The following is a 56,454-nucleotide window of genomic DNA, read 5'->3' as shown; positions in this document are numbered from 1 at the left end:
CGACGAAGCCGAATGTGGCGAGCGGCACGCCGAGGTAGACGACGACCCGGAGGAGCGGGAGCGTGTCCTGTAAGACGAGGCCGATGACGACGAGGATGGTGATGAAAAAGAGCGGGCCCGCGACCAGCGCCGTCACGTACGCCTCGGCGAACGTCGAGAGCAGCTCGAGGTACTGCTCCTGTTTCGCCTCTGCCTCCGCCTGGTAGCGCTCGTACTGGTCGTTGAGGAACGTCGACACCGACTGCCCGGTGCCGAGGACCGAGGCGAGGTTCTCCGAGAAGTCCGCCAGGTCGTCGCTCGGCGTCCGCCGGGAGATGCGCTGGAGCGCGGTGAGCGCGTCGGTGCCGAACGCGTTCATGTCGCGGACCGCGACCGACAGCTCCGCCGCGGCCTCGCCGTACACCGACTCGTTCTCCGCGAGCGTGTTCATCACGCGGGGGAACGCCATCCCCGAGCGCGAGAGCGCGTACATGAACGCGACCGTCCGGGGGAGGGTGGCGTCGATCTCGGCCGCGCGGGCGTAGGCCCGCTGGTCGAGCAGCCGCCAGCGAGCCACGTACGCGCCGAGGGCCAGCCCCGCCCCGACAGTCGCGGAGACGACCGCGAGCAGGACGAAGAGCCGGGCGAGCCCGAGGTCGGCGAGCCGCGCGACGACCGCGACGAACTCGAACGCGCTCGGGAGCGCCTCGCGGAGCGCCGCCTCGCCGACGTCGAGGGCGGCGAGCAGGGCGCCGGCAGCGTACACGCCGATGACGCTGCCGGCGACCCCGAGGACCGCGGCGTACAGCAGGGTTCGCGAGGCGTACACGCGGTGCGTCGTGCCGGCGACGTGGGCCGCGCGCATCCGGTCGCGCTGGGCCCGCCGGCGCGCCTCGTTCTCGCTGACGTAGTCGCCGAACGACGACAGCGCGACGCGGGTGACGAACAGGTCGGCGCGGTCGTCGACGAGCGGCAGCGCGAGCGCGAGGCAGGCCGCGACCGCGGCGGCGAGGGGGAGGTACTCGATCATCGGTCCGCGGCGTCCGGGTCGCCGCCGTCGGCGGTCCCGGGCCCTCGTTCGGTCCCGTCGCCCGCCGCGACCGCGTCGGTCTCGTCGGCGAGGTCGTCGGGGTCGACGCCGTCTGTCGCGGCGGCGCGCTCGTCGAGCTTCTCCATCACGCGCTCCGGGTCGGCGTAGTACTCGTTGACGAGGGCGGTGAACGTGCGGTAGTCGTCGATGCCGAGCGCGGAGAGCAGTTCGAGGAAGCGCTCGCGGCGCCGGACCTCGCGGAGCAGCTCCGCCCGGGACCAGCCGCGCTCGTCGGCGATCTCCGCTAAAAGCGAGGAGTCGTTCCGCCGGAACGTGTCGGAGTCGGGCACCCACTCGAACGCGGAGGAGTAGTCGAGCTCGCCGGTCCGCTGGTCGATGCCACCGATCTCGCCGATCGTCTTCGCGCGGCGCACCCGCTCGTCGTCCGAGCGCGTGAGCGTCTGCACCGAGAGCATGTCCAACGACTGGACCATCGCCCGCGGGACGTTGATCGGCTCGTTCTCCAGCCGGTTTATCACCGTCTCGATCGAGTCGGCGTGCATCGTCGAGAACGTGGTGTGGCCCGTGTTCATCGCCTGGAACAGGGTGATCGCCTCGTCGCCGCGGACCTCGCCGACGATGATGTACTCGGGGCGGTGACGCAGCGCCGAGCGCAGCAGGTCGTACATGTCGATGTCGGTGCCCTCGTACCGGCGCTCGCGGGTGACCGCGGAGAGCCAGTTGTCGTGGTACAAGGAGAGCTCGCGGGTGTCCTCGATGGTGAGCACCTTCGCGCGCGGCGGCACGAACATCGACACCGCGTTCATCGAGGTGGTCTTCCCGGAGGCGGTGCCGCCGGCGAAGATGAGGCTCTTGTTGTGCTCGATACAGAGCCAGAAGTACGCCATCTGCTCGACCGAGAAGGTGCCGTACTCCACGAGGTCGACGGGGGTGAACGGGTCCTCCGCGTACTGGCGGATGGTGAACGCCGAGCCGCGCGGGGTCACCTCCTCGCCGAGCGCGAGCTCCGCGCGCGAGCCGTCGGGGAGGGTGGTCTCGACGATAGGGTCGCCGACGGAGACGTGGCGCCCGGACTGCTGGGCGAGGCGGATCACGTAGCTGTCGAGCGCCTCCTGCCCGAACGAGACGTTCGTCTCGACGTCGGTGTACTCGTCGTGGTAGACGAAGATCGGGAGGTCGTAGCCGTCACAGGAGACGTCCTCGATGTGGCGGTCGTTCAGGAGGGGGTCGACCTTCCCGTAGCCGCGGAAGTCGCGGTAGAGGTAGTAGGCGAGCGCGTGGAACGTGTCCATCCCGACCTCGACGCCGTACCCCTCCAGTAACGTCTCCAGCTCAGCTTTGAGCGTCGCCTCGTCCGTCTTGCCGCTCCCCTCGCGGTAGAGGAGCGGGTCGCGGATGTCGTCGACGACGCGGTCGAGGAGCTCGCGCTCGAACGCGTCGAGCTCGGGCTCGACCGCGTAGTAGCGGTGTTCGCTCTCGGCCTCGTCGTAGGTGATCACGACGTACGCGTACGGTGCGTTCACCCAGTACCGGTCGACCTCGCGCTCCTCCGGGGGAACGACGAACGACGCGAGCGGGCCGTCCTCGCCCGGGCGGAACGGGCGGACGTCGAGCGTAGATCCCTGAAACAACTCCCACGCACGCGAGAGGCGCCGCTGGAGATCCTCGATCCGGTCGCCGAGGTCGCTCCTGCCGGCGTCACTCGCCATGGATACGGGGACGTAATGGCGGGGGGAAGTTAAACTACCCCCGACAATTATCAGGACCGACACCGGGGTCGATCCGCTGCGGTTCCGACACAGCGCGGACCTCTGGGGCGCCGTCAGCTCCGCGGTACCGGGTCGTCGTCGGCCCCGCGACGCCGATCCGCCCGTTACGTTGATACGGCCGGACCGCAAAGCAGTCGGTAGGAAATGCGGCGTGACTACTTCGATCTGACCGTCGAGGGCGTCGACGACGGCGCCGGCTCCCGGTCGCCCCCGCTGGTCCGGATCGACTTCCACGGGCCGGAGGAATTGCTCCGCGATCGGCTCTCCGGGGGCGAGAGCGACGGCGCCGACGACAGTGCCGATGACGACAGCGACAGCGACCTGCTCGCGGCCGACCAGATCGACGTCGCCTTCCGGCTCCGCGAGCCGCTGGGCGAGGCGAACGACCCGGAGGGCGTCGTCGGCGTCACCAACCGGTACACCGGCGACTTCGTTCTCGAACTCAACGAGACCGCGACCGACGTCCTCCCCTTCATCCACGCCGCGCGCGACGCGACCGACGACGGCGACGCCCGGTACCGCGTCGAGATCGACGTCGACGGCGACCGGCTCGTCGCCTACGATAAGGACACGTTCCTCGTGTACGACCACGAGGGGAACCTCCTCCGCAGCGAGAGCCTGATCCCCTCCGGCGTCGAACTGTAGGACCGACCCTTTTCGAAGCTCACAGGCTGACGCTGTCGGGGACGAACCGCACCGAGTCGCCCGGCCGGAGGTCGAACGCGCCGTCGCCGCGGCCGTCGTTGACGTCGCACTCCGCGTAGCCGTGGCTCCCGACGGTGACGAGGCGCTCGCCGGGGTCGACTGCGCCGAACGTCTCCGCGACGGGTGTGAGGTCGCCGTTCACGCGGACCCAGTCGCGGCCGCGGACCAGTTCGCCGGGGACGTTCGTGATCACGTTCCCGAACCGGTCGATCGCGAGCACCTCGCCGTCGACCGCGAGCACCTCGCCGTCCTCGGCATCCCCGCCCTCCTCGCTCTCCTCGGCACGTTCGACTGTCGGCTCCGGGAAGCGGACGTCGACCGGGTCGCTCGCGGGGGTGAGGTCGTCCATTCCTGCGAGCGTCTCGGCGACGAGGTCGGCGTCGAGCGAATCGGCCCCCGATTCCCCCGTCGCGTCGTCGAGCGCCGTCCGGACGCGGGCCGCGGTCGGGGCGAACACGTCGCGGCCGTGGAACGTCTTGCTCGCGGGGTCTTCGACCGCGACGGTCCAGGCCTCGACGTCCGACTCGTCGCCCGCCAGCGCCCGGGCCGGCGGCATCGCGAGGCCGTTGTCCGGAGCCACGATGACGTGCGCGCCGGCGCGGACGACGAGGGCGTCGCGGTCGGTGCCGACGCCGGGGTCGATCACGGCGCAGTGGACCGCGGGCGGGAACTCCGGGAGGACGAACCGGAGCCAGAAGGCGGCCGCGCGCGGGTCCCCACGCGGCAGGTCGTGCGCGACGTCGATCAGCTCGGCGTCCGTGTGCCGGCGGATCACTCCCTTCATCGCGGCCGGGTACGGCGAGCCGAAGTCCGAGGTGAGCGTGATCATATTCGAATCCGCGGCCGGCGCAGATTTAAAAGGAACGGGCGGCCGCGCCGCTCGCCCGACAACCGCGGGGCGCGTGCCTGCGAGCGGCCGCCCTCGGCGGCCGCGAGACAGCACGCGCGAGGGAGTCGCGACCGTAGGGAGCGACGAGGCTGGGGAGGTGTGAGGTGCGGTTGCGGTGCGGGCGGGTGGGACTCAAAGGGGCAGCCGGGAGGCGGGCGCACGCTCGCTGCGCTCCTCGGTCGCTCACTCCGTTCGCTCCCTGCGGTGCTTGCGTCGTCATCAGAACGCTCTGCGTTCTGATTGGCTCACGAGAGCTTTGCTCTCGTGAACGCCTGCGCCCGCCTCCCGGCTGGGGCTTTGGAGGTGGTCACCGCCGATCAACTGGTAGTTATTTATAAGCGACCGAGGCCGTCGAAGCTGTTCTCCGTCAGTTCGCGTTCGACGGTTCGCGGCAAACGGGTACTCTCACAGTAGTACTCACCGCCCTACTCGTCCGAGGGCTCCTCGCCCAGCGAGTCGGTCTCGGCGATCCGGCGGATGCGCTCGACGCCGTCGACCTCGCGGATCACGTCGACGACGGCGTCGGGGACGAGGTCCTCCCAGTCGCGGCCGCGGATCATGCGCTCGCGGAGTTCCGTCCCCTCCAGCACGTCGCGGCGGAACATCGGCGACTGGCGTACCTCGACGCCGGCCTCCTCGAAGAGGCGGACCACGAGCGGATTGTTCGAGTACGCGACGTCGAACCGCGGGGTCATGCTCTGGACGTGGCTCACCCAGACGGAGTTCCGGTCGAGGTCCTCGATGGGGACGACGTAGGTGGTGGCGTCCAGCTCCGCGACCGCCTTCGTCACCATCATCACGCGCTCGCCGGCGGTAAAGGGGTTCCGCGTGGTGTGGGAGTCGCCGGCGGAGCCGATTCCCAAGACGAGCTCGTCGACATCCGCCGCGATCTCTTCCACCATGTGTCGGTGGCCGTCGTGAAACGGCTGATACCGGCCGATGTAAAACCCCCGCATGAATCTACGTACTGTGGGCGTCATTTATAAACCCGGTGGGAACGGCTGGAGGGAGATATCGGTAGATACACGGCTTCAAGGCGGCGTTTACTGCCTCCGAACCGGCACCTCCGGGGGGAGAAAGTATATCAGTAGCGGACCCGTCGTTTTCGGTAGCGACACCCGATTCTATGAGCAACGAGAAGGACACGAACGACCCGACGGCCGACGACCCCGACGAACCGCCCCACGGCGGCGTCGACGACTCGAGTCCGGCGGGAAACGGCAAGGACGCCACGCACGGCGACCCCGAGCCCGACGACGGTCCGGCGAACGACCCCGGCGTCGACGAAGACCCGGCCGCCGACTCCGGCGAGGAGTCGGCCGCGGACCCCGACGACGGGGACAAGCCCTGGGACGACGGGGTCATCGTCGACGACGGGGACGGGTTCGACGAGACCGAGGTCGTCGGTGAGGGTCCCGACGGGAGTCGGAACGCCAATACCCCCGAACCGACCGACGACGGGGGGATCGACGAGCTCGGCAGCACAGTCGAGGTCGAGGGCGCCGAGATAGAGGAGGACCCGGACGAGGACGACCTCCTCGGCGGGCTCAAGATCGACACGACGGCCGAGCTCGAGATTCCCGACCGGCTCGTCGACCAGGTCATCGGGCAGGAACACGCCCGCGACGTGATCATCAAGGCGGCGAAGCAGCGCCGCCACGTGATGATGATCGGGTCGCCCGGGACCGGGAAGTCGATGCTGGCAAAAGCGATGTCCGAGCTCCTCCCCAAAGAGGAGCTCCAGGACGTCCTGGTGTATCACAACCCCGACGACGGCAACAAGCCGAAGGTCCGGACGGTGCCGGCCGGCAAGGGCGACCAGATCGTCGAGGCGCACCGCGAGGAGGCGCGCAAGCGCAACCAGATGCGGTCGCTCCTCATGTGGATCATCATCGCCGTCGTGCTGGGCTACGCGCTCATCATCGTCGGCCAGATCCTCGTCGGCATCATCGCCGCCGGGGTCGTCTACCTCGTCTTCCGCTACCTCAACCGCGGGTCGGACGCGATGATCCCGAACCTGCTGGTGAACAACGGCGACACGAAGACCGCGCCGTTCCGCGACGCGACCGGCGCGCACGCCGGCGCGCTGCTCGGCGACGTCCGGCACGACCCGTTCCAGTCCGGCGGGATGGAGACGCCCAGCCACGACCGCGTCGAGGCGGGCGCCATCCACAAGGCGAACAAGGGCGTGCTGTTCATCGACGAGATCAACACGCTCGACATCCGCAGCCAGCAGCACCTCATGACGGCGATCCAGGAGGGCGAGTTCTCGATCACGGGCCAGTCCGAGCGCTCCTCGGGCGCGATGGTCCAGACCGAGCCCGTCCCGACGGACTTCGTCATGATCGCGGCCGGGAACCTCGACGCGATGGAGAACATGCACCCGGCGCTCCGGAGCCGCATTAAGGGGTACGGCTACGAGGTGTACATGGAAGACACCATCGAGGACACCCCGGAGATGCGCCGGAAGTACGTCCGGTTCATCGCCCAGGAGGTCGCGAAGGACGGCCGCCTGCCGGAGTTCACGGCCGAGGCCGTCGAGGAGGTCATCCTCGAGGCCAAGCGCCGCTCCGGCCGGAAGGGCCACCTCACCCTCCTGTTCCGGAACCTCGGCGGGCTGGTCCGCGTCGCGGGTGACATCGCCCGCGGCGAGGACGCCGAACACACGACCCGCGACCACGTCCTTCAGGCGAAGGGCCGCTCGCGGTCCATCGAACAGCAGCTCGCCGACGACTACATCGAGCGTCGGAAGGACTACGAGCTACAGGTCTCCGACGGCTACGTCGCCGGCCGCGTCAACGGCCTCGCCGTGATGGGCGAGGACTCCGGGATCATGCTCCCGGTGATGGCCGAGGTGACGCCGACCCAGAGCGGCGGCCAGGTGATCGCCACCGGCCAGCTCAAGGAGATGGCCGAGGAGTCGGTCCAGAACGTCTCGGCGATCATCAAGAAGTTCTCCGACGAGAACATCTCGGAGAAGGACATCCACATCCAGTTCATCCAGACGGGCCAGCAGGGCGTCGACGGCGACTCCGCGTCCATCACGGTCGCGACCGCCGTCATCTCCGCGCTGGAGAACGTCGGCGTCGACCAGAGCCTCGCGATGACCGGCTCGCTGTCGGTCCGTGGCGACGTGCTCCCCGTCGGCGGGGTCACCCACAAGATCGAGGCGGCCGCGAAGGCCGGCTGCGACCGGGTGATCATCCCCGCGGCCAACGAGCAGGACGTGATGATCGAAGACGAGTACGAGGAGATGATCGAGGTCATCCCCGTCTCGCACATCAGCGAGGTCCTCGACATCGCCTTAGAGGGCGAGGCCGAGAAGGACTCGCTCGTCTCCCGGCTGAAGTCGATCACCGGCTCGGCGCTGAAGGACGGCAACGTCTCCGGGCCGTCGAACCCGAGCCCGCAGTAATCGGTTCGGCGCTTCGCCGTCCGATTTTTGCCTCTCGCTCCGCCCCGAGAGCCGTCGCGCTGCGAGCGGGTCGCAGGTGCGGCGGCTCCCGGGAGTACCGGCGACCTCGGTCGGCTCGCCGGCGACGATGTCCTCGAGGCCGCCGTCGCGCTGGACGGCGACGAAGTATCGGTCAGCGGGCCGGTCGTCGCGGGAGCGCCGGCGGCCGTCAACCCCTCGAAGCGCTCCGCGGTACGGACCACGGCGGCTACAAGAGGCAGGACTCACGGCTCGCTCGACGGCTGGTGCCGGACGCGAGACGCTTATATAATGCCACATAATTCGGCATGCCGCCCAATACGGGCGTGGTTTTAGGCACACCTAAATGGTGGCCGCGCTGGTCGATGTCCCGACGAACGAGTGGATAGAACTGATCGAGGTACCGGACGACGAGTCGCGTGTTCGACTGCTGCGGCTGGGCCTCCTCGACGGCCGCGTCAAGTGTCACCGGCGGATCCGTAACGGGCCGGTCGTCGTGCGGCGTCGCGGGACGGAGGTGGCGCTGGGACGGCCGCTCGCCCGAGAGATCACCGTCAAACGAGCGGGACCCGACGGCGAACGGCGATGACGGCGAACGGCGAGGCGGTGAACGATGAGGCGGCGAACGAGGGGACGGCGGGCGGACCCGGTCTCGGCCACACCGAGGTGGCGCTAGTGGGCGCCCCAAACGCGGGCAAGAGTGTGCTTTTCGGCAGGCTCACGGCCGAGTACGCCGACGTCTCGAACTACCCCGGCACCACGGTCGAGACGACCGCGGTGACCGTCGGCCCGACTCGCCTGACCGACACTCCCGGGGTTCACGGTATCTCGTCGTTCTCCGAGGAGGAACGGGTCACCCGAGAAACTGTCCTCGAGGCGGACGCAGTCGTAAACGTCATCGACGCCACGCGACTCGACCGGGACCTGTTCGTGACCCTACAGATTCTGGACATGGGCGTTCCGACGGTCGTCGCGTTGAACATGATGGACGAACTCGAGGCGGACGGCGTCGAGGTGGACGTCGACGCCCTGGAGGTGGCCCTCGGCGTCCCGGTCGTACCGACCGTCGCCGTCACCGGGTCGGGCGTCGACGAACTCCGGGAGCGGCTCCCAGAGGCGTCCGCCCCCGCGTCGACGCCCGTCGACTCACACTACGACGCGCTTCCCGACGCAGTCGAGGCCAGCCGGGCAGAGAAGACCCTCCTCGTCGAGGGCGACGAACCAACGGCCCGCCGCGTCGGCGCCCGCGGCCTCGTGGCCGACGGGGGGGACGGGCCGCTCGCCAACGTGGAAGATCGAGAGGCGGTGTACCGCGAGCGTCGGAATCGGGTCCGATCGATCGTCGACGCGGTGGAACGGGACACCGGCTCCGGGCGGGCCGCCGGGCAGCGGCTCGGCGACCTGCTGATGCGGCCGGTGACCGGGGTCCCGATCGCGATCGGACTCCTCGCCACGGTCTTCTACCTCATGGGGGTGATCGTCGCGCAGCGAGTCGTCGGTTACGCAGAGGGGGTGTTCTTCGGCCGGTACTACAATCCCGCGGTCGAGACGGCCGTCGCGGACCTGCTCCCGGCGAGCGAGTGGGCCGCTCCAGTCGAGTTCCTGCTCGTCAACGACAACTTGGGGCTGGTGACCATCACCGTCCAGTACGTTCTCGGTGTCCTGCTCCCGCTCGTGATCGCGTTCTACCTCGTGATCGGGACACTCGAGGACGCCGGCCTGCTGCCGCGACTGGCCGTCTTGACTGACAGGGGACTCAACCGGATCGGTCTCAACGGCCGCGCGGTCGTCCCGCTTATCGTCGGCGTAGGATGTGTGACGATGGCGGTCATCTCGACCCGAATGGTGGGGTCACGTCGGGAGCGGCTCATCACAACAGCGCTGCTGGGGCTCGCGATCCCCTGCTCGGCGCAGATCGGCGTCATCATGGGGTTGCTGGCCGGGCTTGGCGTTGCCTGGTGGGGCGGCTACCTTGCGGTGCTGCTCGGGGTCCTCGGGGTCGCCGGCGTCTTCCTCGACCGGGCGCTCCCCGGTCGACAGGACCCGTTGATCGAGCAGCTGCCGCGGCTGCGCGTCCCTCGCCCGGGGAACGTCGCTCGAAAGACGGCAAACCGGAGCGCCGCGTTCCTCAGGGAGGCGGTCCCCCTGTTCGGGGCGACCGCAGCCGCGGTGTCGACGCTCGACTACGTCGGAGCGCTGGACGCGATAGTCGAGGCCCTTCGGCCGCTGACCGCGGCGCTCGGCTTACCGGCGTCGTTCGGGCAGGTGCTCGTCTTGGGGCTGATCCGGCGCGACTTCGCCGCCGCCGGGATGACCGACGCGACGCTGTCGGCGTCACAGACATTCGTGGGGCTGATCGTCGTCACGCTGTTCGTGCCCTGTATCCTCACGATGGCGGTAATACTCAGGGAGCGCGACGCGCGGAGCGCGCTCCTCGTGTGGGTCGGCTCTTGGGTCACGGCGTTTACCGTCGGCGGGGTCGTCGCGGCCGCGCTGGAGGTGATCGCGTGATCTGTCCGCGCTGCGAGTACGAGTTCGACCCGGCGAACGGGCTCTCGTGTCCGCGCTGTGGCGCCTCGCTCTCCTGTGCGGACGTCTCCTGTGCCGAGTGCGGCGCCTGTTCGCGGCCCTTCGATCGCCTTCGGCACAGGGTCGCCGAACGGCTCCGCGCCGGGGAACGGAGCGACGAGGGAGACGGACGTGACGAGTCCGCGGAGGAGTCTTGACGGCCGCCGCGACGACGTCTTGCGGACGCCGCGACGGACTGGGGGCTGAGCCGGCGAACGGACGCCGTGACTGGAGCGCGACCGACCCCGACGCGGACCGGTCCCCCGCCTCAGCCGACCGACTCCCAGTTCCGGTACAGCCCCACGCCGAACGCGAAGATGATCCCGCCGACGCCGACCTGCCGACCGACCGTCCCGAAGTCACCGTCGAGGCCGGCGAGAACCGCTCTAGCGACCATTATCAGCGTGACGAGCGCGACGAGCGCTAACACGGCGTGCCGTGTCCCCATGAGCGAACGCAATCGCTTCGGCCACCAAAGAGATGGGTTGGCGCAGGACAACTACCGGAGCGCCTCGTCGAGGCCTCGCTGCCTCGACGCCGGGTAACGGCGGCACTCGACCGACGCTTGTCCTGTGCCAACTCCGGGGTTATGGAGGAGGAGTGCTCAGCGTCAGACACAGCGATCGACCGCGGCGCACGGCGGAGTGACCCTCCGACGCAGCCACTCACCACAACATGATCGACCCAGTACTCGCAAGCCGATTCCAGTTCGCCCTGACGACGATCGTCCACATCATCTTCCCGGTGATGAGCATGGGGCTGGCGCCGTTCCTGATCTACTTCACGTGGAAGGATGTCCGGGGCGGCGATCCGGTGTACGAGCAGTTGCGTCGCTTCTGGACCAAGATCTTCGCTATCTCGTTCGTCGTCGGGACGGTCACCGGTATCGTCCTCGAGTTCGAGTTCGGGACCAACTTCGCGGCGTTCTCGACCACCGCCGGAGAGCTGTTCGGCGGCCCGCTCGCCGTCGAGGGGATGATGGCGTTCATGCTGGAGGCGACGTTCCTCGGCATCTTCGTGTTCGGTCGCGAGCGCGTCTCCGACCGGCTCTACATGGTCTCAAGCCTCGCCGTCGGCGTCGGAACGTGGCTCTCCGCCGTCTGGATCCTCATCGCGAACTCGTGGATGCAGATGCCGCGCGGCTACGAGCTCGTCACCGAGGACGGACAGGAGGTGGTCCACCTCGTCGATCCGGTCGCGGCGTACCTGACTCCGCGGTTCGGGTACATGTACGTCCACATGCAAAACGCCGCGGTCGAGTCGGTGGCGCTGTTCATGGCCGGCGTCTCCGCGTACTACGTCTACCGACACCACGTCTGGGGGCACCAGACGAAGAACATCGTCTTCTGGCAGAAGACGCTCAAGATTGCGCTGGTCGCGCTGCTCATCACGGCCCCGTTACAGGTGCTCCAGGGCGACCTGTACGCGCGTCACGTCTACGAGACGCAACCGCAGAAGTTCGCCGCCATGGAGGCGGTCTGGGACACCGAGGCGTACGTCCCGGAGTACATCTTCGCGATTCCGACCGATCTGGGCCAGTTCACCGACCCCCGCGCGAAGGAGCTGTTCGGCATCGGCATCCCGGGCGGGGCGTCGTGGCTCGCCAGCGGGGGCGACGCGACCGCGGAGATACGCGGCCTGAACACGTTCGACACGGAGGCGCCGCCTGTCGCCATCGTGTTCTGGTCGTTCCGCGCGATGGTCGGGATGGGCTTTTGGTTCATCCTGCTCGCGTTCTGGGGCGGCTACCGGTGGTACACGGGCGAGCTGTTCGAGGACGGACTGCTCCACAAGGCGCTGATGGCGTCCAGCCTGCTCGGCGTGGTCGCGGTCGAGCTCGGGTGGGTCGTCACGGAGGTCGGCCGCCAGCCCTGGGTGATCCAGGGCGTGTTGAAGACGAGCGAGGGGGTCTCTCCCGGCCTCACCGGGACGGAAGCGATGGTCACGCTCGCGGGGTTCGTCGGCGTCTACGCTGGCATCCTCGCGCTGTACACGTACGTCGTCGCGCGAGTGATCCGGGAGGGGCCTCCGAGCGTGCGCCCGTCGGACTCCCCCGCCGAGCGCGACGCCGCGCCCGCGGAGGTGCCCGGCGATGACTAGCGCCGTCGACGCGCTCGCGGCGGGCCCGGTGTTCGGCCTGCCGCTCCCGGAGCTGTGGTTCGCGCTGGTGTTCGCGATCCTCGGAACGTTCCTGTTCCTCGACGGCTTCGACTTCGGCGCCGGCGCGATCTTCGCGACGCTTCGCGAAGACGAGGCGCGCGAGGCGGTGCTGTCCGCGATCGGGCCGTTCTGGGACGGGAACGAGGTGTGGCTCGTCGTCTTCGGCGGCGCGCTGTTCGCCGCCTTCCCGTCGGTGTACGCGGGGCTGTTCAGCCGACACTACCTGCTGATGTTCGGCATCCTCGGCGCCCTCATCCTCCGGGGGCTGGCGCCGGAGATGTACGAACAGCGCCACGACGAGCGCTGGCAGCGGTGGTGGGGACGGTCGTTCGTCGCCGGCAGCGTCCTCGCGCCGTTCCTCCTCGGCGCGTTCGCGGGCAACTGGCTCGTCGGGACCCCCCGTTCGTTCACGCTCGTCGGCGTCGTCACGGGCGTCACCGTCACGGCGCTGACCGTCGTTTCCGGCGCCGCGTTCCTTCGGCTGAAAGCCCGAGACGCGCTTCCCAAAACGGTGACCCGGCTCGGAGTCGAGGCCGTCGCGGCGTACCTCCTCGCCGTCGTCGCGACCCTCGGCGTCCTGACGGCCCGGCTCCCGGCCGGCGTCGACGCGCTGCTGTCGCCCCCGGTGATCGCGCTGGTCGCCGCCTCCGTCGCGCTCGGCGTCGGCTACGCCGTCGCGCTTCGACGCGGGGCGAACGTCGCCGCGCTCGCGGCGGCCGCGGGACTGACGTACGGGCTGATCGCGGTGGTCGCGATCCTCATGTATCCGCGTATCGACCCGGCGACGGGGGCGACGGTGAGGGACGCCGTCGTCTCGACGTTGCCGCTGAACCTCATGTCGATCGGCGCGGCGCTGCTGTTGCCGCTGATCGCCACGTACTTCGCCGTCCTGTACTCGGCGTTCAGTGGACCGATCTCGGCCGAGGAGGCGTACTGAGATGAGCGACGATCCAGCGGCGAACGAGCCGAGTCGGCGGTCGCCGGTCGGAACGCTACTGCTCTCGCGCGTACTCATCACGTGGGCGGAGCTCACCGTCGTCGGGTTTGGCGGGGCCGTCGCGGGCGGCGCTGCGTCGGGGCCGCCGCAGCTCGTCGTCTACTTCGCGACGGTCCTGGCCGCGGTCGCCGTGTTCATGTACAACGTCGACCGGCTCGTCGCCGCCCGCGTTCGGGAGGCGACGTGAGCCGAGCGCCTCCCGAGAGGCCCCAGCGGGACCGGCCGGCGGGGACCGGACGGTTCCCGGCCGTGGGCCGCAGACCGAGGGCAGCGGGGCGGCGACGCGCCGGACAGCAGTCCGCTCGCCGACGCGTAGATCGTCAGTTCGATCGCCGACGTGACGGGCTGACGGGTCCGATTCCGTGGCGCTTGGCGACGATGCCGAACAGCAGCGCGGCGCTTGGCAGGAACAAGAGCGCGCCCAGCGCGGTGACGGCGTCGTCGTGGGTGAGTCCGAAGGCGACTCCCCCGACTCCGGCGACGAGCGCGACAAACGCGGGTATCAGGAGACGACTTCGGAGCGCGGTCGGGGTTTCACGAGTCGAACGTGAGCGCACCATACGAGGCAACGTAAGTGCGTCGAACCCATATCAGACGCGTTGTCGAGGGCCAACTTCCGGCCGAAGCGCGGTCGACCGCGACCGCTCGGCCGACTGCGGCCGTTCGGCCGAACCCGACGGCTCGGCCGAGCGCGAGGCGGAAGCCGCGAACCGAGACAGAAGAAACGAACGAGTTCACCGTCAGATGTACGACTTCACGTTTACCATAACGTACGAACCCGGCGCCGACGAGTACGTCGACCTGTTCATCGAGCGCGAGTCCCTCCAGTCGGAGGCGACCTACTCGTGTCTCGATCCCACGGAGCTGTGGAAGCTCGAATCGGTGACCGGCGACGCGGCCGACCTCGACGCCGTCGACGAGCTGCTCTTAGACGAGTCCGTCGACCGCGAGTCGATCAGCGCTCGGGAGTGTCAATCGAACCGCACGACGAGCCTGTTGACCAACGAGCAGCGGCGGCGAGTGACGTACACGTACGTCTCCGACGTTGACTACTGCGAGTCTGTGCCGCTGATCACGGCGAAGTACGTCGACGGGGGCGTCCTCTTCGAGCAGACGCGGTCCGGCGATACGGTCCGGTGGCGCGTGTTGGTCCAGGACGACTCGAAGATTGGGCTGTTGTACGACACGCTGGCCGCGAAGCTCGGCGACGGGCTGTCGTTCTCGTTCGAACACCTGACCGAGGTCGACCACTGGGAGAGCGAGCTGCTCTCTCGACCGGACGTTCCCGCCGAGCAGCGCGAGACGCTGCTGCTCGCGGTCGAGCGCGGCTACTTCGAGACGCCGCGGGGAGTGACGCTCGACGAGCTCGCGGCGGAGCTCGGAGAGCCCCGCTCGACGGTGTCCTACCGGCTGCGACGCGCGACCGCTGAGTTAGCGAAACGATTCGCGGACCAACAAGCATGACCGGCGAACTCCCCACGGACGACGATCAGCGAGAGCCGACAGAGGCGTCGACCGGCGGCCGGTACCCGACGGACGTGCTCGTCAGCGCCGACTGGGTGAACGCCCGGCTCGACCGGTTCGGCTCCGACGCGACCGACCTGCGGCTGCTCGAAGTCGACGTCAACGCCTCGTTTTACGAGGAGGGGCACGCGCCCGGCGCCGTCGGCGTCGACTGGCGGACCGACCTCCGGTCGGCGGAGGCACACGACATCCTCTCCCCGGCGGAGATGACCGCCTTCCTCGAATCGCGTGGGATCACCGAGGAGACGACCGTCGTCATCTACGGGGACAACAGGAACTGGTTCGCGGCGCATCTGTACTGGCAGCTCGCCCACTACGGCCACCCGGACGTCAAGATCATGGACGGCGGCCGAGAGTACTGGACGGAACACGGCTACCCGACCACGACGGAGCCGGTCGCGCCGCCCGACGTGACGTACGGCGACGCGCCCGACGCGCCGGCCAGACCGGAGGTTCGGGCCGCGCGCACGGACGTGCGGGCGGCGATTGGTACCGACACGAAGTTCGTCGACGTGCGCCTGCCCGAGGAGTTCCGCGGCGACGTCACGAAGCCGCCCGGCAGCGACGAAGGAGCGATGCGTGGCGGACACATCCCGGGAGCGACAAACGTGTTCTGGGCCGAGAACGTCCGCCCCGACGGCCTGTTCAAGTCGCACGAGGAGCTCGCGGACGTGTACGAGTCCCGAGGGGTCACCCCCAACGACGACGTGATCGTCTACTGTCGGATCGGCGAGCGGTCGTCGGTCACGTGGTTCGTCCTCGAGGAGCTGCTCGGATACGAACACGTGCGACACTACGACGGCTCCTGGACCGAGTGGGGGAACATGATCGGCGTCCCGATCGAAGTCGGTGAGTCGGACGGCGGCAGCTAGGCGCACCGGAGCGGCGGCGCCCCCGGAGTTGTCCTGCGACAAACGGACACACTAGCCGCTGTGGGCGCAATCCCCGATAATGAGTGGTACCCACGTCGAGTCAGAGACGAAGCGCACGGGAGGCGGGGACGGAGCCCGACGAAGCGATCTCGCGTCACCGGTCGTTCGCGATGAGTGACGCCCGCTCGAAACGCGACGAGTCGCAGTTCGTCCAGCGGCTCCTCGACGCCCTGAGCGAGGAGACAAACCGGACGATCCTCGCCGCTCTCAACGAGCCGACATCGGTCGCCGAGGTTGTCGAGGAGTGCGGTATCCCGATGTCGACGGTGTACCGGCGCTTGGACGCACTCAACGAGTTGGACCTGGTGACGGAACACGTCTCGATAGACGCCGAAAAGGGGAGGTATCGACGCTACGAGCGGAACGTGAGCCGCGTCTCGATCACCGTCGACGAGCACGGGGGACTCAGGACTCGGGTCGAGCGTCCGAACGGCGAGCCCGACGAATCGGTGACTTGGGGGCCGTCCGCGAGGTAACGCCGCCCTCGGCCGACGGGCGTCAGGAAACCGCGGAACCATCCGCTGCCGGCGTGTGGCGGAGGTCGTCCGCTCGTGGCGCTCCGGCGGGCGGACGCGCTGCGTCGCCGGAGCGGGTCTCCGTCGCCCCGCCCTCTTTTTATCCCGGGAGCCTCTACGGCGGACGATGAGCGGGAAACCGACGGTCGGGGAGTACATGACCCGCGAGGTGGAGACGGTCAGTCCGGACGAGACGGTGGCGACCGTCGCGCGTCGCATGGCCGACAGCGACGGCCACAACGGGTTCCCGGTGACGCAGGGCCGCACCGTCGAGGGGTTCGTCTCGGCCGGGGACCTCCTGCTTGCGGACGACGACGCGCCCGTGTTCACGGTGATGACGGAGGACCTGATCGTCGCGCACCCGGACATGAAGGTGACCGACGCCGCGCGGGTGATACTACGATCGGGCATCCAGCGGCTCCCGGTCGTCGACGACGCCGACAACCTCGTCGGGATCATCTCGAACACCGACGTCGTGCGCTCGCAGATCGAGCGCGCGACGCCCGGTAAGGTGGGAAAGCTAATGCGAACCCTCTCGCAGATCCACGGCGTCGACCTCGACGAGGAGCGCCGCGAGGTGGCGATCGCGGAGCTGACGCCGACGCAGGCCCGCGTGTACGCCGACGAGCTGGAAGGGCGCCAGTACGAGCTCGAACACGGGCTCGCCGAGCCCCTCGTCGTCATCGACAATGGCGGCACCCTCTACCTAGCCGACGGGCACCACCGGGCGATGGCCGCGCGCGAGGCCGGCATCGAGACGATGGACGCGTACGTCATCGTCCCGCAGACCACGGTCGATCTCGGGATGGCGAAGACCGCCGAGAAGGAGGGGCTCAGCGTCGTCAGCGACATCGAGATCGTCGACTACGCGAGACACCCCCTCGTCGAGACGACGAAGCGGCTCCAATAGGCGCGAGCGAGCCGAAGCTCTCTCGTTTGACCCGATTCCGGAGCGGCAGCGCCCTACTCTCCCTCGTCGACCGCGCGAATTAGTGGTTTTCGCAGACACATTTTTATGAGCAGACAAGAAATAGGGAGGTATGGGATCCCGAATCCGAACAGCGTTGAGCAGGGCGAAGTACGCGGCCGTCGGCGCCGCGGTGGGCGCCGCGGTCGGCGGGGTGTGGAGCCGGAACGCGGCCAGCACCGGCGGCGCGCTCGGCGGGCTGGCGGGGGCGACCCTCGCCGAACTGAAGTCGGGCGCCGGCGGGGTGTTCGCCGACGACGGCGAGGACGACGCCGATACTGACGGCGACGAGGGCGCCGAGGCCGACGCGGCGTAACCGAGACGGCGACGGAACCGACGCGCTCGCGCGACCGTCCGCGGGCGGACGACCGCCGAGCCGCATCGGGAACGTCTATACCGCCGGGGCGAGTAGCCGGCGGCAATGAGCGACACCGACGCCGGACCGGACGCGAGCGCAGCGTCCGACGGCGGAGACGGCTGGTTCGAGGCGCTGCCGTCGGACGCGACGGACGAGACCGACACCGAGACGGAGAGCGACAGCAGAGCGACCGCGGCGGCCGCGGCGCGGGTACGCGACGGGACCGCCGCGTCGCCCGCGGACTGGCCGGCGCACGCCGTGGACTCCGGGTTCGCGGCCGACACGGACGAGTACTACGATCGGCTCAAAGCCGCGACGACGCGCGCGACCCGCGAGGCGGTCCGCGAGCGCGAGCGCGCCGACGACGCGCAGCTGATCCACGCGGTCCGGGCGATGGACGATACCGAGCGCGTCGCCAACGAGCTCGCCGAGCGCGCCGTCGAGTGGACGGGGAGCCTCTTCGACGACGTCGGCTCCGGAATCGAGGGCGCGCGGGCGGTCGCGGCGCGCGAGCCCGAGAGCGAGGCGGAGCGGCGGGCGGTGTCCCTCGCGGCGCGCGCCGCCGAACTCGACGACGAGCGGGCCGAACTCGCCGAGACGATCGGCCGGGTCGCGCCCGCGGTCGCGCCGAACCTCGCCGAGATGGCCGGCCCGGAGCTGGCCGCGCGGCTGATCGCGCTCGCGGGCGGGCTGGAGTCGCTCGCGAAGAAGCCCTCCGGGACGGTCCAGGTGCTCGGCGCCGAGGACGCGCTGTTCGCGCACCTCTCAGGACGCGCGCCCTCACCGAAACACGGGATCATCTACACCCACGAGTACGTCCGCGGGACGCGGCCCGAGGACCGCGGCTCCGCGGCGCGCGCGCTTGCCGGGAAGCTGACGCTCGCGGCCCGCGCCGACCACTACGCCGGCGAGCGTCGGGCGCAGCTCCACGACGACCTCCGCGAGCGGATGGCGACGATCCGCGCCCGCGCCGGCGACGACGCGGCGACCGACGGAGGGGCCGCCGATGAGTGAGCCGGCGCTCCCGGACGGCGTCGAGCGCCGCGAGGTCGACGGCGAGGAGCGGCTGGCGACCCGGGGCGAGCCGGTGTACGGCGAGCCGACGGCTGACGGCTGGCGCGCGTGGGACCCCGAGCGGTCGAAGCTCGGCGGCATGCTCGAACTCGGGTTCGAGACCGGCCTGACGGGCGGCGAGACGGTGCTCTACCTCGGCGCCGCGAGCGGCACCACCGTGAGCCACGTCGCCGACTTCGCGGGGCCGACCTACGCCGTCGAGTTCGCGCCCCGACCGGCGCGGGACCTGCTCGACGCCGCGGCGTCCCGCAAGCGGCTGTTCCCGCTGCTCAAGGACGCGCGGAAGCCGGAGACGTACGCGCACGTCGTCGAGAGCGACGTGGACGCGATCGTCCAGGACGTGGCCACGCGCGGGCAGGCCGACGTCGCCGTGCGCAACGCGCGGTTCCTGGCCGACGACGGGCGGCTGCTGCTGGCGATCAAGGCGCGAAGCGAGGACGTGACCGCGGAGCCGGACGCGGTGTTCGAGGGCGCGCTCGACCGGCTCCGGGAGGCGTACGAGATCCTGGAGACGCGGCGGTTGGATCGGTACCACGAGGACCACCTCGGCGTCGTGGCGACGCCGCGGTAGCGGTCGCCGACCGTGGTACCCGGCGGGGCTCCGGGGACCGGCTCACCACGAGGGCGGCGAGAAGCCCGCGTCTTCTAAGATTGGCTTCCAGCGCTTCTGGACCGAGAGACGCGAGACGTCCATCGCGTCGGCGACGGCGGACTGCGACCGCTCCTCGCCGCGGATCAGGCCGGCGGCGTAGAGGCTGGCGGCGGCCGCGACGCGCTTCCCCCGGTCGTCGTCGGGAGCGCGGGAGAGGAAGAGGTCGACCGCGGTCGAGCGCGTCTGCTCGTCCAGATCGAGCGAGGCGCACGCCTTCTCGACCAGTTCGATCCACGCCTCGTTGTCGACTCGGTCGCTCGCCCGGTACACGCGCCGGAGTAGTCGAGGGAGATATATAAACGGCCCGCGGCCGCGGTCGGAGGGTCGCCCCCGGTCGACGCGCTGAAATCGTTCGCGGCCGTCGGCCTAAAGTCGGCAGCGCACGTAGCGCGCGTATGTCGACACAGCAGTGGGACGAGACGCGGGTCCGGGCGCTTCACGACGACCTCGTGTCGCTGTACGACCCGGTCGATCGCGTGGCCGAGCACGGCGCGGACCCGACGGCCGAGCCGGGAGAGGGCGTCCGCCAGCTGGTGACGACGATTCTCTCGCAGAACGTCGCCGACGCGAACACGCGGCGCGCCTCGGAGGCGCTGTTCGACCGCTACGACGACTTCGCGGCGATCGAGGCCGCCGACCACGAGGAGCTGAAGGAGACGATCCGCGTGGCGGGGCTCGCTAACCAGAAGGCCGCGCGGATCCAGCGCGCGCTGACCGCGATCCGCGAGGAGACCGGCGGCGCGTACTCGCTGGCGTTCCTCGACGCGATGCCGACCGACGAGGCGAAAGACTGGCTCACCGAGATCAAGGGTGTCGGCCCGAAGACCGCCAGCGTCGTGTTGAACTTCCATTTCGGGAAGCCGACGATGGCGGTGGACACCCACGTGGAGCGCGTCTCGAAGCGGTTCGGGCTCGTCCCGGAGTCGGCGTCCAACGAGCGCGCTCACGAGGTGTTAGACGAGCGGGTGCCCGACGAGCTGATCTACCCGCTTCACGTGTTGCTGATCCGGCACGGTCGCGAGCACTGTTCCGCGCGAGGGGCGGACTGTGACAACCGGGTTTGTGAGGTCTACTGCGACTGCGAGTACTGCTGATAGGCTGGAGTGTAGTTTGGTGGGAGCGGTTTATAAGTGGATCACGACATCGGAGCGTCGACGGACACGTACAAAGCCCCAGCCGCTCGCTAATAAATAACTGACCACGGCAACACAGTGAACACCGCCAAAGCCCCAGCTGTGAGGCCCACCCGACCGCAACCGCACCTCCGGAAGACGGTCCTGCTCGCTCACTTCGTTCGCTGCGCGGGCTGCGACTTCCGTGCTCCCGCTCGCGTTGCTCGCGGGACCGCAGCCTCACGCCTCCCCAGCCTCGTCGCTGGCGCCCGCGGCGCCAGCGACTCCCTCGCGCGTGCGACTCGCGGCCTGTGGCCGCTCGTCGGCACGCGCCACCGCACTTATAAATAGACTCGCAGCTGGCAGTTCGTCAGGTTCTTGAGTCGGTTTCGCGTACGCTGGTTTGCGCGCGGGTTGCCGAGCCAGGCCAAAGGCGTAGCGCTTAGGACGCTATCCCGTAGGGGTCCGCCGGTTCAAATCCGGTCCCGCGCACTGAGCAAAGGAGCGTAGCGACTGAGCGAGAGAGCAGGAGCGGATTTGAGCCCAGCGAGAAAGGCGCAGCGAACGGAGTGAGCGAGCATTTCTCGCCTCGGTTCGAATCCGGTCCCGCGCATACTGCCTCGAACGAACGTGAGAGGCATGTATGCGCGGAGGATTCGAACCCTACCAGACGCGCGCAGCGAAGCGAGCACGTCTGGTTCCGGTTCAAATCCGGTCCCGCGCGTGAACGAGAGAGCGGAGCGAACCCGTTCACCACACGCTCCCCCGGTACTCGAGCCGTAGGTGGTCGGCGGTCTCCGGCGGGATTCCCATCTCCTCGAACATCCGCCGGAAGGCCGCGCGAACGTCGTCGTCCTCGAAGGATCGAGAAGCGCGCGTCTGGGCGTCGACCTCGATCCCGCCGTGATAATCGAGGTGTACGCGGTAGGTGTACCCGTCGGCCTCGTTCGTGACGGTCGCCCGCGGGAGGACGAAGTCGATCCCGCCGAGCCGCTCCTCGCCCGCGTAGTACTCGCGAGCGTGCTGGCCGGAGCCCGGGACGGAGCGCTCGGTGGTCGTCGTCGCACGAGCGGTCAGCTCCTCGTACGTCGCGCGGAACGCGACCGGCTCGTCGACCCGCATCTCCGGAGTGCTCGCCCCGGGCTCGCCGGGGTCGGTAGCGCGGACGTCCGCTCGCAGTTCCTCGACGTACCCCTCCGCGGTCGCCTCGTCCATCTCGAACAGCAGCGTGAGCCGATCGACGAGCCACTCCTCGGGCGGGAGGTCGTCGACGGTGAACTCGCCGCGGTTGTCGTCCGCGAAGACGGTCACGACGGTGACGCCCTCGTCCGCGTAGAACGTGGCCCACAGCCGCTTCGTCTCCGAGTGGTCGAACGTGACCCTGCACGCCTCGTACTCCGGGCCGAGCTCGGCGTCGAGTTCGTCGATTCCCTCCGGGTGGAACCCGCTCGACCCGACGCGCTCGACCGCGTACCCGGCCGCGCTTGCTCGGGTGAGGGTGTCTTCGTACGCGAGGTCCGGCACGGTCACGCCGTCCGACGAGTACGACGCCACGTCGGACCCGATCAGGACGCCCGCGAAGACCGCGTACGCGGCGGCGAAGACGATGACGGCCGCGACGAGCGCGACAGCGGCCCAGCGAAATACGTTCATCCGTATTGATACATCTCAGTGTCGTATAGCCCTGCCGGCGGTTCCCGCGCGGCGGTGGCGACCGCAGCGACCGCTGAGCCGCGTCCCCCGAGTGACGCGTTCGAGCGGGCCGCGCCTACCGCTCCCCCGCTGACACCCGTACCACCTGCTTACCGATGTTGTCCCCGGAGAAGAGTCCGAGGAAGGCGTCGGGGGCGTTCTCTAACCCCTCCACGACCGTCTCGCGGTGTTTCAGGTCGCCGCTCGCGACCCACTGGCCCAGACGCTCGCTGGCCTCGCCGAATCGGGTCGCGAAGTCGCCGACGAGCAGCCCCTGGATTCGGGCTCGAACAGGGATAATCTGCGGAAGCTTGCGGGGGCCGGTCGGGACCTCCTCGTCGTTGTAGTGGGCGATCTGGCCGCAGACCGCGACCCGCGCGTCGAGGTTGAGCTTCGTGAACACGGCGTCCGTGATGGGGCCGCCGACGTTGTCGAAGTAGACGTCGACGCCGTCGGGCGCCGCCTCGTCGAGCGCGGCGCGGTAGTCGTCGGTCGTCTTGTAGTTGATCGCGGCGTCGAAGCCGAGGTCCTCGGTGAGCCAGTCGGTCTTCTCGTCGCTGCCGGCGAAGCCGACCACGCGGCAGCCGTTGCGCTTCGCGATCTGGCCGACGACGGAGCCGACCGCGCCCGCCGCGCCGGAGACGACGACCGTGTCGCCGGGCTTCGGCTCGCCGACTTCGAGGAGCCCGAAGTAGGCCGTCCGGCCGGGCATGCCGAGGACGCCGAGGTAGGCCTCGGGATCGGCGACCGTCGGGTCGACGGGCGCGACGTCGTCGGCGTCGAGCGTCGCGTAGTCGGCCCATTTCCCTTCGCCGGTCACGAGGTCGCCCGTGTCGTACGCGTCGCTCTCCGTTTCGACCACTTCGCCGACGACGCCGCCCCTGAGCGCGTCGCCCACGTCCCAGGGCTCGGCGTACGATTCCGCGTCGCGCATCCGGCCGCGCATGTACGGGTCGACCGAGAGGAACCGGATGCGGACGAGGAGTTCGCCCGGCTCGGGGGCGGAGACGTCGGTCTCGCGCAGTTCGAAGCTGTCCTGATCGGGCTCGCCCGTCGGCCGCTCGGCGAGAAGCCACTCGCGGTTGGTGTTCGTCACGGTCCCCGTTGGGGGATGAAACGCAATAGGGTTTGGACCCCAGCAGGGCGCGGGGGCGACTCTGGCCGACGCGCGGCGCCGTGGGGAAGACAGGACGGCTCGGTCGGGGAGCGGTCAATCGCGCTCCGCGCGGATCCGCTCGACGTGGTACTCGATTACGGAAGCGTCCTCGTCGAGCGAGAAACGCAGCGCGTCGCCGTCGTACGACGCGTCGACCGTGACCCGGAGCGGGGACTCGGAGTCGACGCGCGCGCGGTCCGAGTCGGTCAGGAACGGCAGCGACCACAGGGAGGCCTCGCGGACGTCTCTCCCCCGTTCGAGGTAGAACGCCTGGAGCACGGGATGGGTGAGCACGGCGAGCGAGACCGGGCCGCGGAAGAAGTGGCCGCAGTCATGACACCGACCATCCAGCGCCGGCGCCCCCTCCTCCAGCACGACGCCCGACTCGATCTCCCGGTAACAGCTCGGGCAGACGTCGCGGGTCACTAAGTCGAGGTCCTGTTGCCCGAGCAGCGTCGCCAGCGCCATCGCCTCCGGGAGCGGTCGCTCCTCGACGAGACTCCCCGGGAGGTAGTCGCTGTGGTTGAGATGGCCGTTGTCGCACTCGACGAAGAGCTTCCCGTCCTCGTAGCGGGCTCGAGCCGTCTCGCCGCAGGCCCGGCACGGCGCGTCCAGGGCGGTGGGGCCCGACTCCCCCTCGGAGTCGAAGCTCCGGGACAGAACCGCGCCGACGACCTCCTGGCCGGCGGCGTTGAGCTCGTAGCCCGCGTCCGTCTCCTGAACGAACCGCCCGGTGAGCTTGTCGAGGTGGTAGTTGAACCGCCCCGAGTCGGTGACGCCGACTCGCTCCCGGAGCTCGGAGAAGCTCGCCCCTGGGTTCCGGGGGTCGTCGACCCGCTCTTGCACCAGCGCCTCGAGGATACCGATGCGTACCTCCTGACCGAGCGCGTCGAACGACGCCGCGGCCTCGGGATCGAAGTCGGTCATCGTCTGGAAGGGTACCGGACCGTATCGCGCTTCAGGTTGATTGGTCTACCGGTCGCGGGGGCCACGGGACGATCGGGACCCTCGACGTGCCGCGACGGTCGGAGCGGTCCGCGCGGCTCACGCGTCGTGCGTCGTCCACCGCGAGTGGCCGAGGGGCGCGTTTTCGCCCCGTTTCCAACCCCTTCGCGCTCGGCGGTGGAGCTTCGCGAGCGCGACGCCGCCGACGACCGCGGCCGTCGTGACGGGGTAGCTCGCCGCCAGGACGACCGCGACGGGCAACAGGACGAACGGGATGACTCCGGCTGCCGTCCGCGGAGCCGGCGCCGTCGTTTCGTCGCGTCTGCGGGTCGACACCGGACCGGCTGCGTGTCCTACCATATCAGTTCGAACGGGGCGTACACCCATAATAGTAATCTGAATGATATTTCTGTAACGCGGCTTACTGAAATTCAGTTCACCGCCGCGGCCGACGCGTCGCCGAGGCGATACCCGGGACACGCCGCGCCGTTCCCGTGCGGTCGAAGTCGATTGGACGCCCGCGGAGGGTCCGGTCACCGGTCGCCGAGCGGGATCCGCAGTCGTCCGCCGTCGCGCTCGCCGTCGACGCCCTCGACCGCGGTGCCGAACGCCGCGGAACGCTCGGCGACGGTCTCCCGGACCCACTCGGCGACCTCGCCGTCGGCCAGCCCCGCGGTCTCGTCGGCGATCTCGGTCGGGAGGACGTCGAGGGCGGCGAGGTCGCCGTCGCGGACGACGAGTTCGAACAGCGCGCTCCGCTTGTTGTAGACGCCCTCGCGGTCGCGATAGCTGACGTAGTCGTCGACGAAGTCGCCCGCGTCGTAGATGATCGGGCGGCCCTCGTACACCTCGACGCCTTGGAGCACGTGCGCGCTGTGGCCGTGGACGACGTCGACCCCCTGTTCGACGAGCCAGCGGCCGAACCGCTCGTGGACCGCGCGCGGCTCGGTCTCCCAGTTCGGTCCCCAGTGGAGCGAGGCGACGACGAGGTCCGGGTCTAGGTCGGCGACGCGCTCGAGGGCGTCGTCGACGAGGGTCCGAGTCTCGCGGGCGGCGGGGTCGAGGCGCGCGAACGCGGTACCCGGGTCGGCGTCGGTCGCCGCGAACGCCGTGGACTGGTCGGTGAGACCGAACGCGGCCACCGTGAGGTCGCCGGCCTCGAACGTCGCGGGTTCGAGCACCTCGTCGGCGTCCTCGCCGGCGCCGGCGCGAGCGATCCCGGCCTCCGCGAGGTGGGTCCGCGTGTCACGGAGTGCGGGCTCCTGATAGTCGAGGACGTGGTTGTTGGCGAGCGAGACGAAGGAGGCCCCCGCCGCCTCCAGCGCGGGGACCGCGAACGACGGCGGCGACCGGAAGTAGTAGGCCTTGTCCGGCCAGCGCTCGCCGCGGTCGGAGACGCAACACTCCAGGTTCCCGACGAGCGCGTCGAGCTCGCGGAGCCGCGGAAGCGTCGTCCCCCAGACGCCCGCCGGGTCGTCGGCGTCGGCCCAGCGGTCGGCGACGCTGCGGCCGAGCATCAGGTCGCCGACGAAGCCGATCCGCGTCGCGTCCGCGTCTCCGCCGTCGCTGTCCGCGTCGTCGCTGTCCGCGTCGTCGTTGCCGTCCGCGGTGCCGTTTCCGGCGTCGAGCCCGGACGGGGCGGCAGCACAGCCGGCGACCCCGCCGAGACCGGCGACGCCCGAGGCGAGCAGCGACCGACGAGTGACCATCGTCACGTGGCCTCGGCGAGCGGTGACTTCAACCCGCCGAACGGGGGGACGGCTGAGGGAGTCGGTGGACGGGCGAGGAGGGAACGGCGCTACGCGACGGCGACGCCGTTGCGGGCGAGGTAGTCGCTCGCGGCCTTGATCTCCACCGGGCTGCCGATGATCCGGTACTGTTCGGCTGTCTCGACGACGGTGACGGTGAACCGGTTTTCGAGGCACTCCCGGTGCCCGTCGAGCGCGCGCCGCGGGAGGACGATCTGCGTACTGTCGCGAAGACTCGACGGGTCTGGCATTCGGCGTAATTGAGGATTATCCGTCGCTAATATAACCGTGTCGAAGTATCGGCGGTCCAACCACTCCCTCGGCGTCGATTCGCCGGTTCGCGGAGCGCGGTCGGTCGATTCGGTCCCCGTCGCCGAGCCCGCGGTTCGAAGGAACACCTTTAACGAGCCGAGCGGCCGAGAAACGGGTAATGGGACTGGAGGAGGAGATCGAAGACCTCCGCGAGGAGATCGCCGAGACGCCCTACAACAAGTCCACGGAGGCACACATCGGGCGCCTGAAGGCGAAGCTCGCGGAGAAGAAAGAGAAGCTGGAGAACCAGTCCTCCGCCGGCGGCGGCCACGGCTACGCGGTCGAGAAGCACGGCGACGCCACGGTCGCGCTCGTTGGGTTCCCGAGCGTCGGCAAGTCCACCCTCATCAACGCCCTCACCAACGCAGACAGCGAGGTCGGCTCCTACGAGTTCACCACCCTCGACGTCAACCCGGGCATGCTGCAGTACCGCGGCGCGAACATCCAGATCCTCGACGTGCCGGGGCTGATCGAGGGCGCGGCGGGCGGCCGCGGGGGCGGCAAGGAGGTCCTCTCGGTCGTTCGAACCGCGGACCTCGTCGTGTTCATGCTCTCCGTCTTCGAGATCGAGCAGTACGACCGACTCCGCGAGGAGCTGTACAACACGAACATCCGGCTCGACACCGAGCCGCCGAACATCAACATTCGGAAGACGCACAAGGACGGGCTCGGCGTGACGATGAGCGACGACGTGAGCTTAGACGAGGAGACGGTCAAGCAGGTCCTCCGCGAGTACGGCTACGTCAACGCGAAGGTCACCATCCCCCACGACCTCACCATCGACGAGCTCGTCGACGCCGTGATGGACAACCGGGAGTACCTCCCCTCGATGGTCTCCGTCAACAAGGCGGACCTCATCGACAAGAGCTACCTCCCGACCGTGAAGGAGGAACTACGGGAGCGCGACCTGGACCCCGACGACGTCATCTTTATCTCCGCCGAGGAGGGGCTCGGCCTCGACGGCCTCAAGGAGCGCCTCTGGGAGGAGCTGGGCGTGATTCGCATTTATATGGACAAACCGGGCCGCGGCGTCGACTACGAGGAGCCCCTGATCTTATTCGAGGGCGACACCGTCGGCGACGCCTGTTCGAAGCTCGGCGGCGAGTTCGACGAGCGGTTTAAATTTGCGCGCGTTTCGGGTGAGAGCGCCAAACACGACGACCAGCAGGTCGGGAAGGGCCACGAGTTGGCCGACGAGGACGTGTTGCGGATCGTCGCTCGGAAGTAGATCTGTGAGTTGGTCGCGGCGGTAGAGCGGTTATTCTCTCCGCTGACGCGCTCATCGTTCTCAGATGACGGGCTGACAACGGACGGAGATCTGTTGAAATCCTCAGCGGGGGATACGTTCTGAACCGTATCCGATCAGTACAGGGGCTCACGAATCGCTCAGTACAGACGAAGCAAGGAGTGCTCAGTTATGTCGGTGGCGCGCCGGTGAGCGGTCGCCGCAGGCGACCGCGAACCGCCCGCGAGGGAGTCGACCGGCCGGAGCGAAGCGGAGGACGGTCGACGAGGCTGGGGAGGCGTGAGGTGCGGGGCTGTGCGGTGTAGGGTGGGACTCAAAGGGGCAGCCGCGAGGCGGGCACAGGCGACGCAAGCACTGGAACGAGGGAGTGAACGGAGTGAACGACCGAGTGAAGCGCGCAGCGAGCGTGCGCCCGCCTCGCGGCTGGGGCTTTGGCGGTGTTCATCGACGATCTGAGCAAACTACGTTTAAACATCTGCCAGCAACACAACAATCCGACCTATGAACAACCGATCAACTATACTGATTCAATCACCCTCGCTATCGATCAAGTCGCAGGCTTCAGCGACCGATTGTTCAGACGAGAACGTGTCTGAAAATAGGGTTTTGACAGGGCCCAAACGGGGACAAACACCTCCAAAGCCCCAGCCGTGAGGACTCGCGCGCCTTGTTGCGCGCCTCACTCGGTCGCTCACTTCGTTCGCTCCCTCGCTGCGGTGCTTACTGCGGCGTGCTTCGTCCTCACGGCTGCCCCTTTGAGTCCCACCCGCACCGCACAGCACCGCAGCCTCACGCCTCCCCAGCCTCGCCGCTCGCTTCCTCCGGTCGCTCGCGGCGTCCCTCGCGCGGTGCTGCTCGGCCGCAAAGCGGCCTCGCAGGCACGCGCCGCCGCACCGCCTGCTACAACTGTCTCTCAACACGTCCCCGCGGCCGACCGAAAGGCGCTTTTCGCGGGGCCGCGACCGTCGAGTATGCTCACGGTCGCGCTCGCGGGCAAGCCGAACGCCGGCAAGTCCACCTTCTACACCGCCGCCACGATGGCCGACGTCGACGTCGCGAACTACCCGTTCACGACCATCGACGCCAACCGCGGGGTGACCCACGTCCGGACGCGCTGCCCGTGCCTCGACCGCGAGGAGCGCTGCGGCAACGAGAACTGTCACGACGGGAAGCGGTACGTCCCAATCGAACTCCTCGACGTGGCCGGACTCGTGCCGGGCGCGCACGAGGGGAAGGGGCTCGGTAACCAGTTCCTCGACGAACTGACGAACGCGGACGTGGTGGTGAACGTCGTCGACGCCTCGGGCGCGACGAACGCCGAGGGCGAGCCGGTCGAGGTCGGGAGCCACGACCCCCTCGACGACGTGGACTTCATCGAGGAGGAGATGGACCTCTGGCTCGCGGGCATCGTCGACCGCAACTGGGAGAGCGTCGAGCGGAAGTCGCGCTCGCCGGACTTCGACCTCGAAGCCGCGCTCTCGGACATGCTCACCGGGTTCGGCGCGACCGAGTACGACGTCGCGAGGGTCCTCCGCGGCTTAGAGTACCCCGACGACCCGAAGGCGTGGACCGAGGGCGACCGCGAGGCGCTCGCGCGGGCGGTCCGCCGCCGCACCAAGCCCATCGTCGTCGTCGCGAACAAGGTCGACGCGGCGCCGGCGGGCGCGGTCGAGCGCATCCGCGAGGGAACCGACAAACCCGTGATCCCCGCGACCGCCGACGGCGAACTCGCCCTCCGCCGGGCGGCGGAGGCGGGCGTCGTCGACTACGACCCGGGCGACGAGTCCTTCGAGATCGTCGGCGACGTCTCCGACGACCAGCGCGCCGGCCTCGACGCGCTCCGCGAGTCGATGGCCGAGTACGACGGGACGGGCGTCCCGGCGGCGCTGAACGCGGCCGTCTACGACTTACTCGACCGCATCACGGCGTACCCGGTCCAGGACGCCGGCAAGTGGACCGACGGAACCGGCAACGTGCTCCCCGACGCCTTCCTACTTCCTTCGGGGTCGACCCCGCCCGACCTCGCGTACGCGGTCCACTCGGACATCGGGGAGGGGTACCTCCACGCGGTCGACGCGCGCGCCTCCCGGCGGATCGGCGAGGACCGGGAGCTGAGCGAGGGCGACGTGATCAAGATCGTCTCGACCGCGGGGCCGTGACGGGCGCGGGAGGGGGTAGCGCGCGCCACGGATTCGTCGACCGACCGACAGGCACATGCGGGTCGCCCGAGACGGGCCGGTAGAGAGCGGCCATGCTCGGGCTCGAACACGACTTCCGGATCGTCGACACCCGCGCGACCCTCGACCCCGACGAGTCGTCGGTCGCCACCCACGGGCGAGACATCTCACCGGAGCGGCTGGAACGCGAGATGCTCCAGGCGGGGATCGTCCGCGCGGTCGCGAGCCCCGGGCAGCGCGCCGCCGGGCAGAGCTACCTCCGTGCGAACAACGCCGTCGCCCGCCTCTCCATCGACCGGCCGTTCGTCGCGTTCGCCCGTCTTAACGGCCCCCGCGACCCGGGAACCGGCCCCGTCTCGGTCGTCCGGAACCTCCGCGCCGAGCGCGACGACCACCACACCCGGCCGGACGACGTCGAGCAGTACTCCTACGACGACCGGTTTCACGGGTTCACGCTGGCGCCCCACGTCGACGGCCTCCCCGACGAGGACGTGCTGTCTCGGTTGGAGGACGCCGACCTCCCGCTCTTCGTCCACGCGGGGCAGGCGTTCCCGCCCGAGGCGGTCGAGACGGAGCTGCTCGGTTACGACCTCCCGGTCGTGCTGGGGAGCTTCGGCGGCTACCCGCTGGACGCCGAACTGATGAACCGGACGCTGGATCTCCTCGACGAGTACGACCGATTGTACGTCGACACGAGCGCGGTGCGGTACCGCGAGGTGCTCGAACGTGGCGTGTTGGAACACCCAGACCGCGTGCTCTTTGGCTCCGGCGCGCCCGACGTCCACCCCAACGTCGGTGTGATGGAGGTGCTCACCCTCGACGTCTCCGAGGACCTGATGCGCCGCGTACTGGCGAAGAACCCCGCGCGCCTCGTCCCCGCGCTCGCCGAGGGCGCCGACGTCTGACGGCGGGGACCGCCGCCCGCGAACCGACCTCGCCGCCCGCGAACCGACCCCGCCGCCGAAGCGACGGCCACTTGTCGCGCCGCGGCCGAGCCGACGGCAATGAGCGACGAGGACGCAGACGCCCCGCGAATCGGCACCGACGACTCGCGGACCGACGACGACGACCCCCGCGTTGAGGTCGTGCGCGCGGTCGGCCACGAGAACGTCACCGCCGGACACGCGAGCACGTTCGAACTCACGACCGACGACTGGCTCACGCCCGCCGGCGACTGTATCGTCGGCGTCGAGGCCGACCGGACGCCCCGGGACTTCTCGGCCGAGTTCCGCGAGGCGTGCCAAGACTCGGACGCGACGATCGAGGCGACGCTCGTCGTCGACGCGGACGACGGCGAGTACCGAGAGACGGTCACCGGCCGCGGGGACCCCGACCTCGCGCTGCTCGACGACCGCTCGATGGTCGGCCGCACGAGCGACTACACCGACGACGAGCGCACTATCCTCGTCGACGGCGACGGCGCAGCGGCCGACCTCGACCGCGACCTCGTGGCCGCGCTGGCCGACGGCGCAGACCTGACGCTGCGGCTCGAAGTCGACCCGGCCGAGTGATGGCGGCGGGGCCGGTTGTCGCGATGTCATCGACGGACGATTACGCAGTTGCGTGTCCGGATGTCACTCTTGTTAACGTCGGTTGTAAATAAACGGCTGCGTTGAAATTCGCAAGCGATGATACCGTCTCTCGGGCGTGCTGAATACAGGGCGCAGATGTTCTGCGAGTAGCGATTAGCCGTAGCGTTTGTGCGCTTCGTCGATGTCGACGATCTCCACCACCCGGACTTCTTCCAGCTCTTCCAGCACGTCGTAGAAGGCGGTGTGAGTACGGCCGATGTGGAGCCGGTAGATCTCTTCACCGTCGACAGTTAGCTTCTCACGGTCGCCAGAGCCGGCCCCGGGACGTGGATACGGCTCTTCGGCCAGCTTCCGGAGGTTCTCCTTGATTATCCGTGTACTCTTCTCGTCGAGCGCGGAAACGTACTCGCGTGCGTCTTCTGCGAGCAGGACGTTATAGCTCATCAAGCGGCGTCAGTTCCTCCGTGTCCGCCTCGCGAACCTCGCGGACCTTGTTGGCAAGCTGACGCCGTCGGTGCTCTTTGATCAGTTCCTCCAGCAGATCGTCGTAGGTCTTCCCTGCGGACTTTAGCTCGTTCAGCTCTTTCCATCGTTCTTCGGTTACTGGTATTCTTTTTGTTGCGTTGGACATGGTCGGTCTTCATGGCTGTACACCTACAGGGGTGGTCTAGGTCCCTGTGGCGCGTCTGACGCTGAATTCGGTACAGTACGAGGCTCTGTCCACCCACCCGCCTTACTTGATAGGGCCTGAGCCTCGTTGTACATCCTTACAACCTTTACAATATAAAAGCAGCGCTGAGGCTACAACACATGGGTGACGAACTAATCCCTCGCAGTCGCTGAGGGGTCCACCGGAGCCGCACAAATATGCGAGCGGTCGGGGCCGAAGACGCCGAAAGCATGAAGAGTCAGATAGGCAGTTCGGCGTCCGCCCCGACCACCCGATCCGGCTCCGAGGGCGCGCGCCAGTCGGTCGTCCGCTCGAGTAGCTGCACCACCATCCGGCCCGTCACGCCCCAGACGGTGTAGCCGTCGACGTGGAAGTAGTGGACGCGGTGGTCGCCGTACTCCGGGTGGCCGACGCGGCGCTCCGACTCGTAGTTCGCGGGGTCGGTGAGCGCGTCGACCGAGAGGACCGCGACCTCCGCGACCTCCGACTCGTCCGGAACGTACTCGCGGTCGGGCGCGACGCCGACAAACGGGCGGACCGCGTACTGCGAGGAGGTGCGCGTGTCGTCGAGCCGGCCGAGCACGTCGACCTCCGTCGGCCGCATCCCGACCTCTTCGTCGGCCTCGCGCAGCGCGGTGTCCGTCAGCGTCCGGTCGATCGGCTCGCGGCCGCCCCCGGGAAAGCTCATCTGCCCGGGGTGTTCGCCGAGGTGCGCGGCGCGCTTGGTGAAGAGGAGGTGGGCCTCGCCGCCGCGCGCGATCACCGGCGCCAGCACCGCCGCCTCCCGCCGCCCGGCGAGCGACTGCGGCGCGTGTCGACGCAGCCCCGACAGGTCCATGGGCGAAGTAGGCGACGCGAGGCGGTTAACGTTTCCGCGAATTCCGTCCGCGTGGGACGTGAACGCTCGACGGGGAAGCCGACAGATTCGGTTCGACGCGGACGGCGCCGCGACCGCGGCCGCGAATTCGCGCAGATTTACTCCGTTTCGCGCGGTAATCGGTCCGTACCGCGGTGGCGCGACCTTGGGTCGCCGGGGTCGCGGCCGCGTCGGCGACCGCGGCGCGGCGCTCGGGTTCGGACCTTTTAAGCCCGCGACACCCGCTTTCGGGAGTAATGAGCGACGACGACCAGGAGCTCGGGATCACCGAGTCCAAGATGCACAACACCGGCGAGTGGTACGCCGAGGTCGTACGGAAGGCCGGCCTCGCGGACTACGGGCCGGAGGGGATGAGCGGCTTCATCGTCACCCGCCCGCGGGCGTACGCAATCTGGGAGCGCCTCCAGGGGTTCCTCGACGCGAAGTTCAAGGACACCGGCGTCCAGAACGCCTACTTCCCCCTCTTCATCCCCGAGTCGTACCTCGAACGCGAGAAGGACATCGTCGAGGGGTTCGACCCCGAGGTCGCGTGGGTCGACGAGGCGGGCAACAAGGAGCTCGAAGAGCGGCTCGCGGTCCGCCCGACCTCCGAGTCGATCATCACGCCGTACATCTCGCAGTGGGTTCGGAGCCACCGCGACCTCCCGCTGCGCGTGAACCAGTGGTGCTCCGTCGTCCGGTGGGAGGCCACCGAGACGAAGCCGTTCTTCCGCACGAAGGAGTTCCTCTGGCAGGAGGGCCACACCGCGCACGCGACGAGCGAGGACGCGTGGACGGAGACGATGACGCGGCTCGACCAGTACGAGTCCGTCTACGAGGACCTGCTCGCGCTGCCGGTCCTGAAGGGGCAGAAACCGGACCACGACAAGTTCCCCGGCGCGGACACGACGACGACCGTCGAGGCGCTGATGCCCGACGGGAAGTCGGTCCAGGCGGGCACCTCTCACCACCTCGGGCAGTCGTTCGCGGAGGCGTTCGACATCACCTACTCCGACGAGGACGAGGAGGAGCGCGTCGCCCACACCACCTCGTGGGGGCTCTCGTGGCGCGCGCTGGGCGCGCTGATCATGACGCACTCCGACGAGCAGGGGCTCGTCCTCCCACACACCGTCGCGCCCACCCAAGTGGTCGTCGTCCCCATCTGGCAGGAGGACACGAAAGACGACGTGCTTGAGTACGCCGAAGGCGTGGCCGACGACCTCGATGAGGCCGGGGTCCGCGTCGAGCTCGACGACCGCGACGAGCGCAACCCCGGGTTCAAGTTCAACGAACACGAGCTGAACGGCGTTCCCCTCCGGATCGAGATCGGCCCCCACGAGGTCGACGACGAGGAACTCACGCTCGTCCACCGCCCCGACGGGGAGAGCGTCGCGGTCGACCGCGAGGGCGTGGCCGAAACCGTCCGCGACGAGTTCGACGAGATATACGCCAAGCTGTACGCGACCGCCGAGGAGACCCTCGACGACGGCGTGCGCGAGGCCGACGACCGCGCGGACATCCTCGGCACGCTCGGCCAGCACGGCGGCTACGTGAAGGCGCCGTGGTGCGGCGACGAGGCCTGCGAGGAGCCGATCAAGGAGCCGATGGCCGCGGAGATCGTGATGGTCCCGTTCGAGGACGAGGACTCCCTCGTCGGCGACGGCCACGACGAGACGTGCGCGATGTGCGACGCCGACGCGGAGCGGACCGCCTACTTCGCGAAGACGTACTGAGTCGCCGCGAGGTCCCCGGCCGCGACCGCGTTTTCTCGATCTCTCCCCTTCCCCGTCACGTCATGCGATTAATCCGCGTTGATCCGAGTTAACGGAGTTTCGGATATATAGGGACGGAGCGCGAACGGGCTGGTAATGAACCGATGGATTGCCAGTCTCGTCGTCGCGGCCGTCGCCGCGGCGGTGATCGCCGGGGCCGCCGCCGCCGCGCCGGCGGGGCCGGTGGCGCCGCAGACCGATTCGCCGACCAACGCGAGCGACGGCGAGAACGCGAGCGCCGCGAACGCGACGACTGACCTGAGCCCCGGCGAGCGGCTCGCCGGGGTCGTCGGCGTTCAGGGGGCCGAGATCGAAGGCGAGGTCGAGTCGCGCGCCTTCGAGGTCGGACTCCGGGAAGCCGAGACCAACGAGAGCCGCGCCGCCGTCGTCGCAGACCGGCTGAACCGGACCGAGGAGCGGCTCGCGGAGCTGGAAGAACAGCAGCGGGAGCTGCGCGAGCGCCGCGATGCCGGCGAGCTGAGTCAGGGTGCGTACGCCGCGCGGATGGCGACGACGACCGCGCGGATCGAGACGCTCTCCCGCGGGCTGAACCGGAGCGCGAGCGCAGCCGCCGAGCTCCCGCCGTCCGTCCGCAACGAGACGGGCGTCGACGACGAGCGGGTAGCGACGCTACGAGAGCGCGCGAACAAGCTCAGCGGCCCCGAGGTCGCCGCCATCGCCCGCGGCGTGGCCGGCAACGGTGTCGGCGGGCCGGTCGGACCCGAACGGCGCGGGCCCCCCGGGAACGGCACCGAACGCGGGCCGCCGGCAGACGCGGGGCCGCCCGGCGGGGGGGCGCCCGGGGATAGCTCGGGAAACGGGTCAGTCGGGACGCCCGGATCGGGCCTGGGGAACGGCACGGCGGGTCCGGGGAACGGCACGGCGGGTCCGGGGAACGGCACGGCCGGATCGCCGGGACCGGGGAACAGCACGACCGGATCGCCGGGATCGGGGCCGGAGAACGGCACGACCGGATCACCCGGAGCGGAGAGCCCGAACGGGTCTTCTCCGGTCGGCTCGCCAGGAGACGGTAACGCGACCGGCGACGGCGCCGACAATTCCTCGTCAGGCTCGCCGGGCAGCTCCGAGAGCGGGTCCGAGAACAGCGGCAGTCCGAGCGACGGCGCTTCAAGCAACGGCGGTTCGAACGACGGCACTTCAAGCAACGGCGGTTCGAACGACGGCGGTCCCAACGACGGCGCTTCAAGCAACGGCAGTTCGAACGACGGCGGTCCCGACGACGACGGTCCCGGCGGGAACGGCTCGAACCCCGGCGCGGACGCTCCGTCGGTCGAAACCGTCGCGGACGCCTCGCCCGCGGTCGTGAGCGGCCCCTCGCGCCTCGATGCGTGAGCGACGCGGCGCCGTGAACGGGCACGCCAGGGTGTCGCGAGTCGGGGTGGCGGGCCGAATCCGTCCCGGATGGGAAGGAATTTACCGGCAGTCCGTGTGACGTAATCTGTGCAGCGAGCGCCGATCCTTCTCGCCGTCGTCGCCCTCCTCGGAGCCGTCGGCCTCGCGCTCGGCGCGGGCGGCGCGGGCGCGGCCCCGTTCGAGGGCGGCTTCGCCCAGATGGACGTCGAACCGGACGACGTGTCGATGGAAGTCGACGTCCGGCCGGACGGCGACGCGCAGTGGACCGTCGAGTACCGGATTCGGCTCGCCACCGACGAGGAAGAACAGGCGTTCGAACAGCTCCGGGCGGACGTCGAGAACGACACCGAGGCGTACACAACCCGGTTCCGCGACCGGATGGTCTCGACCGCGGCGACCGCGGAGTCGACGACGGGCCGCAACATGACCGTCTCGAACGCGACCGTCACCGCGGAGCGCCGCGAGCTCCCGCAGGCGTACGGCGTGTTGACCTACCGGTTCGAGTGGACGAACTTCGCCGCCGTCGACGGCGACCGACTGCGCGTCGGCGACGCGGTCGACGGGCTGTTCTTAGACGACCCCTCGTCGCTCATCATCTCGTGGCCGGAGGGGTACCGACTCGGCGAGACGACGCCGGAGCCGAGCGAGGTCCGCGAGCGGTCCGTCGTCTGGAACGGCCCGGTCGACTTCTCGGCCGGCCAACCGCGGGTCGCGGTCGCGCCCGCGGGGCCGCTCTCCGGACTCCCGACCGCCGGAATCGCGGCGCTCCTCGCCGCACTCGTCGTCGCCGGGGGCGCCGTCGCCTACCGCCGGCGGGGCGACGACACGGTCGAGGACGCGGGAGCCGTCGCGTCTGCCGGCGGAGCCGGCGCGACCGAGAGCGACGCGACCGAGGGCGAGCCGGCGAGTGCGGCGGGCGCAGCGGGCGCCGACGCTGCCGCGAACGACGGCTCGGCGTCCGACGACGGCGACGACGCGGAAGCCGGCACCGAATCGGCGGGCGCGTCGGGCGAGGCGCCGCCCGTCGACAGCGACCTGCTGAGCAACGAGGAGCAGGTGCTTCGGCTCATCGAGTCGCGGGGCGGGCGGATGAAACAGAAGCAGGTGGCCGAGGAGCTCGACTGGACGGCCGCGAAGACGAGTCAGGTGGTGACCGGGCTGCGCGACGAGGGCGACCTCGACGGCTTCCGGTTGGGCCGCGAGAACGTCCTCTCGCTCCCCGACTACGACCCGGAGGCGGACGCGGGCGAGGGAACGGAGGGCGAGGAGAGCGACGACGGGAGTGATGAAAGCGGCGGGAGCGGTGAAAGCGACAGGAACGATGATAACGACGAGCGCGACGCTACCGGCGGCGACTGACCGAACCGACGGCGGTCTGCGCCCGACTCGGTTCGGTCCGAGTCACAGGTCCCGCGAGCGACCGATGTGACACAGTTCTCCCCCGCACTGACACTGGCCGGGTGAGTCTGTTCGCCGGCCGCATTTGAAACACTCGTACACTTCTTCGGCGTCGTGGTCGTATTCTGGTCGCATATATGCCGATACGTGCCCATGGTAGATAATCACACGCCTAATATTGTTTAGATAATATAAACCAGGGGACGAGTACCGGTGACCGAACGATCGGAGTTTCCTGATTTGGAGTCTCGGAGCGAGAGTCTCGGTGGGCTCCTACGCGTCCGCAGCGAGTGCTTCTATCACCAGTTCGAAGTTGCGCGTGTTGGCCTTCCAAGCGACGTCGAAGAGGTCGCCGACGACCGGGACCGTTCCCACGAGTACGTCCAGGGAGATGTTCGCTATCATTCTGAGCAGCGTCGTGTAGGACACGCCGAGACGGGCCGCCTCGACCACGATATACAGCGAAATTCCGCCGGTGAGTACGTCTCCCGCCCCTGGGAGGATACCGAGCAGCGGGTCGATACCGATGCGATACCCGATTCCCGGCACGCGGACGCCCTCGTCGAGAACGTACGCGACGAACTGTATCCGCTTGATCGCCGCTCGGTCGACGGAGTCCGGGAGGCGATCTATCCGCTCGTTGAACTCGGCCAGAAACTCGTTCTGCTGTGCGCTCGTCATAGACCACGTACAGTTTCCCGCCGAATAACCCTGCTGTCGGTAGTTCACCCCTATGAGCCGCAGCAAATCGATATCTACCACTTACCGAGGGATTCAACAGAGCTATCGAGAGGAAAACCCCGAAGCGCGTGAGCCACAGCGCTTCGACTCGGCTTCGTGCCGTCAGAAGAGCCGGAGGTGGCGATTGTGAACCACGGTCGCTTCGCTTCGCTCCACTCTCTGATTCAAATCCCGCTTTGGCTTCCGCTGCTCACGTTGTTCGCAGCAGGAAGCCGGAGGAGGGATTTGAACCCTCGACCTATTCCTTACGAAGGAATCGCTCTGCCAGCTGAGCTACTCCGGCACGCATGCTTCAATTCCCGGACGGAAAAATAAGGGTTCCGAAACGGGGACGGGACGGCGATCCGACGCGCCGAATGGCGCGCTGGAACCGGCAAATTACACCGATAGTAACCGGACGCACGTACCGAATACCCACGTATTCTATTCAGATACACACAAGAAAACGGAACACAATACAAGTGTATAAGGAAAAAGACTAAATACGCGTTCGAACCTCAATCTAGATGTGATAACACCGCCCGCGTGCCGAGACGGCGGGGATCGAATCCCTCGGCGGTGCGTGCCCGGTCGAAGCCCGTACCGGGCGACGATAGCCTCGCCGGCCGTCAACCCCACGGCGCCTCGGCGCGGCCGTCATCCCCAATAGCGTTCCGTCGCGGCTACCGTGTGAAACGCGTCGCCGACGCGCCAAGCGCAAAATCGCCTCTGGTCCGACGACCAACGCCGCGACCGCTTGTCATGTGACGGGCCCCGGCCGCGCCGCCCCACCCCCCTCGGGGCGCCGCGGCCTTTTCGCTGTCCGGACCGCTCCTCGCGAGCGGCGCCGCTGCGCTCCTCGCCGCCCGACGCTACGCGAACAGCCGCCGGGCTCGACGGACCGTCGCGGAGAGGCCGCCGTAGCCCGCGCCGACGACTCCCGCGAGCCGCAGTTCCGCGGGCGCGACGCCGAGACGGTGCGCGAGCGGGCCGGGTCGCGCGTCCGCCCCCGCGACCGCAACCGTCCGCCCTTGGACCCTGATCTCGGCGGTGAGCCCCGCGCGCACCAGCTCCGCAACCGCGCGGTTCGAGACCGACTCGCCCGGCAGCCGCCGAGCGACTCGGAGGGCGTCGCCGACGCGCTCGACCTCGACGAACAGCCGCCGGTCCGTCGCGTGGACCGCGGCGTCGACCCCGTCGACCGAGAGGGTCAGGTCGTCGGTCGCGACCGAGAGGGCGTCCCGCGAGTCAGTCCCGCTCACGCGTCGTGATCCGAACGCCGCCGTCGACGCGCCACTCGGCGTGCTCGGCGTCGTCGCCCGTGCCGCTCGGCACCTCGACGGTCATCTCTTCGAACTGGTAGTGGATCTCGGCGTTCCGGCCAGTGAGTCGGTCGTACAGCCCGATCGCAAGCTCCGGCCAGGTGGTCGTCTCGTCGATGCGCTCCTCGGAGTCTGCGGCGTCGCTCATGCGAACACATGTTAGAGAGTAACACTCATAAACGGACACCCTGACATGTCGTGCCGGTGTTCCGAGGCGGCGCGTCGCGACCGGGTCAGTCGCCGGCACGCGTCAGGCGCACGTCGAGACAGACGTTGTACTCGTGGGGGGCGTACGACCTGACGACGCGCTCGGTCTCGACGTCGACCGCGTAGGCGTCGCCCGCGGCCGCCTCGATCGCGCGGCGCCCCGGGCCGAACGGGTCGTCCTCGTGTTGGATGTCGTAGTAGTGGACGACGCAGTCGTCGCCAGCGAGCGCGACCGCCGTGTCGAGGAACTCGTCCGCGGAGTGCGGGAGGTTCATCACGAGGCGGTCGGCCGTGTCGGCGTACTCGTCGGCGAGCTCCCGCACGTCGCCCGTGACCGCGGTCACGCTCGCTGCGACCCCGTTTCGCGCGGCGTTCTCGCGGAGGAACTCGACGGCGCGCTCGTTGAGGTCGCACGCGACCACGTCGGCGCCGCGGGACGCCATCGGCACCGCGTACGGCCCAACGCCGGCGAACATGTCGACCGCCGACTCCCCGGATTCGACCTGCTCGATCACGCGGTGGCGCTCCGTCGCGAGCCGCGGCGAGAAGTACACCTCGGCCACGTCGAGCGCGAACTCGTGGCCGTACTCGCGGTGGACCGTCTCCGTGCCGTCCCCGGCCAGCACGTCCCACCGCCGGACTCGCAGTTCGCCCTCGATCGGCGACGCGCGGTTGAGGACCGTCTCGCAGGGGATGTCGGAGTCCATCACGGCCGACGCGATCTCGCGGGCGCGCTCGTCGTCGTCCTCGTCGACGATGACGATGTCGCCCAGTCGCTCCAAGGAGGGCTCGTAGCCGAGGATCTCCGCGGGCGCCGTCGGTCGGTCCCGTCGCTCCGGATCGCGCTCGACGATCCGGTGGGCGAGGTCGGCGGGCACCCGGTCGCGACCGGACACGGGGATGTAGATCGTGTCGTCCTCGACCGCGATCCGGTGGTCGCCGTCGAGAGCGTCGGCGTCGGCGAGCCGGCTCCGGACGGTCTCGCCGCGCTCGCGGTCGACGGCGACGCAGGGAACGCTCATCGTCGGGGGGACGCGGGCGAGCGAATAAACGGTGACGCTTCGCGGGCGGCGGCGGAAATCGGGATCACTCCTTCTCGGCAGCGGCGTCCGCGACCGCGTCGAGCAGTTCCTCGTCACCGACGTCCACGGCGACCGGAACGACGTCGTCCGCGGCCGCCGCGACCTCGGCGTTCGGGCCGTTCGCGGGCGGGCCGTTCACGGTCGGGCCGCTCCCGGTCGGGTCGCTCCCGGTCGGGTCGTTCGCGCCGTCCCCCGAACGCTCGACGCCGACCGCGAGCGTCGCATCCGCGTCGGCCGCAAGGTCGCGCGCAGCCGCGATCGTCGCCTCGGCGGGCCCCTCGAACGGCGGCGCCGTCACGGCGGTCGCGCCCGCGTCAGCGGCGGCGCCGGCGGCCGCGTCGCCCGCGGGGACCACGCCGACCGAGGGCTCGTGGCCCGCGGCGGCCAGTCGGGCGACGACGCGCGCGGCGGGGCGCCCCGTGCCGACCACGTGGACGCGCCGACTCTCGACGTCGCTGTGCGGGAACGCCGTCACCGCGGGCGTCCCGGTCGCCGGGTTGCGGCCGACGAACGCCTCCGCGTCGAAGGCGGCGCCGACGGCCGACGCCGACAGCACCGATTCGGGCGGCCCGGCCGCTCGGACCCCGCCGTTCGCGAGGACGACGACCTCGTCGCAGTAGCGCGCGGCCGCGTCGAGGTCGTGGATCGCGGCGATCGCCCCGCGGTCGCCGTCGTCGACGAACGCGCGGACCAGTTCGAGCGTCTCGACCGCGTGGTTCACGTCGAGGCTGGCGGTCGGCTCGTCGAGGAGGAGGAGCGGGGCCGCCTGCGCTAAGGCCCGCGCGAGCAGCACGCGCTGGCGTTCGCCGCCCGAGACCGCGGTGATCGACCGGTCGTCGAACCGGTCGACGTCGGCGGCCGCCATCGCGGCGTCGACCGCGGCGTCGTCTTCGACGCCGTGCGCGTCGAAGCGGCCGAGGTGCGGCGTCCGCCCCATCTCGACGACGTGGCGCACGCGGAAGTCGAACGCGAGGTTCGTCGTCTGCGGGACGCTCGCGACGCGGCGCCCGACCGCCTTGGCCGACAGCGACGAGGCCGGGTCGCCGCCGATCTCGACGGTCCCCGCGTCCGGTTCGACCGCGCCGGTCACCGCGCGCAACACCGTGGTCTTCCCGGCGCCGTTCGGGCCGACGAGGCCGACGAGCGAGCCGGGCTCGACGCGGAGGTCGACGCCGGAGACGACGTCGAGGTCGCCGAACGAGACGGCCACGTCCGACGCCGACAGCAGCGGCGCGTCGCCGAGCGAGAGCGCCGTGTCGGGGAGCGATACGGGGCTGTCCGCGCTCACAGCTCCGTCACCTCCCGCGTCACGAGCAGGTAGACAAAGAAGGGCGCGCCGACCGCGGCGGTGACGATACCGACCGGATACTCCGCCGCCGCCGAGCGCGCGAGCGTGTCGGCCGCGACGAGGAACGTGCCGCCGGCGAGCGCCGCGGTCGGGAGCAGCACCCGGTGGTCGGGGCCGACGACGAGCCGGAGCATGTGCGGGACGATGAGCCCGACGAACCCGATCACGCCGGCGAACGCGACGCCGGCGGCCGTGATGAGCGCCGAGGCGGCGAGCAGCACGCGCTTGGTGCGCTCGACCGCGATGCCCAGCCCGCGGGCCTCCTCTTCGCCGAGCAGGAGGACGTTGAGGTCGCGGGCGTACGCGAGCAGCACGGCGAAAAGCGGCGGCACGACGGCGGCGGTGACGGCGACCTCGCTCCACGCGGCGCCCGAGAGGTGGCCCATCAGCCACGCGACGATCTGCCGGAGCGACTCGCCGGCTTGGAGCTGGAGGTAGGAGACGACCGCGCCGAGGAACGTTTGGACCGCGACGCCGGCGAGGAGGAGGGTGGCGACGGGGGTCCGACCGCCCCGCGTCGCGATGGCGTACACGCCGAAGGCCGCGACGAGCGCGCCGACGAACGCGAAGAGACTGGTCCCCGCCCCGCGAGAGAGGCCGACCTCGACGGGGCCGACGAGCGGGAGCGCGAGGGTCGCCGAGAGCGCGGCGGGGAAGACGATGAACGCCACCGCCCCGACCGCCGCCCCGGAGGAGACGCCGATGATCGACGGGTCCGCCATCGGGTTACGGAAGAAGCCCTGCATCACCGTGCCGGCGGCGGCGAGCGCGAACCCGACGAGCGCGGCCAGTAGGATGCGGGGGAGCCGCACGCCGACGACGATCCGCTGGTGGACGGAGTCGACGGGGAACGCGAACGGCGACGCGAACGCGAGGTCGACGCCGGGCAGCGTGAGCGGGCCGACGCCGGGGACCGACAGGGGGCCGACGCCGCTCGCGCTCGTCTCGATCCCGGCGGGAACGGAAAGCGCGTTCAACACCGACTTCACCACGGTCTCCGGAGGGATCCGGACCGGCCCGATCGCGGCGCTGCCGACGACGACGACCGCCAGCAGCGCGGCTACCGCCGCTGACCACGCCGCCGAGCGGACCCACGGTCGCATACGTTCTCCAACACAACTTGTAGTAGGTAAATACTTATTGGACGAGGCCGGTCGTCGATCCGATGCGAAACAGCTTCGCGATCGCGATGGCCCTGCTGGTGACGACCGCCCTGATCGGCGGCGTCGCCGGGACGGCTGCGGGCGCACAGCCGACGATATCGACGGACGGACCGACTGCGGGCGCGCAGCCGAACGCGGAGGCGGGGCCGGCAGTCGGGGCCGCGAGCGGAACGGGAAGCGGTCCCGCACAGACCGACGGGGCCTGCGGGTTCCCGTTCAACGAGACCGACGCCACCGGGGAGACGGTGACGCTTGAGGAGCGTCCCGAGCGGATCACGACGCTCAATCCGTCGGCCGCGCAGACGCTGTGGGAGCTCGGCGAGCAGGACCGCGTCGTCGGCGTGAGCCAGTTCGCGTTCTACCTCGACGGGGCCGAAGAGCGCGCGAACGTCTCCGCCGAGTTCGGCGCGAGCGTCGAGCGCGTCGTCGACACAGAGCCCGATCTCGTGCTGGCGCCGAACTCCTCGGCGGCGGACGTCGAGCCGCTCCGCGAGCAGGGGCTGACCGTCTACCACTTCCCGGCGGCGACCTCCATCGAGGACATCGCGGAGAAGACGGAGACGATCGGCCGGCTCGTCGGCGCGTGCGACGCCGCGAGCGAGACCAACGAGGAGATGTACGACGCGGTCGAGACCGCAGAGGAGCGGACCGCCGACCTCGACCGCCCCGCCGCGCTGTACCCGCTCGGCGGCGGCTACGTCGCCGCGAACAACACGTTCATCGACTCGATCATGACCGCGAGCGGGACGGACAACGTCGCCTCGGAGTACGAGGCGTACCCGCAGCTCTCCGACGAGGTGATATTGGAGACGGACCCCGAACTGATCATCGTCACCGACCCCGAGGCCGCCATCCTCGAGCAGGAGCCGTACGCCAGCACGACCGCGGGCGCCGAGGGCAGCTACGTGGTGATGAACGTGAACTACCTCAACCAGCCGGCGCCGCGCAGCGTGATCGAGTCGACGGACACGCTCTCGAACGCGGTGGTCGAGCTTCAGGAGGAGGGGAGCGAGCCGACGGACGGCGATGACGGGAACGAGACGGACGAAGAGGAGAGTGCCGGAGACACGGGCGCGGAGTCGCCCGGCTTCGGCGTCGTCGCGGCCGCGCTCGCGCTGCTCGCGACCGGGCTGCTCGCGCGGCGCGACTGAATCGGATTCGGTCCGAACCGGCGGTTTCCTTTTAAATACCCTGGCCCATCAGGTGGCTGCGCAGGATGTCCGGGGTCTTCAGCCCGGCGTCGCTGTTGAGCAACACGACGGTCTCGTCGCCGTCGAAGAAGTCGTCCTCCGCGAGCGCCCACGCGCCGGCGGGGGCCGCGCCGCCCGCCGCGCCCATCTCGACGACCTCGTTTTGGGCCACGGCGACCGCGCTGGCGAGAATCTCGTCGTCGTCGACGCCGACCGCGGTCCCGCCGCTCTCGGTGACTGCCTCGACGGCCGCGGCGCCGCCGGCTGGGTCCGGGATCTCCAGTTCGCCGCAGATGGTGTCCGGGGTCGACCACGGCTCCGGCTCGTCGAGGCCGCGTTCGACCGCGGCCGCGATCGGGGCGCAGCCGGACGCCTGCGCGGCGACGACCTTCGGAGTCCCGTCTATCGCGCCGATCCGGTCGAGTTCCGAGAATCCCTTATAAACCCCGGCGACGACCTCGCCGGAGCCGGTCGGGACGACGACGACGTCCGGGGCGTCGCCCAGGTCGGCGACGAGCTCGAACGCGACCGTCTTCGCGCCCTCGTGGCGGTACGGCGTGGCGAACTCGCCGAGGTCGGTGTAGTCGGTCGCCAGCTGCTCGTCGACCGCGTCGGCCGCGTCCGGGAAGCGGCCGCCGACCACGCGCATCTCGCCGCCGTGGACGTTCGTCATCGACTTGTTCGAGAAGGCGCACCGCGAGGGGACGAACGCGTACGAGCGCAGGTCAGCCCGGCCCGCGTACGCCGCCATCGACTGCCCGGCGTTGCCGGGGCTCGCGCAGACGAGCGGCTCGACGTCCGCCCCGTCCGCGGCCCGGCCCGCCACCGCGGTCACGGCGAGCGAGAGGCCGCGGTCGAGGACGGTCCCCGTCGGGTTGCGCCCCTCGTCTTTGACGTACACCGCGTCGACGTCTAACTCGTCGGCGAGCCGCTCGGTGGCGACGAGCGGCGTGGCGCCCTCGCCCGCGGTGAGCGCGCGCTCGGCCGGGAAGGGTAACAGCGCGTCGAAGCGCCAGTGGCCCCTCGCGGTCGCGGGCGCCGTCCGCGCGTCGCCGCTCGCCCCTCGCGCCGCCGGGTCGAAGAGGTCGTCCGGGTCGACCGCGTCGTAGTCGTAGACGGGGTCGAGGCCGCGCGCCCGCTCGTCGGCGTCGATTTCCGCCGCGTCGGCGGTCTCGTGAACGCGTCCCGACGCCCGACTCTCCAGCCCGCGAAACGCCGGCGTGGTCTCGAAGTCAGCCATACCGAACCTTGCGGCGGCGGCGACTAATCGCTTCGCACTCGACGGTGGACCGCCATAGAACTGACTCCCCGAACGTGCGGTGGCGCGTGCCCGCGAGGCCGCCTTGCGGTCGAGCCGCGAGGGACCGAAGGTCCCTTTGGAAGCCGGCGCGTCGCGCCGGCGACAGCACGCGCGAGGGAGTCAGTCGTCCGGAGCAACGCGGAGGGCGACTGACTAGGGGAGAGCGGAGCTCTCGCTTACAGCCGGGCTCCGGCGACGAGGACAGCTTCTACCTCCAGTCGCGCGGCCTTGACGGCGACGCCGAGCAGATCGATAGTCGCAGTTGTCTCGTGGTGTGTGCGAGCGGACGTCCGTCGAGAGTCGCGCACACGTACATATCCGGTATGGGCCGTGAGAGCCGGAGTGGTCCGCGAAACGAAACATGTTGATCGGCTATTTATGTATGTCAATAGACCTATGAACTCGAAATCGTCAGTAATTCGCTTTGACCCGACGGCTATTCAGTCGACACTCGACGCAGTATTCACTGCTGTCTCCGAATTTAAAAACACAGATGCGGAGAAGCTTCGACGTCTCGATGAATTCGTTGACCCCGACACGATCAACCAGCTGTTTGGTGGTCCAGGTAGTTCGACAACGCGTATTGAAGAGGGGGCTCTTTCGTTTCGATACGACGATGTATTCGTGACTGTGACACATGACGGATGGATCGAGGTCGTCGACGCAGACGCGTTCCGCACACGGCCAGCGCACCATAGACTGTCAGCCGACGCACGCGCACAGCAATCGACCGAAGCGGCTCTCGAGGCGGCGGCAGCGGCGTTCGCCGAGGCCGAAGAATACGTCTGGACCGCCGCTAGCAACACGTCGGACACTGAACTCGTTGATCCGCTCTGGGCGGTGGTGGAGCGGCTCTGGGCCATTCAGACATCGATTGACGACCTGACCGCCCAGTCGTCTTCGGCTGAACCGCTGGCAACACGGACAGATGACCAGTCGTGACGAGGTGATCGGTGACACGCTGTTCAACCTCGGCGTCGACCTCAACCGGGAAGAGACAGTAGGCGGCGCTATTGATCGGACACTGACTGCGGTCCGTACCACACTGGGGGACACAGCGATTACCGTGTGGCGATGCCGCAACAAGCATGGTGGCAACCTTGAGAACGCCCGATCGCCCGAACAGCTGTCCCCACCATTGTTCAGTTCCGAACGCGATACGGGCCGGTCGGCTCGAATCCCGTCACCGGACGCAGCTCTGATCAAGCGATGTTTCACGGCTGATGTGCCGGTTCGAACTGACGGGGTGGCCGGACCAATCTCACCGAACGATAACCGCTGGCTTCCGCGTCAGGAACTTTTCGTTCCGGTCGATTCCGAGCGTGTGCTGTCGGTTGGGTGGAATCACCACGATCTCGCGACCGCGTTGGACGAGTCCGGTGTCCGCGACGTTCTCGAGCGAGCAGCAGGGTTACTCGCCGCGGCACTTGACCGTATCAGCTCCCAGACCCGTGACCCGACGGGCGAGATCGCCTCGGAGATCCGCCTCGGTGCGTTTCAACAGGCGATTGAGGACGCCGCCGATGGCGTCGCCATCCTTGACGACGAGGCGTACGTCTATATCGACCGGACGCACGTCGACATGTACGGATTCGACAGCAAACAGGAGCTGCTCGGTCGAAGCTGGCGAGAGCTATACGCTGCGAATGAAGCGGCACGGATCGAGAAGGAAGCTTTCGACGCGCTCGAACGCGGTGGTCACTGGCAGGGGCAAGTAACGGGAAGTCGGCCAGACGGAACGACGTTCCCGGCAGAGCTTTCGCTGACGATGGTCACTCCATCCCGAATGGTCTGTACGGTGCGTGACGTGACCGACCGTGAAGCGCGGGAACGCGAGCTCTCATTAAAAGAGCGGGCGCTGGACGAAGCAGGGACCAGCATCCAGATTACGGACCCGACCCAACCGGGGAACCCGTTGGTGTACGTCAACGAGGAGTTTGTACAGCTGACCGGATACGAGCGGTCAGCGGCTCTCGGCCGAAACCCGAGATTCCTCCAAGGCCCCGGATCAGATTCGGAGACGACAAAACGCATCCGTACGGCGATCGAAACCGAGCAGCCGATAACGACTAAGCTGAGAAACTACACCGCGGAGGGTGAACCGTACTGGGCGAAGCTCTCCGTGACGCCGGTTCGAGACGCGAACGGAATCGTGACAAACTACATCGGGGTTCAACACGATATCACCGGGCAACGGCGGCGGATCAGAGAGCTCAGAGATCAGACTGAGCGGCTGGAACTCGTCCTTAGCGGGACGGAGACGGGCATCGGTGAGTGGGACTTCAGTACCAACACAGTCACGTTAGACGCCACTTTACGAGAGGCGGTCGGAGCGAGCCCGACGACGATAGACGAGTGGCAAGCAATAGTGTACCCGGAGGACCGCGAGCGTGCCGCTGACGCCTTACGGCGCCCGATCGAGACCGGCGACCCGGCTGCTGAGACGATACGAATCGGGACGGATGACAGCGAAGTCACGTGGATAGATCTACACACCGTTGCGAGCGATGCCGGTAATGGCTCCGCCAGTGTGCTGGCGATGGGGCGAGACGCGACGAAGCGCTCCGAGCGTGTGAAATGGGCGTCGAAACTGTTTGATCAGGGCCCGCTGCTGTTCGTTCAAACTCGGGCCGTTGGCGGCGAAGCGGTCATTGAGGCCTGTGACCGGTCGTTTTCCGATGCGCTGGGGTACGAGCGCGAGATGGTGGTTGGACAGCCGCTCAGCGAGTTTTACGACGATAGCTCGGCCGATTCGCTCCAGACAGACGGCTACGAACGCGCGCTTAGCGGCGATCTCACCGTTGCGGAACGCACGCTCGTGACGACGGACGGCGACACGGTCCCGTGTCTGTTACGGGCGATCCCGCGCACCGTCGACGACGAAGTCGTAGGTACCGATGTGCTGTTCATCGATATCTCTGAACGCGAGAAGTACACTCGGCGACTGGAGGCAGTGTTTAACAGCCCGCACCAGTTTACTGCGTTAGTCCGCCCCAACAAAATCGTGACCGACGTGAACGATACGCTGGTTACACGCATCGGCGTTGATCGGTCGACAATAGTTGGTGAACCGATCGACAAATTCCCGTGGCTGAACCTTGACCCGAGCCACGGGCTCACGGTTTGTGAGGCGGTCAACCACGCGGGTGACGGTGAACTCGTCCAGACCGAAGGAGAACTACAGGGCTCAGACGGTCTCGCACGCATCGACGTGTCGTTCAAGCCGATTCGTAACGCCGCTGGTGAAATCACGCTGATCGCGGTTGAAGGGAAAGATATCACCGTGAAGACGCGACAGCGACAGCATTTACAGGTGTTCCAGCGGGTCGTCCGACACAACGTCCGAAACGATTTAAATAAACTCGTGGGATGGACAGCGATACTCGCCGAGGAACCGGACGCCGACTGTCGTCAGGATCATCTCCGCCGACTGACGCGTATATTCGACGGGTGGGAACGGCTTACGAACAAAATGCAGGTGATCGATCGCGCGATACGGGAGATACCACACGACGAGTCGACCGTTAACATCGCTGAGGTCACTGAAACGGCCGCAACAGCGGCACAGGAGAACAATCCGGACGCAACGATCGCTGTCTCTATCGACGCGGCCGACGGGACTGTCTCACGGTGGCTTACACACCCGCTTACCGAGGCCATAAAGAACGCGGTGGCCGCAGGAGACCGAGCAGACCCATACGTCAACGTGTCGGTGAAACAGGCAGACAACGGCTGGCTCCAGATCGTCGTGGCCGACGACGGGCCTGGCATGCCAGATATCGAGCGGGGGGTACTCGTCACCGGCGAAGAGACGCCGTTACAACACGGTTCCGGGCTCGGGATCTGGCTAATTCGGATGTTAGTCTCGGTGCTCGGCGGGGAGATCGACGTAGAGGTGACCGACACAGGTACCGAAGTCGTGCTTCGCGTTCCGACGTCGTCAGTAAACCGCAATCCGGCTTTAGTCGCACCTGAGCAGATGTCCTAGGGGGCGCACCGTACAAACTGCGAGGAGTGTGGAAGGGTCGGCAAAACAAAGCGCAGTCTCACCGTATTTACTCCGGGGTGAACCGCGGCCGTCTTCGTCGATTGTCCGCTTGGACCGACACTTCACTATCCGAGTACGGCGACGAGCCAACCACTTGCCATGTAGGCGCAACGTCTCGCTTCCCACCCACTCGCGCCTCTATCTGGCTGTCGGCGGTTCGCATCTCTAAGACGTAATCGAAGTGCGCCGACCCGAACCAGTCGGTGCCGTCGGTGTCGCTCGCTGGTGGCAGGTGGACGAGTCCGCCGACGCCCTGATTTCGCCACTGGCCGACCAGTTCGTGAAGGAACCTGTCAAGCGCAGCCGAGTCGTGATGCGCCAGCAGTTGCGTCAGCGTCGCGATCGCGAACGTTCCCGTTCGGTCACCCGTCGCGAGCCGCGTCGTCGCGCGCTCGGCGGCGACACCGAGTGAGGTGAGGTCGCCGCACCGGACCGGTCCGGAGTCGGTAGTCGCGACGTCAACACCGCCGTCTGTCTCGGCACCGGGGGTGGAATCGATGACGAACGGGTCCATCGTTGAGAGCCGCGAGCGAACTTCATGGCGCGGGTACTTGGTAGTCAACACTGCGCCCGTCTCGGTCATCGCCGCGTACATGGCGTAAAACAGGTCATCATATAGTTGGGAGCTCGGCGCAGCAAATCCAACGATATCGTCGTGTTGGACCGCAACATCGGCGATGAAAGCCGGTGCGATCGTCTCTGGAGACGGGTCTAAAACGGCTTCGAAGGCCTCACCGGGGTGGCTTTCGGCTGCAAGAAGCCGGTCGACCAGCTTGTTCCCGTAGTCGTCGACGTAGACAGAAGAGTCGACCCATGACGAACGGTCTTCACTCGTCGCAGTCGCGGCGGCTTCAGTGGGCCAGTTCAGATACTCGTACACCATCATAGTCAACTCGGACGGCCGGGCACTCATTCTGTCTCACCTCTTTCGGTCGGTATCGGGTATAAAAGGCCCTTCACCGGGATTTGCGGCGCGTCATTCCGTCCCAAAATCATACCTTCTATTCTTTCAGTGTCAATACTATTTCTACGCCCGAAGATATGTGGCAGACAGAATAGATACCGAATATATCCGTGCCTCAGCAATCGTTTACAATCGTTCGTCACTCGAAGAATCCGCGGATGATCTTCGACTCCGCGGCGCGCAGATGCTGGTGGAGCGTCGACGAGGACACGTCGAACCGGTCGGCGAGATCGGCACCGTTGATACCACGCGGATCATCATAGTATCCTTCTTGGAGCGCTGTCTCGGCGATCTCCCGCTGTCTTCTCGTCAACTCTGTACTCCCGGCCGACTCGTCGCGTCTACCGGATGACCCGGACAGATGGCGCTTCGAGACGAGCTGACACGAATCGGAGACGGTAGACAACTCCTCGCGGACCCGACCGATCACCCCCGGGTCCCTGGTCCAGAACTCCAAAACGTCAGCGTTCGGGCGGGAACGGACACAGCTCAGTTGTGTGTCTGTCCGCATGAGTACGTCGCGAACCGAGGCCAGCGACCGGTCCGGTGTATCTCTCATCCGCACGGCAATCTCGTGGACGCTGCTATCGATCGAGTCAATACTGTCGAGTTCGAGGCCCGGCGTCGCCGCGACGTAATCACGAAACGCGGTCTCGGTGTAGCCGTCGACGCGACCCGTTAAGTGAAAGTTCTCCCTACCCGTTAACGCAACGTGTTCGACGACAATCGTACCGGACGTCGAGAGGCCCGGAAAGAGCGGCGATGGGCCCCGACACTCGAGGTCGAAGGCGATCGGTGCGTTCGACGCGTTCGCAGACTCAAGCGTTGACAGGCGCATTCCGGCGGCGTCCGCAACCGCACCAACCGCTTGGCGTTCTGGTTCGGTGAAGCGCTCGGCATCTGTACTGATAAACTCGGCGACGGCATGGACGGTCTCGTAATGGCTCACCGGAACCGCGAACGATTCTCGGTAGCCGAAATGGAGCAGTCGGTTGAGCCACTCACCGTCAGTTCCCTCAGTCTCTTGTCCGTCGACGACATGCTGTTGTTCGTTTTGTGATGCGGCGATAATCGCGGGGAACACCTGCTCGTCGTTTTTGTACAGCTTTGCCGGTCCACCCGCCTCGGACACGTCGACAGGATCGATCCGCTCTGCGACCGGATCATACGTCCCGACAAACGCGTACTCCGCCACACGATCGCCGAAGTCGACAACTGCTTCACGCACTGCCGCCGACGTCTCCGCAGTCACAATCGCTTCAATGGCGTCGACCACCCCCTCCCACAGGTTCTGGTAGCGGTCAGCTTGCCGCTGGGTTCTGGTGACATCATTCGAGAGCCCCGCTATCGATGTTTCCTGACGGAGTTGTGTGAGTGCTGCCGAGACTTGCTGGCTCACCGCCCGAATAAACGATTCCAACGTCTCGTCCCGTTCGTCGACGACGACGCTCAACAGACTCGTATCACCGAGCTGTGTGACGAGTGCCTGCTTCTCGGCCGCGCCGCCCGCGTCGATAACGGCGTCGGCCGGGAGCCAGCACGTGTCGGACTCGGTAAACGCGCGCCAGAGGTCCGTCTCGCCCGGAAGAATTCGCCGTCGGCTACGTGATTCGGAGTTGTCTCCCGCGGTCGCGAGCCGAACCAGCTCCCCCTCTGACGTATTGCGGTCGTATATCGCGATCTCATCGGCCGTCACCACGTCGGCGACCGCCTCGACGCACGCGTCAAACGCGTCTTCCGGATCCGTTGATTTGAATACACGGTTGCTCACGGCGTAGAGGTTCGTCAACCGGCGCTGCCGGTCGAGCTCGTCACGCGCATCGGTGAGATCGGTGATGTCGTTGGCGACGCCGAGTACCGCGTCCTCATCGCTGTCGGCCGGCTTGAATGGTATTTTCCACGTTTCTAAGACCCGCTCGTTGCCCGCGGCGTCGGTCAGCGTCTCCTCGGTGCGATGGAGCGGCTCGCCGGTCTCGATCACCCGTCTATCGTCGTCGGTGAATGCGTCCACCTCGTCGGGCTCGGCCGTGTAGTCGGCATCAGTCGAACCGATCAGGTCCGAGACGGTAGTACCGTACGCGTCGGCGACCGCTTCGTTCGCGAGCAGGAATTCGCCGTCGGTGTTCTTCGCGAATATCAGCTGCGGGACTGTATTCATGACGCGTTCGAGCTGATTGCGTTCAGACGCTATGCGGTCGCGCGCAGTACGTAGTTGACGTCGCTGCGCGACGAGTTCGATTGCCGTCTGGAGGTACTGTGTGACGATCAAAATGATCTCACGTTCGTCCTCGGCGAGATCGTCCGTTTCCGGCGATCCGACGAGAAACACGCCATCGTCGTCGATAGGGACGATAAATTCGGTACCGATTGGTGTCTCCCGGTTGTGAACGCCCACCTCGGCGGCCACATTCGGATAGTATGCCGGTGTCCCAGCGTCGAACGTCTCCCACGCAAGCGATTCACCGGGGCGGAACCGCGGTACCGCCTCGACAATCGACGCTCCGCTACTGGAGACAGACACCGGAACGAGCACGTCGGCCGCGGTCTCCGCGGTTCCTGTCGGGTTCGCCGTATCCGTCCCAGCAGGTTCGTGTGCCCAATACCCGGAGAACGGCCGATCAATAATCTCCGTCACGCCCTCGATCGCAGTATCGATCACGTCCTCGTAATCGTCAGCAGTCATCAGCTCTTCGGCGAGCGAGCGTGTCTCCTCAAGCCGACGGAGTCGGCGTTCTTGTTCGGTGAGATCGAGGTTCACGCAGGTGATTCCCCCGTCGGGAAGCTGTGCGAGCGACACGCGCTGTGTAATCGGCGTGCCGTCCCGTTTGACGCCGACTAACTCTCCGTCCCACGACCCGGTCTCCTCGACGACCGGGAGAACTTCGGCCTCGATCCGTTCGATGACGTCGTCCGCGTATATCTGCCGCCAAGTCCCGCCGAGCAGCTCCTCGGCGTCGTCGTACCCGAACATCGTGACGTGGGCGTCGTTGAGGTACGTGTACTCACCGTCACCGTCTAATAACGCGATACCGGAGGTCGTCAGGTCCATCGCGGCCGCCTGCTGTTCGAGCCGAGCCAAGTTCGCCGTGCGTTCGCTGGCGTCTTGGAAGATTCCGAGGACGTACTCGGTGCCCGCGTGTGTGAACGTCGTTGACCGCACGTCGACGGGCACCGTCGACCCGTCTGCACGCAGAATCGTTACCGGCTCCTCCGCGTCGGCACGGACGTGTTCTTCCCGCCCGTCCTGGACCGCCTGAAACCCTTCTCGATGGCGCGTCTCGCTCTCTGGAGGGTGAAGTTCGGTCTGGTGCATCCCGATAAGCGAAGACCGGTTGCGACCGAACAGCTCGGTCGCAGCCTCGTTTACCGCCACGACGGTTCCGGTGGCGGCTTCCGCGGCAAGGACCGGTGCTGGACCCTCTATCGCCAAGCGCGCGAGGAACGCGTCGGCTCCGTGGTCGGGAGACGTGGGTTCCGGACTCATCTTGTTATATATCTCACTATTCTGGATCGATTTGAGAGTATCGCCGTAATGACCCATAACTAGATTATACAGCCTAAGCGTAGGTTTACAGGAGGTAGAGTGAGACACTCATTGTTGACGGATGAATCTCAGTTAAAATCGTCAATAACTGAGTTGCGAACCAGTGATGATTCTCACACAGAATTTTTGACAGATTAAATCTGTTGAGTAGAAGGGGCAGATCGAACGCGTCCTCCGAGATTCCGGAGGAGCCGTCCAGGCGTTTCGTATCGTCGTAGCGGATTTATGCGTGCCTCACGTCAGTCTCTGTCCCACGCGTTCAGTTCCCTCGGTTACCCGCGAGCGAATCCCGCCGCCGCTTATAAACCCGCGACCCGATACGTCACGTATGAACGGAGACGCCACGGTCGTCGGCGGCGGGCTCGCGGGGCTCGTCGCGGCGACGCGGCTCGCCGAGGCGGGCGCGGACGTGACGCTGTACGAGCGACGGCCCGAGGTCGGCGGGCGCGTGCGGACGGAGACGGTCGACGGCTTCACCCTCGACCGCGGCTTTCAGGTCCTCTTCTCCAGTTACCCCGCGGTCGAACGCGAGCTGGGCGCCGACGGACTCGACGACCTCGACATGCGGACGTTCGCCCCGGGCGCGACCATCTGCCGGCCGGGCTCGCGCTCGACCCTCGGGGACCCCCTCCGCGACCCGCGCTCCGCGCTCCCCTCGCTTTTGAACGATGAGGTCTCCTTCTCGGACAAGCTCCGGACGCTCGCGCTCCGGTACGACCTCGCGAACCGCGAGGAGGACGACTTCTTCGCCGGCTCGGACGCCTCGATCGGCGAGTACCTCCGCGACTGGGGGTTCGCCGACGACTACGTGACGAACTTCGTGGAGCCGTTCTACGGCGGGATCACCCTCGACCGCACCCTCTCGACCTCGAAGCACGTCTTCGAATACACGTTCCGCGCGATGGGCCGCGGGTCGATCGGCGTCCCCGCCGCGGGGATGGCCGCGCTGCCCGCCGCGCTCGCCGACCGCGCCCGCGAGGCGGGCGTCGAGATCCGGACCGGCGAGGACGTCGATTCGGTCCGCGTCGCGGGAGGGGGCCGGATCCCGTTCCGGACCGGCAGCGGCGACGCCGACGGCGCCACCGTCGAACACGCGGACGGCTCGACCCGCGAGACGGACGCGGTCGTCGTCGCGACCTCGCCGCCGGAGGCCCGGCGGCTCACCGGCGTCGAGTCGGTCCCGACCGAGGGCGTCCCGAACGTCACCGGCTGGTACGCGCTCCCGGCGGGCGAGTCGCTCGAGACCGGCAAGCGGATCCTGCTAAACGCCGCGATCGAGTCCCCCAACGCCGTGGTCCCGATGTCGGAGGTCGCGCCCGAGTACGCGCCCGACGACCGGGCGCTGCTCGCCGCGACGTTCCTCGGCGAGGAGGCGCTCGAACGCGACGACGCGGACCTCCGCGACGACGTCCGCGACGCGCTGGAGGCGTGGTACCCCGAGCGTGACTTCGAGGGACTGGAGACTCTCGACGTCCACCGGATCCGGTTCGCGCAGTTCGCGCAGCCGCCGGGGGTCCACGCCAATCTCCCGGACGTGGACGATCCGGAGGGGCCGGTCGTCCTCGCCGGTGACTACACGGAGTGGTCGTCCATCCAGGGGGCGCTGAAGAGCGGGCGGACGGCGGCCGCGGCGGCGACTGAGTATTTTTGACATCCTCCTCCGCCTGAAGGCGGAGGAATCCCGAGCGGTGGGAGTTTCAGGTTCGCAACCATGGACGCCGCCACTTTACGGGAGCTCGTTTAACCCAGTCGTCGTGGTCGGTGGCTGTCTGGCCATGCCAAATGGCCGTTACTCCTATCCTCGGCGCCGTTGACCCTCTCCTGTTGTTTTTGCCAGCAGAAGGTCGCTGGTGCGTTAGCGGATTTGGAGTTACCTTTGGGCTTACTCAGGCCGACAGGCACGAGACGAACCCTTCGAGGATTCGTGTTCACCACGTCGGCGTTTCGGATACTGCCTCGTTACTGTGGGCGGACAGACCGCCTCCAAAGGTCGTTCGGAATCC

Annotated in this window: 52 protein-coding genes and 2 tRNA genes (1 of these 54 only partly in view); 28 read left to right on the top strand and 26 right to left on the bottom strand. The window is 68.2% G+C overall.

The annotated features are described in order from the left end of the window. Positions 1-1,009 carry the 5' end (the start) of a type II secretion system F family protein gene (locus tag F3H13_RS12990; protein WP_149799444.1) on the bottom strand. It extends 1,190 nt beyond the left edge of the window, so the window shows 1,009 of its 2,199 coding nt (coding positions 1-1,009); its start codon is at positions 1,007-1,009; its stop codon lies off the left edge, out of view. After that, entirely contained in the window at positions 1,006-2,739 is a 1,734-nt protein-coding gene (locus F3H13_RS12985; protein ID WP_149799443.1) for a type II/IV secretion system ATPase subunit, read from the bottom strand. Before F3H13_RS12985 ends, F3H13_RS12990 begins: the two co-directional genes overlap by 4 nt. 204 nt (positions 2,740-2,943) lie before the next feature. On the opposite strand from F3H13_RS12985, the gene F3H13_RS12980 reads away from it, so the two are divergent. Next, positions 2,944-3,444: a DUF5793 family protein gene (locus tag F3H13_RS12980; RefSeq protein WP_149799442.1), complete on the top strand. Its 501-nt coding sequence runs from the start codon at positions 2,944-2,946 to the stop codon at positions 3,442-3,444. Positions 3,445-3,463: 19 nt separating this feature from the next. On the opposite strand, the gene F3H13_RS12975 is transcribed toward F3H13_RS12980, so the two are convergent. Together F3H13_RS12975 and F3H13_RS12970 are read right to left on the bottom strand one after the other, a co-directional pair. Then, positions 3,464-4,333 (bottom strand): SAM hydrolase/SAM-dependent halogenase family protein, encoded by an 870-nt coding sequence (locus F3H13_RS12975; RefSeq protein ID WP_149799441.1) that lies wholly within the window; start codon positions 4,331-4,333, stop codon positions 3,464-3,466. A gap of 485 nt (positions 4,334-4,818) precedes the next feature. Then, positions 4,819-5,349 carry a nicotinamide-nucleotide adenylyltransferase gene (locus F3H13_RS12970; protein WP_149799440.1) on the bottom strand — a complete coding sequence of 177 codons (531 nt, stop codon included), beginning with the start codon at positions 5,347-5,349 and terminating at the stop codon, positions 4,819-4,821. 170 nt (positions 5,350-5,519) lie between these two features. On the opposite strand from F3H13_RS12970, the gene lonB reads away from it, so the two are divergent. The 4 genes from lonB to F3H13_RS12950 all read left to right on the top strand — a co-directional run bounded on the left by lonB (position 5,520) and on the right by F3H13_RS12950 (position 10,552). Further along, entirely contained in the window at positions 5,520-7,808 is a 2,289-nt protein-coding gene (gene lonB, locus F3H13_RS12965) for an ATP-dependent protease LonB (RefSeq protein ID WP_149799439.1), read from the top strand. A 364-nt stretch (positions 7,809-8,172) separates the two neighbouring features. Beyond that, positions 8,173-8,415 carry a FeoA domain-containing protein gene (locus F3H13_RS12960; RefSeq protein ID WP_149799438.1) on the top strand — a complete coding sequence of 81 codons (243 nt, stop codon included), beginning with the start codon at positions 8,173-8,175 and terminating at the stop codon, positions 8,413-8,415. Next, positions 8,412-10,337 carry a ferrous iron transport protein B gene (gene feoB, locus F3H13_RS12955; RefSeq protein ID WP_149799437.1) on the top strand — a complete coding sequence of 642 codons (1,926 nt, stop codon included), beginning with the start codon at positions 8,412-8,414 and terminating at the stop codon, positions 10,335-10,337. The genes F3H13_RS12960 and feoB overlap by 4 nt, the downstream gene beginning before the upstream one ends. Further along, positions 10,334-10,552 carry a hypothetical protein gene (locus F3H13_RS12950; protein WP_149799436.1) on the top strand — a complete coding sequence of 73 codons (219 nt, stop codon included), beginning with the start codon at positions 10,334-10,336 and terminating at the stop codon, positions 10,550-10,552. Before feoB ends, F3H13_RS12950 begins: the two co-directional genes overlap by 4 nt. 110 nt (positions 10,553-10,662) lie before the next feature. Here F3H13_RS12950 and F3H13_RS12945 read toward each other — a convergent pair whose 3' ends face one another. After that, positions 10,663-10,842, bottom strand: a complete 180-nt coding sequence (locus tag F3H13_RS12945; RefSeq protein WP_149799435.1) for a hypothetical protein — start codon at positions 10,840-10,842, stop codon at positions 10,663-10,665. Between the two features lie 227 nt (positions 10,843-11,069). Here F3H13_RS12945 and F3H13_RS12940 point away from each other — a divergent pair, with 227 nt between their 5' ends. The 10 genes from F3H13_RS12940 (at position 11,070) to F3H13_RS12890 (ending at position 19,492) form a co-directional block, all read left to right on the top strand. After that, the gene (locus F3H13_RS12940; protein WP_149799434.1) at positions 11,070-12,494 is read left to right on the top strand and encodes a cytochrome ubiquinol oxidase subunit I; all 1,425 of its coding nucleotides are present in this window, start codon (positions 11,070-11,072) and stop codon (positions 12,492-12,494) included. Beyond that, positions 12,487-13,491: a cytochrome d ubiquinol oxidase subunit II gene (locus tag F3H13_RS12935; RefSeq protein ID WP_149799433.1), complete on the top strand. Its 1,005-nt coding sequence runs from the start codon at positions 12,487-12,489 to the stop codon at positions 13,489-13,491. Before F3H13_RS12940 ends, F3H13_RS12935 begins: the two co-directional genes overlap by 8 nt. A 1-nt stretch (position 13,492) precedes the next feature. Further along, entirely contained in the window at positions 13,493-13,738 is a 246-nt protein-coding gene (locus F3H13_RS12930) for a hypothetical protein (protein ID WP_149799432.1), read from the top strand. Between the two features lie 557 nt (positions 13,739-14,295). Beyond that, positions 14,296-15,015: a helix-turn-helix domain-containing protein gene (locus F3H13_RS12920; protein WP_149799430.1), complete on the top strand. Its 720-nt coding sequence runs from the start codon at positions 14,296-14,298 to the stop codon at positions 15,013-15,015. Then, the gene (locus F3H13_RS12915) at positions 15,012-15,947 is read left to right on the top strand and encodes a sulfurtransferase (RefSeq protein ID WP_149799429.1); all 936 of its coding nucleotides are present in this window, start codon (positions 15,012-15,014) and stop codon (positions 15,945-15,947) included. Before F3H13_RS12920 ends, F3H13_RS12915 begins: the two co-directional genes overlap by 4 nt. A 170-nt stretch (positions 15,948-16,117) precedes the next feature. Next, positions 16,118-16,483 (top strand): ArsR/SmtB family transcription factor, encoded by a 366-nt coding sequence (locus F3H13_RS12910; RefSeq protein ID WP_149799428.1) that lies wholly within the window; start codon positions 16,118-16,120, stop codon positions 16,481-16,483. Positions 16,484-16,649: 166 nt separating this feature from the next. Beyond that, on the top strand, positions 16,650-17,432 hold the full coding sequence (locus F3H13_RS12905; RefSeq protein WP_149799427.1) for a CBS domain-containing protein: 783 nt from the start codon (positions 16,650-16,652) through the stop codon (positions 17,430-17,432). Between the two features lie 130 nt (positions 17,433-17,562). Then, on the top strand, positions 17,563-17,805 hold the full coding sequence (locus F3H13_RS12900; protein WP_149799426.1) for a glycine zipper domain-containing protein: 243 nt from the start codon (positions 17,563-17,565) through the stop codon (positions 17,803-17,805). A 105-nt stretch (positions 17,806-17,910) separates the two neighbouring features. Continuing rightward, a complete protein-coding gene (locus F3H13_RS12895; RefSeq protein ID WP_149799425.1) occupies positions 17,911-18,861 on the top strand; it encodes an NOP5/NOP56 family protein in 951 nt (316 codons plus the stop codon). Beyond that, positions 18,854-19,492, top strand: a complete 639-nt coding sequence (locus F3H13_RS12890; protein ID WP_149799424.1) for a fibrillarin-like rRNA/tRNA 2'-O-methyltransferase — start codon at positions 18,854-18,856, stop codon at positions 19,490-19,492. The genes F3H13_RS12895 and F3H13_RS12890 overlap by 8 nt, the downstream gene beginning before the upstream one ends. Positions 19,493-19,534: 42 nt before the next feature. On the opposite strand, the gene F3H13_RS12885 is transcribed toward F3H13_RS12890, so the two are convergent. Next, a complete protein-coding gene (locus tag F3H13_RS12885; protein WP_149799423.1) occupies positions 19,535-19,843 on the bottom strand; it encodes a transcription initiation factor IIB family protein in 309 nt (102 codons plus the stop codon). Between the two features lie 125 nt (positions 19,844-19,968). On the opposite strand from F3H13_RS12885, the gene F3H13_RS12880 reads away from it, so the two are divergent. Together F3H13_RS12880 and F3H13_RS12875 are read left to right on the top strand one after the other, a co-directional pair. Then, entirely contained in the window at positions 19,969-20,667 is a 699-nt protein-coding gene (locus F3H13_RS12880) for an endonuclease III domain-containing protein (RefSeq protein ID WP_149799422.1), read from the top strand. A 425-nt stretch (positions 20,668-21,092) separates the two neighbouring features. Further along, positions 21,093-21,177 (top strand) — tRNA-Leu (locus F3H13_RS12875). 258 nt (positions 21,178-21,435) lie between these two features. On the opposite strand, the gene F3H13_RS12870 is transcribed toward F3H13_RS12875, so the two are convergent. The 6 genes from F3H13_RS12870 to F3H13_RS12845 form a co-directional block, all read right to left on the bottom strand. Beyond that, a complete protein-coding gene (locus F3H13_RS12870) occupies positions 21,436-22,338 on the bottom strand; it encodes a hypothetical protein (protein WP_149799421.1) in 903 nt (300 codons plus the stop codon). A 115-nt stretch (positions 22,339-22,453) separates the two neighbouring features. After that, positions 22,454-23,473, bottom strand: coding sequence for an NADP-dependent oxidoreductase (locus F3H13_RS12865; RefSeq protein ID WP_149799420.1), 1,020 nt, complete (start codon positions 23,471-23,473; stop codon positions 22,454-22,456). A 114-nt stretch (positions 23,474-23,587) separates the two neighbouring features. Next, positions 23,588-24,460 carry a winged helix-turn-helix domain-containing protein gene (locus F3H13_RS12860; RefSeq protein WP_149799419.1) on the bottom strand — a complete coding sequence of 291 codons (873 nt, stop codon included), beginning with the start codon at positions 24,458-24,460 and terminating at the stop codon, positions 23,588-23,590. Positions 24,461-24,577: 117 nt separating this feature from the next. Next, positions 24,578-24,838, bottom strand: coding sequence for a hypothetical protein (locus F3H13_RS12855; RefSeq protein ID WP_188128069.1), 261 nt, complete (start codon positions 24,836-24,838; stop codon positions 24,578-24,580). A 173-nt stretch (positions 24,839-25,011) separates the two neighbouring features. Further along, a complete protein-coding gene (locus tag F3H13_RS12850) occupies positions 25,012-26,187 on the bottom strand; it encodes a CapA family protein (protein ID WP_149799418.1) in 1,176 nt (391 codons plus the stop codon). Positions 26,188-26,276: 89 nt separating this feature from the next. After that, the gene (locus F3H13_RS12845) at positions 26,277-26,477 is read right to left on the bottom strand and encodes a VNG_1110C family protein (protein ID WP_149799417.1); all 201 of its coding nucleotides are present in this window, start codon (positions 26,475-26,477) and stop codon (positions 26,277-26,279) included. Positions 26,478-26,656: 179 nt separating this feature from the next. Here F3H13_RS12845 and F3H13_RS12840 point away from each other — a divergent pair, with 179 nt between their 5' ends. The 4 genes from F3H13_RS12840 (at position 26,657) to F3H13_RS12825 (ending at position 31,472) form a co-directional block, all read left to right on the top strand. Then, positions 26,657-27,766: an OBG GTPase family GTP-binding protein gene (locus tag F3H13_RS12840; RefSeq protein ID WP_149799416.1), complete on the top strand. Its 1,110-nt coding sequence runs from the start codon at positions 26,657-26,659 to the stop codon at positions 27,764-27,766. A gap of 989 nt (positions 27,767-28,755) precedes the next feature. Continuing rightward, positions 28,756-29,943: a redox-regulated ATPase YchF gene (locus F3H13_RS12835; protein ID WP_149799415.1), complete on the top strand. Its 1,188-nt coding sequence runs from the start codon at positions 28,756-28,758 to the stop codon at positions 29,941-29,943. Positions 29,944-30,035: 92 nt separating this feature from the next. Beyond that, complete coding sequence (locus F3H13_RS12830; protein ID WP_149799414.1) at positions 30,036-30,866, top strand: amidohydrolase family protein; 831 nt, start codon at positions 30,036-30,038, stop codon at positions 30,864-30,866. A gap of 99 nt (positions 30,867-30,965) precedes the next feature. Beyond that, positions 30,966-31,472 (top strand): DUF371 domain-containing protein, encoded by a 507-nt coding sequence (locus F3H13_RS12825; protein ID WP_149799413.1) that lies wholly within the window; start codon positions 30,966-30,968, stop codon positions 31,470-31,472. A 174-nt stretch (positions 31,473-31,646) separates the two neighbouring features. On the opposite strand, the gene F3H13_RS12820 is transcribed toward F3H13_RS12825, so the two are convergent. The 3 genes from F3H13_RS12820 to F3H13_RS12810 all read right to left on the bottom strand — a co-directional run bounded on the left by F3H13_RS12820 (position 31,647) and on the right by F3H13_RS12810 (position 33,001). Then, complete coding sequence (locus F3H13_RS12820) at positions 31,647-31,937, bottom strand: type II toxin-antitoxin system RelE family toxin (RefSeq protein ID WP_149799412.1); 291 nt, start codon at positions 31,935-31,937, stop codon at positions 31,647-31,649. After that, complete coding sequence (locus F3H13_RS12815) at positions 31,927-32,124, bottom strand: hypothetical protein (RefSeq protein WP_149799411.1); 198 nt, start codon at positions 32,122-32,124, stop codon at positions 31,927-31,929. The genes F3H13_RS12820 and F3H13_RS12815 overlap by 11 nt, the downstream gene beginning before the upstream one ends. Before the next feature lie 277 nt (positions 32,125-32,401). After that, positions 32,402-33,001, bottom strand: a complete 600-nt coding sequence (locus F3H13_RS12810) for an NUDIX hydrolase (RefSeq protein WP_149799410.1) — start codon at positions 32,999-33,001, stop codon at positions 32,402-32,404. A 275-nt stretch (positions 33,002-33,276) separates the two neighbouring features. Between F3H13_RS12810 and proS the strand changes: the two genes are divergently transcribed. From proS to F3H13_RS12795, 3 genes are all read left to right on the top strand, one after another. Then, the gene (gene proS, locus F3H13_RS12805) at positions 33,277-34,752 is read left to right on the top strand and encodes a proline--tRNA ligase (protein ID WP_149799409.1); all 1,476 of its coding nucleotides are present in this window, start codon (positions 33,277-33,279) and stop codon (positions 34,750-34,752) included. A gap of 135 nt (positions 34,753-34,887) precedes the next feature. Next, positions 34,888-36,144 (top strand): coiled-coil domain-containing protein, encoded by a 1,257-nt coding sequence (locus F3H13_RS12800; protein WP_149799408.1) that lies wholly within the window; start codon positions 34,888-34,890, stop codon positions 36,142-36,144. Between the two features lie 108 nt (positions 36,145-36,252). Continuing rightward, complete coding sequence (locus F3H13_RS12795; RefSeq protein ID WP_149799407.1) at positions 36,253-37,524, top strand: helix-turn-helix transcriptional regulator; 1,272 nt, start codon at positions 36,253-36,255, stop codon at positions 37,522-37,524. Positions 37,525-37,566: 42 nt separating this feature from the next. Here F3H13_RS12795 and F3H13_RS12790 read toward each other — a convergent pair whose 3' ends face one another. From F3H13_RS12790 to btuC, 8 genes are all read right to left on the bottom strand, one after another. Further along, positions 37,567-37,698: a rubrerythrin-like domain-containing protein gene (locus F3H13_RS12790; protein ID WP_149799406.1), complete on the bottom strand. Its 132-nt coding sequence runs from the start codon at positions 37,696-37,698 to the stop codon at positions 37,567-37,569. Between the two features lie 138 nt (positions 37,699-37,836). Beyond that, positions 37,837-38,244: a DUF4112 domain-containing protein gene (locus tag F3H13_RS12785; RefSeq protein WP_149799405.1), complete on the bottom strand. Its 408-nt coding sequence runs from the start codon at positions 38,242-38,244 to the stop codon at positions 37,837-37,839. A 270-nt stretch (positions 38,245-38,514) separates the two neighbouring features. Next, positions 38,515-38,587: transfer RNA gene (locus F3H13_RS12780), tRNA-Thr, on the bottom strand. A 568-nt stretch (positions 38,588-39,155) separates the two neighbouring features. Continuing rightward, positions 39,156-39,545, bottom strand: a complete 390-nt coding sequence (locus F3H13_RS12775; RefSeq protein WP_149799404.1) for a peptide ABC transporter ATP-binding protein — start codon at positions 39,543-39,545, stop codon at positions 39,156-39,158. After that, a complete protein-coding gene (locus tag F3H13_RS12770; protein WP_149799403.1) occupies positions 39,532-39,753 on the bottom strand; it encodes a hypothetical protein in 222 nt (73 codons plus the stop codon). The genes F3H13_RS12775 and F3H13_RS12770 overlap by 14 nt, the downstream gene beginning before the upstream one ends. 85 nt (positions 39,754-39,838) lie before the next feature. After that, complete coding sequence (locus F3H13_RS12765; RefSeq protein WP_149799402.1) at positions 39,839-40,834, bottom strand: class I SAM-dependent methyltransferase; 996 nt, start codon at positions 40,832-40,834, stop codon at positions 39,839-39,841. 64 nt (positions 40,835-40,898) lie between these two features. Then, positions 40,899-42,182: an ATP-binding cassette domain-containing protein gene (locus tag F3H13_RS12760; protein ID WP_149799401.1), complete on the bottom strand. Its 1,284-nt coding sequence runs from the start codon at positions 42,180-42,182 to the stop codon at positions 40,899-40,901. Next, positions 42,179-43,345 (bottom strand): vitamin B12 ABC transporter permease BtuC, encoded by a 1,167-nt coding sequence (gene btuC, locus F3H13_RS12755; protein ID WP_149799400.1) that lies wholly within the window; start codon positions 43,343-43,345, stop codon positions 42,179-42,181. The genes F3H13_RS12760 and btuC overlap by 4 nt, the downstream gene beginning before the upstream one ends. 62 nt (positions 43,346-43,407) lie before the next feature. Between btuC and F3H13_RS12750 the strand changes: the two genes are divergently transcribed. Further along, positions 43,408-44,556: a PGF-CTERM-anchored ABC transporter substrate-binding protein gene (locus tag F3H13_RS12750; protein WP_149799399.1), complete on the top strand. Its 1,149-nt coding sequence runs from the start codon at positions 43,408-43,410 to the stop codon at positions 44,554-44,556. Positions 44,557-44,587: 31 nt separating this feature from the next. On the opposite strand, the gene F3H13_RS12745 is transcribed toward F3H13_RS12750, so the two are convergent. Then, complete coding sequence (locus F3H13_RS12745; RefSeq protein WP_149799398.1) at positions 44,588-45,835, bottom strand: pyridoxal-phosphate dependent enzyme; 1,248 nt, start codon at positions 45,833-45,835, stop codon at positions 44,588-44,590. Positions 45,836-46,291: 456 nt separating this feature from the next. On the opposite strand from F3H13_RS12745, the gene F3H13_RS12740 reads away from it, so the two are divergent. Together F3H13_RS12740 and F3H13_RS12735 are read left to right on the top strand one after the other, a co-directional pair. Beyond that, positions 46,292-46,837, top strand: coding sequence for a HalOD1 output domain-containing protein (locus F3H13_RS12740; protein WP_149799397.1), 546 nt, complete (start codon positions 46,292-46,294; stop codon positions 46,835-46,837). Beyond that, on the top strand, positions 46,824-49,883 hold the full coding sequence (locus tag F3H13_RS12735; protein WP_149799396.1) for a PAS domain S-box protein: 3,060 nt from the start codon (positions 46,824-46,826) through the stop codon (positions 49,881-49,883). Before F3H13_RS12740 ends, F3H13_RS12735 begins: the two co-directional genes overlap by 14 nt. 67 nt (positions 49,884-49,950) lie before the next feature. Here the strand turns inward: F3H13_RS12735 and F3H13_RS12730 are convergent, their stop codons facing one another. After that, the gene (locus F3H13_RS12730; protein WP_149799395.1) at positions 49,951-50,829 is read right to left on the bottom strand and encodes a DUF7504 family protein; all 879 of its coding nucleotides are present in this window, start codon (positions 50,827-50,829) and stop codon (positions 49,951-49,953) included. A gap of 217 nt (positions 50,830-51,046) precedes the next feature. Beyond that, entirely contained in the window at positions 51,047-54,391 is a 3,345-nt protein-coding gene (locus F3H13_RS12725; RefSeq protein WP_188128068.1) for a PAS domain-containing protein, read from the bottom strand. A gap of 388 nt (positions 54,392-54,779) precedes the next feature. On the opposite strand from F3H13_RS12725, the gene F3H13_RS12720 reads away from it, so the two are divergent. Beyond that, positions 54,780-56,102: an NAD(P)/FAD-dependent oxidoreductase gene (locus F3H13_RS12720; protein ID WP_149799393.1), complete on the top strand. Its 1,323-nt coding sequence runs from the start codon at positions 54,780-54,782 to the stop codon at positions 56,100-56,102. Positions 56,103-56,454: the final 352 nt, after the last annotated feature.

This window comes from Halorubrum xinjiangense (genome assembly GCF_900102375.1).
GTDB classification, from domain to species: domain Archaea; phylum Halobacteriota; class Halobacteria; order Halobacteriales; family Haloferacaceae; genus Halorubrum; species Halorubrum xinjiangense.
Note: the sequence above shows the minus strand (reverse complement) of the source record. Positions and strands in the feature narration are given on the sequence as shown.

What these genes read in the sequence shown, in the direction of transcription:
- F3H13_RS12840 (WP_149799416.1), top strand. Translation starts at nt 26,657, where the DNA reads ATGGGACTGGAGGAGGAGATCGAAGACCTCCGCGAGGAGATCGCCGAG.
- F3H13_RS12765 (WP_149799402.1), bottom strand. Translation starts at nt 40,834, where the DNA reads ATGAGCGTTCCCTGCGTCGCCGTCGACCGCGAGCGCGGCGAGACCGTC.
- F3H13_RS12845 (WP_149799417.1), bottom strand. Translation starts at nt 26,477, where the DNA reads ATGCCAGACCCGTCGAGTCTTCGCGACAGTACGCAGATCGTCCTCCCG.
- F3H13_RS12725 (WP_188128068.1), bottom strand. Translation starts at nt 54,391, where the DNA reads ATGAGTCCGGAACCCACGTCTCCCGACCACGGAGCCGACGCGTTCCTC.
- proS (WP_149799409.1), top strand. Translation starts at nt 33,277, where the DNA reads ATGAGCGACGACGACCAGGAGCTCGGGATCACCGAGTCCAAGATGCAC.
- F3H13_RS12935 (WP_149799433.1), top strand. Translation starts at nt 12,487, where the DNA reads ATGACTAGCGCCGTCGACGCGCTCGCGGCGGGCCCGGTGTTCGGCCTG.
- F3H13_RS12870 (WP_149799421.1), bottom strand. Translation starts at nt 22,338, where the DNA reads ATGAACGTATTTCGCTGGGCCGCTGTCGCGCTCGTCGCGGCCGTCATC.
- F3H13_RS12905 (WP_149799427.1), top strand. Translation starts at nt 16,650, where the DNA reads ATGAGCGGGAAACCGACGGTCGGGGAGTACATGACCCGCGAGGTGGAG.
- F3H13_RS12825 (WP_149799413.1), top strand. Translation starts at nt 30,966, where the DNA reads ATGAGCGACGAGGACGCAGACGCCCCGCGAATCGGCACCGACGACTCG.
- F3H13_RS12750 (WP_149799399.1), top strand. Translation starts at nt 43,408, where the DNA reads ATGCGAAACAGCTTCGCGATCGCGATGGCCCTGCTGGTGACGACCGCC.
- F3H13_RS12790 (WP_149799406.1), bottom strand. Translation starts at nt 37,698, where the DNA reads ATGCGACCAGAATACGACCACGACGCCGAAGAAGTGTACGAGTGTTTC.
- F3H13_RS12820 (WP_149799412.1), bottom strand. Translation starts at nt 31,937, where the DNA reads ATGAGCTATAACGTCCTGCTCGCAGAAGACGCACGCGAGTACGTTTCC.
- lonB (WP_149799439.1), top strand. Translation starts at nt 5,520, where the DNA reads ATGAGCAACGAGAAGGACACGAACGACCCGACGGCCGACGACCCCGAC.
- F3H13_RS12720 (WP_149799393.1), top strand. Translation starts at nt 54,780, where the DNA reads ATGAACGGAGACGCCACGGTCGTCGGCGGCGGGCTCGCGGGGCTCGTC.
- F3H13_RS12810 (WP_149799410.1), bottom strand. Translation starts at nt 33,001, where the DNA reads ATGGACCTGTCGGGGCTGCGTCGACACGCGCCGCAGTCGCTCGCCGGG.
- F3H13_RS12860 (WP_149799419.1), bottom strand. Translation starts at nt 24,460, where the DNA reads ATGACCGACTTCGATCCCGAGGCCGCGGCGTCGTTCGACGCGCTCGGT.
- F3H13_RS12940 (WP_149799434.1), top strand. Translation starts at nt 11,070, where the DNA reads ATGATCGACCCAGTACTCGCAAGCCGATTCCAGTTCGCCCTGACGACG.
- F3H13_RS12915 (WP_149799429.1), top strand. Translation starts at nt 15,012, where the DNA reads ATGACCGGCGAACTCCCCACGGACGACGATCAGCGAGAGCCGACAGAG.
- F3H13_RS12920 (WP_149799430.1), top strand. Translation starts at nt 14,296, where the DNA reads ATGTACGACTTCACGTTTACCATAACGTACGAACCCGGCGCCGACGAG.
- feoB (WP_149799437.1), top strand. Translation starts at nt 8,412, where the DNA reads ATGACGGCGAACGGCGAGGCGGTGAACGATGAGGCGGCGAACGAGGGG.
- F3H13_RS12985 (WP_149799443.1), bottom strand. Translation starts at nt 2,739, where the DNA reads ATGGCGAGTGACGCCGGCAGGAGCGACCTCGGCGACCGGATCGAGGAT.
- F3H13_RS12785 (WP_149799405.1), bottom strand. Translation starts at nt 38,244, where the DNA reads ATGACGAGCGCACAGCAGAACGAGTTTCTGGCCGAGTTCAACGAGCGG.
- F3H13_RS12945 (WP_149799435.1), bottom strand. Translation starts at nt 10,842, where the DNA reads ATGGGGACACGGCACGCCGTGTTAGCGCTCGTCGCGCTCGTCACGCTG.
- F3H13_RS12930 (WP_149799432.1), top strand. Translation starts at nt 13,493, where the DNA reads ATGAGCGACGATCCAGCGGCGAACGAGCCGAGTCGGCGGTCGCCGGTC.
- F3H13_RS12735 (WP_149799396.1), top strand. Translation starts at nt 46,824, where the DNA reads ATGACCAGTCGTGACGAGGTGATCGGTGACACGCTGTTCAACCTCGGC.
- F3H13_RS12975 (WP_149799441.1), bottom strand. Translation starts at nt 4,333, where the DNA reads ATGATCACGCTCACCTCGGACTTCGGCTCGCCGTACCCGGCCGCGATG.
- F3H13_RS12800 (WP_149799408.1), top strand. Translation starts at nt 34,888, where the DNA reads ATGAACCGATGGATTGCCAGTCTCGTCGTCGCGGCCGTCGCCGCGGCG.
- F3H13_RS12830 (WP_149799414.1), top strand. Translation starts at nt 30,036, where the DNA reads ATGCTCGGGCTCGAACACGACTTCCGGATCGTCGACACCCGCGCGACC.
- F3H13_RS12835 (WP_149799415.1), top strand. Translation starts at nt 28,756, where the DNA reads ATGCTCACGGTCGCGCTCGCGGGCAAGCCGAACGCCGGCAAGTCCACC.
- F3H13_RS12730 (WP_149799395.1), bottom strand. Translation starts at nt 50,829, where the DNA reads ATGATGGTGTACGAGTATCTGAACTGGCCCACTGAAGCCGCCGCGACT.
- F3H13_RS12900 (WP_149799426.1), top strand. Translation starts at nt 17,563, where the DNA reads ATGGGATCCCGAATCCGAACAGCGTTGAGCAGGGCGAAGTACGCGGCC.
- F3H13_RS12895 (WP_149799425.1), top strand. Translation starts at nt 17,911, where the DNA reads ATGAGCGACACCGACGCCGGACCGGACGCGAGCGCAGCGTCCGACGGC.
- F3H13_RS12910 (WP_149799428.1), top strand. Translation starts at nt 16,118, where the DNA reads ATGAGTGACGCCCGCTCGAAACGCGACGAGTCGCAGTTCGTCCAGCGG.
- F3H13_RS12745 (WP_149799398.1), bottom strand. Translation starts at nt 45,835, where the DNA reads ATGGCTGACTTCGAGACCACGCCGGCGTTTCGCGGGCTGGAGAGTCGG.
- F3H13_RS12850 (WP_149799418.1), bottom strand. Translation starts at nt 26,187, where the DNA reads ATGGTCACTCGTCGGTCGCTGCTCGCCTCGGGCGTCGCCGGTCTCGGC.
- F3H13_RS12770 (WP_149799403.1), bottom strand. Translation starts at nt 39,753, where the DNA reads ATGAGCGACGCCGCAGACTCCGAGGAGCGCATCGACGAGACGACCACC.
- F3H13_RS12970 (WP_149799440.1), bottom strand. Translation starts at nt 5,349, where the DNA reads ATGCGGGGGTTTTACATCGGCCGGTATCAGCCGTTTCACGACGGCCAC.
- F3H13_RS12855 (WP_188128069.1), bottom strand. Translation starts at nt 24,838, where the DNA reads ATGGTAGGACACGCAGCCGGTCCGGTGTCGACCCGCAGACGCGACGAA.
- F3H13_RS12890 (WP_149799424.1), top strand. Translation starts at nt 18,854, where the DNA reads ATGAGTGAGCCGGCGCTCCCGGACGGCGTCGAGCGCCGCGAGGTCGAC.
- btuC (WP_149799400.1), bottom strand. Translation starts at nt 43,345, where the DNA reads ATGCGACCGTGGGTCCGCTCGGCGGCGTGGTCAGCGGCGGTAGCCGCG.
- F3H13_RS12980 (WP_149799442.1), top strand. Translation starts at nt 2,944, where the DNA reads ATGCGGCGTGACTACTTCGATCTGACCGTCGAGGGCGTCGACGACGGC.
- F3H13_RS12815 (WP_149799411.1), bottom strand. Translation starts at nt 32,124, where the DNA reads ATGTCCAACGCAACAAAAAGAATACCAGTAACCGAAGAACGATGGAAA.
- F3H13_RS12880 (WP_149799422.1), top strand. Translation starts at nt 19,969, where the DNA reads ATGTCGACACAGCAGTGGGACGAGACGCGGGTCCGGGCGCTTCACGAC.
- F3H13_RS12740 (WP_149799397.1), top strand. Translation starts at nt 46,292, where the DNA reads ATGAACTCGAAATCGTCAGTAATTCGCTTTGACCCGACGGCTATTCAG.
- F3H13_RS12960 (WP_149799438.1), top strand. Translation starts at nt 8,173, where the DNA reads ATGGTGGCCGCGCTGGTCGATGTCCCGACGAACGAGTGGATAGAACTG.